64 protein-coding genes (1 of these 64 only partly in view) are annotated in these 57671 nt (G+C 49.7%); 11 read left to right on the forward strand and 53 right to left on the reverse strand.

All coding sequences use genetic code 11. From position 1 onward, the window contains the following. On the forward strand, positions 1-428 hold the 3' end of the coding sequence (locus AK95_RS02610; RefSeq protein WP_071218349.1) for a LysR family transcriptional regulator. 502 nt of this gene lie to the left of the window's left edge; the window shows 428 of its 930 coding nt (coding positions 503-930); its start codon lies beyond the left edge, outside the window; its stop codon occupies positions 426-428. A 116-nt stretch (positions 429-544) separates the two neighbouring features. Here AK95_RS02610 and AK95_RS02615 read toward each other — a convergent pair whose 3' ends face one another. Then, a complete protein-coding gene (locus AK95_RS02615; RefSeq protein ID WP_233354816.1) occupies positions 545-733 on the reverse strand; it encodes a hypothetical protein in 189 nt (62 codons plus the stop codon). A gap of 92 nt (positions 734-825) precedes the next feature. Beyond that, entirely contained in the window at positions 826-1638 is an 813-nt protein-coding gene (locus AK95_RS02620) for a carbon-nitrogen family hydrolase (protein ID WP_071218425.1), read from the reverse strand. 254 nt (positions 1639-1892) lie between these two features. On the opposite strand from AK95_RS02620, the gene AK95_RS02625 reads away from it, so the two are divergent. The 8 genes from AK95_RS02625 (at position 1893) to AK95_RS02660 (ending at position 9710) form a co-directional block, all read left to right on the forward strand. Then, the gene (locus AK95_RS02625; protein ID WP_071218351.1) at positions 1893-3086 is read left to right on the forward strand and encodes a pyridoxal phosphate-dependent aminotransferase; all 1194 of its coding nucleotides are present in this window, start codon (positions 1893-1895) and stop codon (positions 3084-3086) included. Between the two features lie 368 nt (positions 3087-3454). Continuing rightward, positions 3455-4558: a glutamate 5-kinase gene (gene proB / locus AK95_RS02630; protein ID WP_071218352.1), complete on the forward strand. Its 1104-nt coding sequence runs from the start codon at positions 3455-3457 to the stop codon at positions 4556-4558. 57 nt (positions 4559-4615) lie between these two features. Next, the gene (locus AK95_RS02635; RefSeq protein ID WP_071218353.1) at positions 4616-5863 is read left to right on the forward strand and encodes a glutamate-5-semialdehyde dehydrogenase; all 1248 of its coding nucleotides are present in this window, start codon (positions 4616-4618) and stop codon (positions 5861-5863) included. A 35-nt stretch (positions 5864-5898) separates the two neighbouring features. Next, complete coding sequence (gene proC, locus AK95_RS02640) at positions 5899-6768, forward strand: pyrroline-5-carboxylate reductase (RefSeq protein WP_071218354.1); 870 nt, start codon at positions 5899-5901, stop codon at positions 6766-6768. Next, the gene (locus tag AK95_RS02645; protein WP_071218355.1) at positions 6765-7979 is read left to right on the forward strand and encodes a 2,3-diketo-5-methylthiopentyl-1-phosphate enolase; all 1215 of its coding nucleotides are present in this window, start codon (positions 6765-6767) and stop codon (positions 7977-7979) included. The genes proC and AK95_RS02645 overlap by 4 nt, the downstream gene beginning before the upstream one ends. Continuing rightward, positions 7976-8656 (forward strand): 2-hydroxy-3-keto-5-methylthiopentenyl-1-phosphate phosphatase, encoded by a 681-nt coding sequence (locus AK95_RS02650; RefSeq protein ID WP_071218356.1) that lies wholly within the window; start codon positions 7976-7978, stop codon positions 8654-8656. The genes AK95_RS02645 and AK95_RS02650 overlap by 4 nt, the downstream gene beginning before the upstream one ends. Then, positions 8657-9313, forward strand: a complete 657-nt coding sequence (locus AK95_RS02655; protein WP_071218357.1) for a methylthioribulose 1-phosphate dehydratase — start codon at positions 8657-8659, stop codon at positions 9311-9313. Between the two features lie 103 nt (positions 9314-9416). Beyond that, on the forward strand, positions 9417-9710 hold the full coding sequence (locus AK95_RS02660; RefSeq protein ID WP_071218358.1) for an SdpI family protein: 294 nt from the start codon (positions 9417-9419) through the stop codon (positions 9708-9710). Positions 9711-9749: 39 nt separating this feature from the next. On the opposite strand, the gene AK95_RS34440 is transcribed toward AK95_RS02660, so the two are convergent. From AK95_RS34440 to AK95_RS02815, 32 genes are all read right to left on the reverse strand, one after another. Beyond that, entirely contained in the window at positions 9750-9890 is a 141-nt protein-coding gene (locus AK95_RS34440) for a hypothetical protein (protein ID WP_194541975.1), read from the reverse strand. An 86-nt stretch (positions 9891-9976) separates the two neighbouring features. Next, entirely contained in the window at positions 9977-11092 is a 1116-nt protein-coding gene (locus tag AK95_RS02665) for a DUF6677 family protein (protein ID WP_071218359.1), read from the reverse strand. 23 nt (positions 11093-11115) lie between these two features. Further along, positions 11116-11574, reverse strand: coding sequence for a hypothetical protein (locus AK95_RS02670; protein ID WP_071218360.1), 459 nt, complete (start codon positions 11572-11574; stop codon positions 11116-11118). Next, positions 11571-12062 (reverse strand): RNA polymerase sigma factor, encoded by a 492-nt coding sequence (locus tag AK95_RS02675; RefSeq protein WP_071218426.1) that lies wholly within the window; start codon positions 12060-12062, stop codon positions 11571-11573. The genes AK95_RS02670 and AK95_RS02675 overlap by 4 nt, the downstream gene beginning before the upstream one ends. Before the next feature lie 234 nt (positions 12063-12296). Continuing rightward, entirely contained in the window at positions 12297-12527 is a 231-nt protein-coding gene (locus tag AK95_RS02680; RefSeq protein WP_071218361.1) for a hypothetical protein, read from the reverse strand. Positions 12528-12580: 53 nt separating this feature from the next. Beyond that, positions 12581-13405: a CPBP family intramembrane glutamic endopeptidase gene (locus AK95_RS02685; RefSeq protein WP_071218362.1), complete on the reverse strand. Its 825-nt coding sequence runs from the start codon at positions 13403-13405 to the stop codon at positions 12581-12583. 146 nt (positions 13406-13551) lie between these two features. Next, positions 13552-14502 (reverse strand): phosphotransferase enzyme family protein, encoded by a 951-nt coding sequence (locus AK95_RS02690; RefSeq protein WP_235612968.1) that lies wholly within the window; start codon positions 14500-14502, stop codon positions 13552-13554. A 144-nt stretch (positions 14503-14646) separates the two neighbouring features. After that, complete coding sequence (locus AK95_RS02695) at positions 14647-14916, reverse strand: CD3324 family protein (RefSeq protein WP_071218363.1); 270 nt, start codon at positions 14914-14916, stop codon at positions 14647-14649. A gap of 283 nt (positions 14917-15199) precedes the next feature. Next, positions 15200-15856 (reverse strand): HAD family hydrolase, encoded by a 657-nt coding sequence (locus AK95_RS02700; RefSeq protein WP_071218364.1) that lies wholly within the window; start codon positions 15854-15856, stop codon positions 15200-15202. A 27-nt stretch (positions 15857-15883) separates the two neighbouring features. Continuing rightward, positions 15884-16573 (reverse strand): HAD family hydrolase, encoded by a 690-nt coding sequence (locus AK95_RS02705; RefSeq protein ID WP_235612969.1) that lies wholly within the window; start codon positions 16571-16573, stop codon positions 15884-15886. A 143-nt stretch (positions 16574-16716) separates the two neighbouring features. Beyond that, positions 16717-17466 carry a DnaD domain-containing protein gene (locus AK95_RS02710; protein ID WP_071218366.1) on the reverse strand — a complete coding sequence of 250 codons (750 nt, stop codon included), beginning with the start codon at positions 17464-17466 and terminating at the stop codon, positions 16717-16719. Between the two features lie 18 nt (positions 17467-17484). Continuing rightward, positions 17485-18780 (reverse strand): asparagine--tRNA ligase, encoded by a 1296-nt coding sequence (gene asnS / locus AK95_RS02715; protein ID WP_071218367.1) that lies wholly within the window; start codon positions 18778-18780, stop codon positions 17485-17487. Between the two features lie 30 nt (positions 18781-18810). Continuing rightward, positions 18811-20019, reverse strand: a complete 1209-nt coding sequence (locus AK95_RS02720) for an acetate/propionate family kinase (RefSeq protein ID WP_071218368.1) — start codon at positions 20017-20019, stop codon at positions 18811-18813. After that, positions 20016-20888, reverse strand: coding sequence for a 3-hydroxyacyl-CoA dehydrogenase family protein (locus AK95_RS02725; RefSeq protein WP_071218369.1), 873 nt, complete (start codon positions 20886-20888; stop codon positions 20016-20018). The genes AK95_RS02720 and AK95_RS02725 overlap by 4 nt, the downstream gene beginning before the upstream one ends. 134 nt (positions 20889-21022) lie before the next feature. After that, positions 21023-22525, reverse strand: a complete 1503-nt coding sequence (locus AK95_RS02730) for an AAA family ATPase (protein WP_071218370.1) — start codon at positions 22523-22525, stop codon at positions 21023-21025. Further along, positions 22518-23051: a hypothetical protein gene (locus tag AK95_RS02735; protein WP_071218371.1), complete on the reverse strand. Its 534-nt coding sequence runs from the start codon at positions 23049-23051 to the stop codon at positions 22518-22520. Before AK95_RS02735 ends, AK95_RS02730 begins: the two co-directional genes overlap by 8 nt. Positions 23052-23314: 263 nt before the next feature. Further along, on the reverse strand, positions 23315-23833 hold the full coding sequence (locus AK95_RS02740) for a cell wall elongation regulator TseB-like domain-containing protein (RefSeq protein ID WP_071218372.1): 519 nt from the start codon (positions 23831-23833) through the stop codon (positions 23315-23317). A gap of 31 nt (positions 23834-23864) precedes the next feature. Continuing rightward, a complete protein-coding gene (locus AK95_RS02745; RefSeq protein WP_071218373.1) occupies positions 23865-25166 on the reverse strand; it encodes an amidohydrolase in 1302 nt (433 codons plus the stop codon). Next, on the reverse strand, positions 25141-25806 hold the full coding sequence (locus AK95_RS02750) for a redox-sensing transcriptional repressor Rex (RefSeq protein WP_071218374.1): 666 nt from the start codon (positions 25804-25806) through the stop codon (positions 25141-25143). The genes AK95_RS02745 and AK95_RS02750 overlap by 26 nt, the downstream gene beginning before the upstream one ends. A gap of 62 nt (positions 25807-25868) precedes the next feature. Further along, positions 25869-28745 carry an ATP-dependent DNA helicase DinG gene (gene dinG, locus AK95_RS02755; protein WP_071218375.1) on the reverse strand — a complete coding sequence of 959 codons (2877 nt, stop codon included), beginning with the start codon at positions 28743-28745 and terminating at the stop codon, positions 25869-25871. Positions 28746-28916: 171 nt separating this feature from the next. Beyond that, a complete protein-coding gene (locus tag AK95_RS02760) occupies positions 28917-29546 on the reverse strand; it encodes a hypothetical protein (protein WP_071218376.1) in 630 nt (209 codons plus the stop codon). A 120-nt stretch (positions 29547-29666) separates the two neighbouring features. Next, positions 29667-30050, reverse strand: coding sequence for an aspartate 1-decarboxylase (panD, locus tag AK95_RS02765; protein WP_071218377.1), 384 nt, complete (start codon positions 30048-30050; stop codon positions 29667-29669). Then, entirely contained in the window at positions 30043-30933 is an 891-nt protein-coding gene (gene panC, locus AK95_RS02770) for a pantoate--beta-alanine ligase (RefSeq protein WP_071218378.1), read from the reverse strand. Before panC ends, panD begins: the two co-directional genes overlap by 8 nt. Continuing rightward, on the reverse strand, positions 30930-31817 hold the full coding sequence (gene panB / locus AK95_RS02775) for a 3-methyl-2-oxobutanoate hydroxymethyltransferase (RefSeq protein WP_071218379.1): 888 nt from the start codon (positions 31815-31817) through the stop codon (positions 30930-30932). Before panB ends, panC begins: the two co-directional genes overlap by 4 nt. A gap of 283 nt (positions 31818-32100) precedes the next feature. Next, a complete protein-coding gene (locus AK95_RS02780) occupies positions 32101-33090 on the reverse strand; it encodes a biotin--[acetyl-CoA-carboxylase] ligase (protein WP_071218380.1) in 990 nt (329 codons plus the stop codon). After that, a complete protein-coding gene (locus tag AK95_RS02785) occupies positions 33077-34375 on the reverse strand; it encodes a CCA tRNA nucleotidyltransferase (protein WP_071218381.1) in 1299 nt (432 codons plus the stop codon). The genes AK95_RS02780 and AK95_RS02785 overlap by 14 nt, the downstream gene beginning before the upstream one ends. A gap of 43 nt (positions 34376-34418) precedes the next feature. Continuing rightward, on the reverse strand, positions 34419-35582 hold the full coding sequence (bshA, locus tag AK95_RS02790; protein WP_071218382.1) for an N-acetyl-alpha-D-glucosaminyl L-malate synthase BshA: 1164 nt from the start codon (positions 35580-35582) through the stop codon (positions 34419-34421). A gap of 31 nt (positions 35583-35613) precedes the next feature. Beyond that, complete coding sequence (gene bshB1, locus AK95_RS02795; protein WP_071218383.1) at positions 35614-36321, reverse strand: bacillithiol biosynthesis deacetylase BshB1; 708 nt, start codon at positions 36319-36321, stop codon at positions 35614-35616. Beyond that, positions 36321-36740 (reverse strand): methylglyoxal synthase, encoded by a 420-nt coding sequence (gene mgsA, locus AK95_RS02800; protein ID WP_071218384.1) that lies wholly within the window; start codon positions 36738-36740, stop codon positions 36321-36323. Before mgsA ends, bshB1 begins: the two co-directional genes overlap by 1 nt. A gap of 18 nt (positions 36741-36758) precedes the next feature. Next, on the reverse strand, positions 36759-37562 hold the full coding sequence (gene dapB, locus AK95_RS02805; RefSeq protein ID WP_071218385.1) for a 4-hydroxy-tetrahydrodipicolinate reductase: 804 nt from the start codon (positions 37560-37562) through the stop codon (positions 36759-36761). Positions 37563-37579: 17 nt separating this feature from the next. Further along, positions 37580-38119 (reverse strand): tetratricopeptide repeat protein, encoded by a 540-nt coding sequence (locus tag AK95_RS02810; protein ID WP_071218386.1) that lies wholly within the window; start codon positions 38117-38119, stop codon positions 37580-37582. A gap of 49 nt (positions 38120-38168) precedes the next feature. Next, positions 38169-38498, reverse strand: coding sequence for a nucleotide pyrophosphohydrolase (locus AK95_RS02815; protein ID WP_071218387.1), 330 nt, complete (start codon positions 38496-38498; stop codon positions 38169-38171). 227 nt (positions 38499-38725) lie between these two features. Here AK95_RS02815 and AK95_RS02820 point away from each other — a divergent pair, with 227 nt between their 5' ends. Then, positions 38726-39595, forward strand: a complete 870-nt coding sequence (locus AK95_RS02820) for a YitT family protein (RefSeq protein ID WP_071218388.1) — start codon at positions 38726-38728, stop codon at positions 39593-39595. 45 nt (positions 39596-39640) lie between these two features. Here the strand turns inward: AK95_RS02820 and AK95_RS02825 are convergent, their stop codons facing one another. The 8 genes from AK95_RS02825 to AK95_RS02860 form a co-directional block, all read right to left on the reverse strand. After that, positions 39641-40498 carry a sporulation protein YpjB gene (locus tag AK95_RS02825; RefSeq protein ID WP_071218389.1) on the reverse strand — a complete coding sequence of 286 codons (858 nt, stop codon included), beginning with the start codon at positions 40496-40498 and terminating at the stop codon, positions 39641-39643. A 66-nt stretch (positions 40499-40564) separates the two neighbouring features. Continuing rightward, positions 40565-41197 (reverse strand): DUF1405 domain-containing protein, encoded by a 633-nt coding sequence (locus AK95_RS02830; RefSeq protein WP_071218390.1) that lies wholly within the window; start codon positions 41195-41197, stop codon positions 40565-40567. A 138-nt stretch (positions 41198-41335) separates the two neighbouring features. Next, the gene (locus AK95_RS02835) at positions 41336-42223 is read right to left on the reverse strand and encodes a menaquinol-cytochrome c reductase cytochrome b/c subunit (protein WP_071218391.1); all 888 of its coding nucleotides are present in this window, start codon (positions 42221-42223) and stop codon (positions 41336-41338) included. Between the two features lie 21 nt (positions 42224-42244). Then, positions 42245-42916: a menaquinol-cytochrome c reductase cytochrome b subunit gene (qcrB, locus tag AK95_RS02840; protein WP_006209500.1), complete on the reverse strand. Its 672-nt coding sequence runs from the start codon at positions 42914-42916 to the stop codon at positions 42245-42247. Between the two features lie 15 nt (positions 42917-42931). After that, entirely contained in the window at positions 42932-43477 is a 546-nt protein-coding gene (locus tag AK95_RS02845; protein WP_015734548.1) for a Rieske (2Fe-2S) protein, read from the reverse strand. 181 nt (positions 43478-43658) lie between these two features. Then, positions 43659-44084, reverse strand: a complete 426-nt coding sequence (locus AK95_RS02850) for a DUF2487 family protein (protein WP_071218392.1) — start codon at positions 44082-44084, stop codon at positions 43659-43661. A gap of 103 nt (positions 44085-44187) precedes the next feature. After that, the gene (locus AK95_RS02855) at positions 44188-44367 is read right to left on the reverse strand and encodes an IDEAL domain-containing protein (protein ID WP_006209497.1); all 180 of its coding nucleotides are present in this window, start codon (positions 44365-44367) and stop codon (positions 44188-44190) included. A gap of 104 nt (positions 44368-44471) precedes the next feature. Further along, complete coding sequence (locus AK95_RS02860; RefSeq protein WP_071218393.1) at positions 44472-45623, reverse strand: hypothetical protein; 1152 nt, start codon at positions 45621-45623, stop codon at positions 44472-44474. 360 nt (positions 45624-45983) lie between these two features. Here AK95_RS02860 and AK95_RS02865 point away from each other — a divergent pair, with 360 nt between their 5' ends. Further along, positions 45984-46742, forward strand: coding sequence for a class I SAM-dependent methyltransferase (locus AK95_RS02865; RefSeq protein ID WP_071218394.1), 759 nt, complete (start codon positions 45984-45986; stop codon positions 46740-46742). 70 nt (positions 46743-46812) lie between these two features. Here AK95_RS02865 and AK95_RS02870 read toward each other — a convergent pair whose 3' ends face one another. The 11 genes from AK95_RS02870 to trpE all read right to left on the reverse strand — a co-directional run bounded on the left by AK95_RS02870 (position 46813) and on the right by trpE (position 57410). Further along, positions 46813-47400 carry a histidine phosphatase family protein gene (locus AK95_RS02870; protein ID WP_071218395.1) on the reverse strand — a complete coding sequence of 196 codons (588 nt, stop codon included), beginning with the start codon at positions 47398-47400 and terminating at the stop codon, positions 46813-46815. 29 nt (positions 47401-47429) lie between these two features. Beyond that, the gene (locus tag AK95_RS02875) at positions 47430-48032 is read right to left on the reverse strand and encodes an anti-sigma factor family protein (RefSeq protein WP_071218396.1); all 603 of its coding nucleotides are present in this window, start codon (positions 48030-48032) and stop codon (positions 47430-47432) included. Beyond that, a complete protein-coding gene (locus AK95_RS02880) occupies positions 48029-48622 on the reverse strand; it encodes an RNA polymerase sigma factor (RefSeq protein ID WP_071218427.1) in 594 nt (197 codons plus the stop codon). Before AK95_RS02880 ends, AK95_RS02875 begins: the two co-directional genes overlap by 4 nt. Before the next feature lie 412 nt (positions 48623-49034). Further along, the gene (locus tag AK95_RS02885) at positions 49035-50123 is read right to left on the reverse strand and encodes a prephenate dehydrogenase (RefSeq protein WP_201259343.1); all 1089 of its coding nucleotides are present in this window, start codon (positions 50121-50123) and stop codon (positions 49035-49037) included. Positions 50124-50175: 52 nt separating this feature from the next. Continuing rightward, the gene (gene hisC, locus AK95_RS02890; protein WP_071218398.1) at positions 50176-51273 is read right to left on the reverse strand and encodes a histidinol-phosphate transaminase; all 1098 of its coding nucleotides are present in this window, start codon (positions 51271-51273) and stop codon (positions 50176-50178) included. A 41-nt stretch (positions 51274-51314) separates the two neighbouring features. Beyond that, positions 51315-52121, reverse strand: coding sequence for a tryptophan synthase subunit alpha (trpA, locus tag AK95_RS02895; RefSeq protein WP_071218399.1), 807 nt, complete (start codon positions 52119-52121; stop codon positions 51315-51317). Next, complete coding sequence (gene trpB / locus AK95_RS02900; RefSeq protein WP_071218400.1) at positions 52118-53314, reverse strand: tryptophan synthase subunit beta; 1197 nt, start codon at positions 53312-53314, stop codon at positions 52118-52120. The genes trpA and trpB overlap by 4 nt, the downstream gene beginning before the upstream one ends. Continuing rightward, a complete protein-coding gene (locus AK95_RS02905; protein ID WP_071218401.1) occupies positions 53311-53985 on the reverse strand; it encodes a phosphoribosylanthranilate isomerase in 675 nt (224 codons plus the stop codon). The genes trpB and AK95_RS02905 overlap by 4 nt, the downstream gene beginning before the upstream one ends. Before the next feature lie 12 nt (positions 53986-53997). After that, the gene (trpC, locus tag AK95_RS02910; RefSeq protein WP_071218402.1) at positions 53998-54807 is read right to left on the reverse strand and encodes an indole-3-glycerol phosphate synthase TrpC; all 810 of its coding nucleotides are present in this window, start codon (positions 54805-54807) and stop codon (positions 53998-54000) included. Further along, positions 54797-55837 (reverse strand): anthranilate phosphoribosyltransferase, encoded by a 1041-nt coding sequence (gene trpD, locus AK95_RS02915; RefSeq protein ID WP_071218403.1) that lies wholly within the window; start codon positions 55835-55837, stop codon positions 54797-54799. Before trpD ends, trpC begins: the two co-directional genes overlap by 11 nt. 19 nt (positions 55838-55856) lie before the next feature. Further along, complete coding sequence (trpE, locus tag AK95_RS02920; RefSeq protein WP_071218404.1) at positions 55857-57410, reverse strand: anthranilate synthase component I; 1554 nt, start codon at positions 57408-57410, stop codon at positions 55857-55859. Positions 57411-57671 lie beyond the last annotated feature (261 nt).

Raw genomic sequence — 57671 nt, forward strand, 5'->3', positions numbered from 1 at the left:
CTGTTCCTCCGCAGCATCCGCTTGCGCTGCGGGCAGCCTCCGATCCCGTACGGCCCATCACAATCGATGAAATCCGGAACGAAGCGTTTGTTGTCCTCAAAAAAGGACAGGGCTTCCGGAAGCTTACCTTTGATATATGTCGGGAGGCAGGCTTTGAACCGAACGTTGTATTCGAGAGCAGCAACATCGAGACGCTCCAATCTCTGGTCGCAACCGGAATGGGCATAACGCTGGTGCCCCGTTTTATCGCCCGTGCGAAACGCAGCGAGTTTATTCCGGTCTACTTGCCCCTCGCTGATCCGGTTCCGAGCCGCACACTGGTTGTGGCTTACCGCAACGGCCGCTATTTGTCCAAAGCGGCGGATGCGTTCATCGATACTTTTAAGCAGGTCATGGACAAGCTGGTTGTGGAGAGCGTTCAGGACTAGTGCACGCTGCCCCATAAATAAAGAGAAGAAGCTCAGCCAAGGTCAATGAACAAGACCAAGCTGAGCTTCTTTTCAACGTGAAATTATAGCACTCCCATTTCGTTTCAAACGGAGTTTTATTTGCGCAAATTATGCTGGTCAATCAATCGGTTCTGTTCATCCGCAGTACGGGACTGGTCCTGAATCGACTCGTTCTTTCCGTTGCCGCCCCCGGCAACGTTTTCCACAAAGTTGCGGAACTGTTGTTTCTGCTCTTCTTCCTGCTCATGGTTTTGGCTGTCGAATTGGTTATTGTCTGCCATCATTCAAAGCCTCCTCTCAGACGGATTACCCATAGTATACCCGCCTCTGCCCAGATGAAACTTCATTTTTTAGAGGAGTTTAACAATAATCACTTTTATTGAAAATACAAATTCGGACGACGGTCTTCAAAAACCGGAATGCGTCCTCTCACTTCATCCGTAAGACCGCAATCCAGCGTACCGGTCAGGATCATTTCCTGCTCATCCCCTTCGGCAATGACCTCCCCCCAGGGATCGATGATCATGGAGTGACCGAAAAAGTCCGTTTCTCCGCTGGTTCCTACTCGATTACACGCAACGACGTACATTTGGTTCTCGATCGCTCTGGCCATGAGCAGCGTTCTCCAATGATGCAGCCGCGGATGCGGCCACTCTGCTGGCACAAACAGCACTTGAGCGCCGCCTAGTGCGAGGGTGCGAGACAGCTCCGGGAACCGTATATCGTAACAGATCGACGCGCCCGCTTTTAATTGTTCCAGCTCAAAGGTTACGGGCTGCTGCCCGGCTTGCAGAAACTTCTCTTCATCCATCAGGCGGAACAGGTGCATTTTGGAATATTTGGCGATCTGCTCCCCACTCCGGTTAAATACATACATGCTGTTATAAATCCGATCTTCGATTCGTTCGGCTACAGACCCGCCTACGACTTGGATATGATGTTTTCGTGCAAATTCGCTCAGCATGCGAGAGGTTTCCTGTCCCATGGGATCGGCAAGCTCTTGAATTCGGTCCAGCGCATACCCCGTATTCCACATTTCCGGCAGCACGATGACGTCCGGCTTCCTATCAGCCGCTGCGGCCTGCTCCATCATGCCGAGCATTTTACTCATATTGGCATTCACGTTTCCTATTTCAATATCGGCTTGGATAAGTGCGATATTCAATTGAGCCTTTGCTTCTCCAGTCATCTTGCAGCCTCCTGTTATTCCGGTTGAATCCAGCACCAGCGCCGATATAATCATGAAATCCATGTTCGGGCTCTTTCTCAGGAATTCATCCGTTCTCTATATGTCATCATCATAGCCTCCCCCGCCCTGTTGCTGCAACACCCAAGCACCATTTCCCTCTATACACCCCTGATAAATCGTGTTAAATTAATCCTAATTGTTTTCAATATCAGCTGTATTCGAGCGTAATTAGATAACGGAGTGATGAAACTGCAATGAATAACAAATCAAACGAATTCCAAATAGAGCCGGCCGAGATGATGTCCCAGCTGCCCACGCAATTTTTCGCGACCTTGGTCTCCAAGGTAAACCGCCAAGTGGCGCAGGGACATGATGTAATCAATCTCGGACAGGGAAATCCCGATCAGCCCACACCGCCTCATATCGTATCCAGCTTGAAGGAAGCGGCCGACAATCCGCAGTTTCACAAATATTCGCCTTTTACCGGCTTTTCCTTTCTTAAAGAAGCCATTGCGCATCGATATAAAGAAGACTACAACGTTGATCTGGATCCGGAGACGGAGGTAGCGATTCTGTTTGGAGGAAAAACAGGGCTTGTACAGCTTCCGCAAGTGCTTCTGAATCCGGGCGATGTATGTCTTGTCCCGGACCCCGGTTATCCGGATTACTGGTCAGGCGTTGCACTGGCCCGTGCCCAAATGAAATTCATGCCGTTAACCGCTGCTAACCGGTTTCTTCCCGACTATGGCGCGATCACACCAGCAGACAGAGAAAAAGCAAAGCTGATGTTTTTAAATTACCCGAATAATCCGACATCCGCCGTCGCTCCCCTGTCCTTCTACGAGGATACGGTAGCATTCGCCGCCGAACACGGGATCGTCGTAGCCAGCGATTTTGCTTATGGAGCGATCGGGTTTGATGGAGATCGTCCAGTCAGCTTTTTACAGGCAAAAGGAGCCAAAGAAGTTGGCGTGGAATTTTACACGCTCTCCAAAACCTATAATATGGCCGGATGGCGCGTTGGCTTTGCCCTGGGGAACAAAAAAATCATCTCGCTGATCAATATGCTGCAGGACCACATTTACGTCAGCCTGTTCGGCGGCATTCAGGCAGCAGCGGCCACGGCTCTCACCTCGCCGCAAGACTGCGTTGAGGAGTTGGTGGCACGCTACCAATCGAGAAGGGATGCCTTCTATGGCGCCCTGTCCGAAATCGGCTGGGAAGCTCAAAAACCGGCTGGCTCCTTTTTCAGCTGGCTGCCGATACCGAAGGGCTTTACCTCGGTATCCTTTGCCGATCTGCTGCTTGAGGAGGCCAAGGTCGCGGTTGCGCCTGGTGTCGGCTTTGGCGATCACGGCGAAGGATATGTCCGCGTCGGCCTGTTAAGCAGCGAAGAGCGAATGCAGGAAGCCGCCTACCGAATCGGTAAGCTGAACCTGTTCGGTTAACCTTTTTCCTTTTGAAAAAACAAAAACGATGTGCTATTCTTGCAATAACAATTGAATGCAGTTTTCAAAAACGCAATGACGGGACCAGTACGAAAGCATATGGCACGATGACCAGAGAGCGAATTCCATGGGCTGAAAGAATTTGCCGTGACCCCCTTTCCGAAACCTACCCCCGAGCGGCCTGGCTTGCCAGGACAGTGCCTTCTGTTACAGGGCTAAAGCCGGATGAGCTGCGCTCATCAACAAAGGTGGTACCGCGGAAGTCAAACTTTCGTCCTTTTTCATACAGGACGGAAGTTTTTTTATTTTCAGGAAATGGATTCGTTACAGCTATCCCTACCCATCATAAATACAAGGAAGTGATCACGATGCTATCGCGCATCGTCGTAAAAATCGGAAGCAGCTCCCTTACGACAGATGAGGGCGGACTTAATCTGGATTCCATCGCCTTCTTTGCCGGAGAGCTTGCCGCTCTCCGCAAGGCCGGTCATGAGGTTCTGCTCGTGACATCCGGCGCTGTCGCAGCAGGTTTTCGGGAGATCGGCTACGAGAGCAGACCGAAACTGCTGCATGAGAAGCAAGCATCCGCCGCACTGGGCCAAGCGCTGCTGATGCGTGCTTACCAGAATGCGCTGGCCTCCCATCAATTGAAGGCCGCGCAAATTCTGTTGACGAGAACGGACTTCGCGAACCGCAAACGCATGAATAATGCCAACATGACGATTACGGAGCTTCTGAAGCAAGGCGTTATTCCGATTATTAATGAGAACGACACCGTTTCAATTGACGAACTGAAATTTGGCGATAACGATACGTTATCCGCGCTGGTTGCGAACTTGGTCCGCGCCCAGCAATTAATCATCCTGACCGATACGGATGGTTTGTACACGGCTGATCCACGCAAGTCGCCGGATGCAACGAAATATGAGGAAATTGATGAAATTACCGATGAGATTTACAGCATGGCAGGAGGCGCTGGCTCCAGCGTTGGTACCGGCGGCATGCGATCGAAAATCGATGCTGCCAAAATCGCCACCCGCGGCGGTGTCCCCGTCTTCATCGGCAAAGCCAGCGAGACCGGCGATTTGCTTAAGGCGCTTGAACATGCAGGTAAAGGCACCTATTTTGCTACCCACCTATCCTCCCTGCCGATGAAAAAGCAGTGGCTCGGCTTTATGTCCTCGCCGCTAGGCCGGATCGTTGTCGATCCGGGCGCCGAGAAGGCGCTGATTCACGGAGGCCACAGCCTCCTTCCCGTTGGCATAAAACGGATCGAAGGCAGCTTCCATGCCGGGGACGTGGTGGAAGTCGTTAATATGAACAACGAGAGGCTCGGCAGGGGGATCGTCAATTACGACGAAGACCAGCTGCAAGCCGTGCTCGGTTTGCCGAGCAGTCAAGTGATCGGCATCATCGGGGAAATCCATCGGCTTGAGGTCATTCACCGAGACGAATGGATCACGTTAAAATAATCTGGTTCCCATAACCAATATTGCTTTTCCTAATCATCCAACTAAGGAGGAATTATTATGAGTGAGGTTCGCAATAAAGCCGAGCTGGCCAAACAGGCCGCATTCGGTCTTGGCAGACTGAGCACCGAGGAGAAAAATCAGGCTCTGCTCATCATGGCAGACGCACTGATCCAACGGACAGCTGATATTATGGAAGCAAACGCGGAGGATCTACGTCGCGGGAAGGAGCTTGGCACCTCCGCCTCCCTCCTGGACCGATTGGCACTGAATGAAGCCAGAATCGAGGGCATTGCCGAAGGCTTACGCCAAATCGTGAAGCTGCCGGACCCAATCGGCGACACCTTGGAAACGATCGATCGCCCGAACGGACTGAACATCGTCAAGAAACGTGTTCCCCTTGGCGTGATCGGCATCATTTATGAAGCACGTCCAAATGTGACGGTCGATGCAGCCGGACTGTGCTTGAAGACAGGCAACGCGGTCGTACTTCGCGGGGGTTCTTCCGCCCTCTCCTCCAACCGCAAAATCATCGAGGTGCTTCACGAAGCTATGGAACGCACCGCACTGCCTAAGGATGCGCTTCAGCTTATCGAGGACCCAAACCGTTCCTCCGTGGATGAAATGCTGAAACTCAACGGACTGCTGGATGTCATTATCCCTCGCGGCGGGAGCTCGCTGATCCAGAACGTTGTGTTAAATGCCACGGTGCCCGTGATCGAAACCGGAGCCGGGATATGTCATACCTATATAGATGCATCGGCAGAGCCGGACATGGCAGTTGCCATCAGTCTCAATGCCAAGGTGCAGCGCCCTTCGGTCTGCAATTCCATGGAAACCCTGCTCGTCCATGCTGATTATGCCAAATCACATCTGACCGTGCTGGCTGAAGCATTCCGCGAGCGTAACGTCGAGCTGCGAGGATGTCAGCGTACCCTGGATTACGTTCCTTGGGCTGTAAAAGCGACGTCTGAGGATTACGCTACCGAATACAACGACTATATCTTAAACATCAAAATCGTGGATCACCTGGATGAGGCCATTGAGCATATTTCGATTAATGGCACAAAGCATTCGGAATGTATCGTTACGGAGGATAAGGATCATGCGCAGCGCTTCTTGCAGGAAATAGACGCAGCTGCTGTTTATCATAACGCTTCGACCCGTTTCACCGATGGCTTTGAATTTGGCTTCGGCGCCGAAATCGGGATCAGCACCCAGAAGCTGCATGCCAGAGGTCCTATGGGATTACCCGCGCTTACTTCCTCCAAATATGTTATTATCGGTAGTGGTCAAATACGCGAATAAATCATTCATCTAAAACCATGAAGGAGGAAATAACGATGTGCCAATCCCCGCAGAACCGACCTTTAATAGATAAAGCAATCACCTTCTACGGCGCCGGCTCGATGGCCGAAGCGATCGTACGAGGATTAGTCAGCCGTTCTGTCGTGCTTCCTGAGAATATTACGATGCTCAATCGGAGCAATGTTCAGCGCCTTCAGGAACTGAGTGAGCGCTATGGTGTCCAGATCAACAACGACGATGCCGCTAAAATCGAAATTCTGAAAACTTCGCCGGTGATCGTGCTTGCCATGAAACCGAAGGATGCTGCTAAAGCGTTAAAAGAACTGGGACCGAAGCTCTCAAGCGATCAATTGATCATCTCCGTGATTGCCGGACTTTCGATTTATACGACGCAGACGCTGCTTGGAACCCAGCAGCCCATTGCACGTACGATGCCGAATACATCCGCCTCCATCGGGCTTGGTTCCACAGGAATCGCGTTCTCGAAGGAAATCAGCGAAGAACAGCGCCAACTGGTCATGACCTTGTTCGAAGCTGTTGGTAATGTAACGGTCATTGAAGAAGAGAAGATGGATATCTTGACCGGTATATCCGGCAGTGGTCCTGCTTACTTCTATTACATGATGGAAGCCATGACTGCCGCAGGGATCCGCGGCGGCTTGACGCCGGAGCAAAGCCGCGAGCTGACACTCCAAACCATTCTGGGCGCCGCCCGGATGGTGCAGCAGACCGGGGAACAGCCTTCATCGCTTCGCGCGAAAATTACATCGCCGAACGGATCAACGCAAGCGGCCCTCGAAACGCTCGATAAAGGCGATTTCTTCGAAACCGTCATTGCCGCCGTGAACCGCTGTGCTGAGCGCTCCAAAGAAATGGGCGCCATGCTGAAGGAGCAGATCTCATGAGCCGCTGTATCGCAACGTACCGAATCTATGACGACCAGGCGGATTTTCGTAAGAAAGCGACTTCCATCGCCGTTGGCATGACGGTCGGCAGCTGGACCGAGCTGCCGCAAGCCAAGCGTGAAGCGATGCAGAAGCATCTTGGCGAAGTTGTTGACATTCAGGTTCACGAGGGCTGGGAGCCAGGCAGCCGGTACGCAGACGTCAGCATTGCTTATCCGGACATTAATTTCAGCCGGGATATCCCTGCCCTGCTGGTGACCGTGTTCGGCAAAATTTCCATGGACGGGCGCATCAAACTGACTTCCCTGGATTTGTCTCCCGACTTCCTGAGTGCGTTTCCCGGACCGAAATATGGCATCGACGGAGTCCGCGATCTTCTCGGCGTCCAAGACCGCCCACTGCTCATGAGCATATTCAAATCGGTTATCGGAATGAATGCGGACGAGCTTAGAGCCCAATTTATCCGTCAGGCGCTAGGTGGGGTGGATCTTATCAAAGATGATGAAATCCTGTTCGAGAACGACCTCACCCCGATCGAAAAACGGGTCAGCATGTGCATCCAGGCTGCTGCCGACGTGGAACAACAGACAGGCAAAAAACTGCTGTATGCAGCCAATCTGACCGGACGGACGTCGCGGCTGCGTGAGCAAGCGCTGCGTGCGATTGATGCCGGCGCTAACGCCCTGCTCTTTAATGTGCTGTCCTATGGGTATGACGTTTTGCACGAGTTAAGCAGTGATCCGGATATCACCGTGCCTATCGCGGCTCACCCTGCGCTTGCCGGTGCCATTTACCCTTCTCCATACTATGGAATAACGGCTCCGGTGCTGCTCGGCCAGCTGATGCGGATTGCCGGCGCGGATCTGGTGCTCTTCCCTTCTCCTTACGGATCGGTAACGATGCCGAGAGAAGAGAATCTCGCGATACGCGACGAGCTGCACAGCGCTAAACTTGGCGTGAAACGAAGCATGCCGGTACCATCCGCAGGAATTCATCCGGGACTCGTTCCCCGCATCATCCGGGACTTTGGCACCGATGTGGTCGTTAACGCTGGCGGCGGAATCCACGGACATCCGATGGGAACCGAAGCGGGCGGCAAAGCCTTTGTACAAGCGATCGAGGCGACGATGAAATCCGTGCCACTCGCCCACTTTGCCGAGGAACACGAAGAGCTGAAAGCCGCATTGGACATCTGGGGAGGAGAAGTATGACATCTGGAGATAAACAGCCGATCATTTTTTGCGATTTCGACGGAACCATCACAAACAACGATAACATCGTCGCCATTATGAAGCACTTCAAACCGGAAGGCTTTGAGTCGATCATGCAGGACACGCTTGACCGCACCATTTCAATTCGGGAAGGCGTAGGCCGCATGTTCGCGCTCTTCCCTTCCTCCATGAGAGAAGAAATTACCGAATATGTTCTAAACCATGCAGGGATTCGGGAAGGCTTCAGTGCATTCCTGGATTATTTGAAATCCGAACAGATTGAATTCTACGTCACAAGCGGCGGTATCGATTTCTTTGTCGATCCTCTGCTGAAGCCTTTTGGCATCCCGGCAGACCATATCTTCTGCAACGGCTCCAATTTCGAAGGGGATCGCATTGAGATTACTTGGCCTCATCCTTGCAAGGATTCCTGCCATAACGACTGCGGCATGTGCAAGGTCACGGTGATGGACCGTTTTCCTGCCGATCGGTATTACCGCATTCTGATCGGTGACAGCCTGACCGATTTCGAAGGTGCCAAGCAAGCGGATCTGGTTTATTCCCGCTCCTCGCTCACCGAGCAATGCAAGAAGCTAGGCGTACATCATGTACCCTTCGAGACATTTACCGATATCCAGAACGACATGAAAGACAAGTTTAAACAGGAGGTGCTGTAAGTGGCATTTTCAGATATCCAGCTTGAACAGAAACAGGCTGCCCTGCAGGATCTTAGAGGGATCAAGGAACTGTTCGCTTCTAGAAACTGGTTCCCCGGCACCAGCGGTAATCTATCTGTCCGTGTCGGCGAATTCAACCCGGAGCAGTTTTATTTTGCGGTGACAGCCAGCGGAAAAGACAAGTCGGTACATACGCCTGAAGATTATCTTTTTGTGGATCAGAACGGCGTGCCTTGCGAAGCAACCGGCTTAAAACCTAGCGCTGAAACCTTGATTCACTGCGAAATTTATCGCAAGACCGGCTGCGGTGCCATTTTCCATGTGCACACCATCGACAACAATCTGATCAGCGATTGGTATGGGGAACAAGGTTATGTCCCTGCCCAAGGAATCGAGCTGATCAAAGCCTTTAACATTTGGGAAGAGGACGCGGCGATTCGTATTCCGATCCTGCCGAACTATGCAGACATTCCACGGATTGCGGAGCTCGTTCCGGATGGGCTCGATCCTGCGGTACCCGGCATATTGCTGCGTAACCACGGCATCTATGCCTGGGGCAAAAATGCATTCGAAGCCAAGAAACATCTGGAGGCTTTTGAGTTTATATTCGAATACGCCTACCGTCGTCTGCTTCTGAATGCAGCCGGATCCAAGTAATATATTCATATTTGCAGAAATAGGGCTTGAGCAGCCGGATGCTACCTTATCCAGCGTTCTTGGGGTGCATCCGGCGTTATATTTCCGTTAGGAGTGTGTAGGGATGCTCGAAAGTTTAGCCATTGGCATCGTATTTGTTTTGTATGGTTTGGTCCTCTTTTTGATTCCGCCCAAAAGTTCCAAGAGTTTTTATGCTTATAAAACGACGTCATCTCTCAAAAATGAACGGAACTTTAAAGTTGCCAACGCCTATGTCAGTCTGCTGCTGATGATTTTTGGAGTCATCCTGCTGCTGATCGCCAGGCTTACCGGCCATTTCATGACGACAGGCATTGCGACCGTGATCGTTTTTATCCTGATATACATACTAGTTGAACGAAAACTAAAAAACCTGTAAACGATTCAAAATCGTTTACAGGTTTTTTCTTTATATAAACTATAGGCGATTCTGCTCATGCTCCGTTAAAGAGATCGAAGGCGCAGGTACCTGATCCGGTGATGCATAAGCATTGAAGATAAACAAACATGTCACAACAAATAGAGCAATATACAACAGATAATACAGATTCTTGGCCACGATATCTCCCTCCATATCTCGTTCATATCTATTTTTGATTAAATCGCTATCGACTTGACCCTAGATGTTATTAATTAATGGACATCTCATTCGTTGTCGGTATCATAATATGAACGCTCTCCCCTTAACGAATCCTTTTTCGAGCCAGTCATCAGCTTGATTCCTCCTCCGATAAGAAGAACGGCGATAATCGCGGTCTTCAAGTAGGAACGAATGCGGTAATCCAGCTGCAGATGAGGAAAATGTGTATCGATATAAGGCATCACAACACTGCTAAATACGAAATAGATTCCGAGTACAAGCAGTCCAAGACCGAGCCAGCGCTGCTGATTCCCAAGTCCCGAGATGATCGGTCGATCGCGCAGCGGCTCCCTGCCGTAACGGCTTACTTGCTGCAGACCGTCAAAGAATGCATAAAACCAAATCAACGGAATCAAGAACAGGAACAGCGACAGCTTGAGTACATCCAACACATAAATGCTGCCAAGAAATAGGACCATGAGCTGCAGTCCGCGTTTTTGCAATCCCAAATACATTTGACCCGCTCCGGGAAACGCCGATAACAAGGTGGCAAACACTTTACTCCGGCGTCCGCTCTCTCTGCCGCTCTCAAGCTCATCAAACAGCGTGCGATCGATAAGAAATTCTCCAGCTTGCTTGCGGTTAACCAGCTGAACCACATCAAACATGCAGTAGAGCCAAATAATGGGCAGCATGCCCAGAAACAGTAGGAATACCGATTCGTGAGTCAAGCCCGTCAAGAACAGCAGAATCGTTCCAAGTCCGAAGAATGCGATCAGGAATGACAACCCTCGCTGCATCAATCCCAGTTGAAAATGTCCCAAACCGGGAATGAAGGACAGCAGTATGGTATAAAAGCGTTCTGACTCATCACTCTTTTCCTGGCGAATCTCCATCGGCCGTCCATATTCATCGTGGATAATCGTTACAGGCGTATACCGGATCAAAGCAATTAGCAGGTCGAGCATGCTGATTCCCCAGATCATTAAGGCTCCGATAATTCCCAGCGCAAAAACCGCGTCGGATGCCGTCATGATCCCAAGCACAAATCCACCGAACAGGCTTGCGAAGAACAAGAATGGATATAGCAGGGCGCGTCCCTTTCTCCCCCAATAATAATGGCCGAGGCCCGGAAGGATATTTAATATAAAGGCAAACCCTTTACTTTTTTGCGGTTGCACTTGGCATCTCCCTTTCTTTTTTCTTATCTGGACATTAGCTGGTCAAGCCAGCCCGTTGTTTTTTCTACCCATTGCTCACTGTAGGAGGGTGTTTCGGATAATGGAACATCATGATTCATTTCGCCGGGAAGAAGTCGGTCAAATGCCCCGGTGAAGAGAAACAGCATGGTAATGGAGGCGGCAATGGTGTAATGGACGATCGCGCGTTCGTACCATCGCTTCGGACGTTCCTGAATCCGCAGCGGTGCTCTATGGGTGTATGGCTTAATTTGTTCGTGCTCCACCACCTGCTGCGTAAATGTTTCCGGGTCTGACAGGCCAGGGAGTTCGGAATCCAGCTCCGCCAGTACCTGCATGTAGATCTCCAGCACGCTGTCATCCGATAACATGAGCTCTTCATAAGAAGACCGTTCTTCTGCCGAGCCTTCTCCTCTAACATATCGTGCCGTCAGCATCTTAAGCTCGTTATCCTTCACGTTCATTTCCATTCCTCCTCCTTCCAAGATTTCCGAATCCATTGTCTGGCCCGGTATAATTTCGATTCCACCGTCTTGACCGTGACATCCAGCTCGGCTGCGATTTGTTCGTAATTTTTCTCTTCCAAATAAAAAGCCGTTATAATAGCGCGGTGATTGTCCGGCAATTGTTTAATTTTCTCTCGAAGTTCCTCTCTTCTCTCCTTATGTACGAGCAGAGAAACCACGTCTTCGTCCCGGGAAGGGAGTTTATCCAGCACTTCATCATGTTCGCCGTGCAGCTGCTCCGGCGGTTTACGGGAAAGCTTCCTCTTCATATCAATCGCTTTATTTAGCGTGATGCGTGTAATCCAGGTTTTAAAGCCTTCAGATCGGTACTGGGGGAGAGCTTTGTATACTTGAATAAACACTTCCTGCGACGCATCTTCCGCTTCCTTGGCATCCCGCAGGACCGAGTATGCCGTATGGAACACGTGCTGGCTGTAATGGTTCACCAGTTCCCGAAAGGCTTCTTGATCACCTTGCAGGATGCGCGTGATTAACGTTTCAGCATCAATAACTCTCCCCTCCTTCCCAAATACATAGACGTCAGCTTTGAAAGCTGCCCCTGCACTTTTTTCAAAAAAATTTTTGATAATTATAAAACTAGACCAACATTGCTTGTCCCATAGTCTGCCCATACCGGTCAAAACAAAAAAAGAACGTCTATCGACGCCCTTCTTAGGAAGTTAATACGATCCTCTCAGCAATTTCGCCAATCCCCGGATGGTCCACTCCGAACAAACCGCGGATACAGGTATTAATACCACGATAATAACAAATAGGACAAGAACATCGCTTTCGGGCACATCCCACGGAATCCAGGAGTTCCATGCGTAACGCAGCAACATGAACCCAAGGATAAAATAAATGACAACCAAACATGCAAAAAATAAATTCATTTGCCATGATCGCTTCATATGCTTTATCATCTCCAACCAGGCTGAAGTTTTTGCCTTATAATTCGATTGATTCACAGGATCATGCCGCTAAGAACAAATAAAACATTCATCACAAAATGCATAAGCATCACGGGAATCAACCCTCTGGAACGAATAGCCACGCCACCCATCATGATCCCAAAGATTGAAAACAGCAGACAAACCGGCCATGAAAAACCAAGGTGGTAGTGGTATAAACCAAAGGTAACTCCGGCGATGACAAGCCCTTTCAGCTCACCAAATCCACTTACAAAATGACTAAGTATGTATCCCCGCCACAGCAGCTCCTCAAGGACGGCATTGATCAGCGCAAATGATAGTGCATAACCGATAAGAACGAGAAAATGCGGCTGTCCCCAGTCAATAAAGAATGAAAAAATGGAGCAGACGACAACCAGGAAAATGAGTATGAAACGCCAAATCGGGTCTTGAACCGGGCCTTTGAATATCCATGGGAAATAAATCGTTGTTCCCCATGAACCCGTGGCAAGGTATAACGGTTTTTTCTTGGTTAACATGGCCGCCAGTGCAAAGGGTAATACAAATAATATCAGGCTTAACCTCGATAGGATGATGGCCCAGGCATCGTGCCCCGCTAATCCATGTTTGATGATTTCACCAGAAGAATGATAGAACATATAACCTATCACAATGATAAGCGCCACGATGGCCGTGTCATTTATCTGAATCGATCTCTTGCGTACGCTTCGTAGCTTGCACAATGTATATATTAACAGGATTAGTCCGATTCCCCACGCCGCGGATAGAAGGAATGATGTCCTTTGAACCCATACGATGGTGGCAATCATGATGATCAAGCAGGTGATAAATTCACCTGGGCGGTTCGTAACTTGCAAGCTGTTCTCTCCCATTCTGTATCACGTATTATGATATCATGATACCTTTCTATTATGGCCGGATCAACTAGAGATTGGTGCATCGTCTATTTCTATGGGCTCTACCACATTCAGCAGAAACGGGCGTCCGTGCAAATATTCATGAATTATGCTAGGGCATAGATTTGCTCACCCTTTATACTTTCTGTCTCTCTTGGATTGGAGGCATGGTGGCTATAATTCTCCATCATAATCATGATGAAAAAACACTCCAGAGACTGAAAATAATCCGATCCCAACGACCGTATGCTTTCATATCCTTGAAGCACTTTAAACCGTTGGTACGGAACAAGTGATAACATAACCGCCGCCAGATCGTAGAGAAAAAAACCATAGCCACATCTACCGAAATCAATCGGGTGAGGAACTTCCCCTTCAAATACCACATTCCCCAAATGCAAATCGGCATGAATAAGACCATAGTTGTAATCATCAGCCTTCATATGATCAAGTTGGGATATAACTTTTTCAGCTGCGAGTTGATACAGTGACCATGAGACTTCCGACAAAAAAGTTCCCGCATATCGTTCCAGCTTGGCGAGCGCTTCTCTATAACTGTTCATCCCCCATACGGGCTTACGAAGATCAGAGGATCTTTTGAAGCCAAGTGCAGCATCATGCAGTCTGGCAATCAAGACACCTACCTGATAAGCTTGATCTTCTGTAAGTGCTTCATGGGCATGCACACCCTCCACCCATTTCATCACGGTGATATGGGTGGAGGTGAATCCATCCTCCGTACCGATTTTCAACCATCTTAACCCACTTGGAGTGGTTATACCTGTCGGCACTTTGATACCTGCTGTAATAAGGGTTTCCAGGAATTGAAGCTCCAGGTCTATTTCATTACAGGACCGTCGATCCGAATGAATTCTCAATAAGTATGTTTCATTTAAGCTCGTCCTAACTTTATATGTAATCGTGTCCGAAATACCGATATATTCAATCTTAACCCAGCTCAGGTTATATTGCTGAAGTGCCGATATTGCAACCCTTTTGGCTTTTGCGAGCAGCGCACATCTTTGTTCTTCTGTTACAAATTGAAAAAAATCATTCATGTACTCACCTCTGCTCTATGGTTTGAACGTTCTTGAATGATTATAATTGCTCAGCAGCTGTACTTCCTATATAACGATTGGTTTAAAATGACTTTTATACATAAGAAAAAGCCACATCAGAATCAGTTCCAATGTGACTTTGCATTACTTGTTTTTGGTATATACAATTTTTTTGATGGAATCGCAGGATAAACAAAATTGAGAAGAAAGCTGGTCAATCGTAGCGCCCGACGCAAACAACTGCCGGATTTCCAGGTTTCTTTTTTTCAAATACACCCGGCTGCCCGAGTTTTCTCCCCATTTCTTGCGTAACCCTTCAGGTTTCGGGATATACACCATCCCGCCCTGTACATATTTCTGTACTTCCTTCAACAATTCCTCTGGAAGGATAATATCCGCGTTTATATATTTCATGGTAGCTCTGCTCCTTAAAATTAAAATAAAGGTTTTAAGGATGCAAAGTCCATTAGATAAACGGCCTCTCTACACGAGGTAATCAGGCGGTAACTTTCTCATCGCTCCATGCAAACAACCGCCGTTGTTCATCATATAGACTTTGCATAGAGCACATCTGCAATCTTCCCATCATGATCTTCCCCCTCCCTTCACAAATTATGACATTCCGACTGGTTATGACCATTATAACCGATGTTAAGCGAAAAATCGAAGGGCTCAGTCTCATCCTGATAAGCCGATATTAAACCGCTAAGCTTGCAAACGACCGAAGCATTTCCTCCACGGTTTTAAAATAATAGGTGGGCTCGCATGCCGCCAGCTCCTCTTCGGAACCATACCCATACCCTGCAGCAATGCTGTGTATCCCGCAGTTCCGCGCTCCAATCAGATCATGCTTCCGGTCTCCAATCATAACGGCTTCCGATGTATGAATCCGGCATGTATCCAGAACGTGCTGAATGATTTCAGTCTTGGCGGACCGGGAACCGTCCAGTTCGCTCCCGCACACCATGGAAAAATAAGCGGATAGCTGAAAATGCTCAAGGACCGTTTCGGCAAAAACCGTAGGTTTGGAGGTAGCGACATACAAGCGGCGCCCTTGGGATAACAGCAAACCCAATAGTTCACGTATTCCACCATACACCTCATTTTCATAAAGGCCGGTGTCTTTATAATATTCACGGTAGCTCAATACGGCGCCCCAAGCCTCGGCTTCACTAAAATGATATTTTTCGGTAAAGGTCTCCTGGAGCGGAGGACCGATAAAACATTCCAGCTCGGATAGATCGTTTACGATAATCCCATGCTGACCGAGTGCATAACTTACGGCTTTCGTAATGCCTTCACGCGGATCAGTCAAGGTGCCATCCAAATCAAATAAAATATGATTGTATCTCATTAGATTATCCTCCTCCATGCATGATTCCTAAGCCAGATCCTTGATCTCCAGGAGATCCCTGATCATATAGGCAGGACGATGATGATCACTTAAAGGGGTACCCCGGCGATTATAAAAACAAAAATCAATTCCGGCTCTCGTTGCTCCTTCATAATCATCCGTAAGCGAATCCCCTATGTATAACACCTCGCCTGGACCTACCGCCAATTCCTGCAATGCGAGTTCAAAAATCTGCGGGTCCGGCTTCCAGCACTTCACCTCATCCGAAATGATGAAGGAGTCAAAATAATGATACAATCCTCCTGTTGTCAGGCGTTTACGCTGTGCTTCGCCAATACCGTTGGATATGACACCTAGCGCAAAGTCACCATGCAGATGCTCCAAAATATGGTCGGCATTAGGCTCCATATGGTTGGAACTGCAAAATAACCCCCAGTAGGTTTCCGATATCTCCCTGAATTGATTGAACTCTCGCTTCAACCTTAAGAAGGTATCCGTGAAAGAATGCTCCAGCACCTGCCTAATATCGTGATTGTTCTGAACTCGCTTCATCCAATAATTAAAATTAATCGGTCCAAACGTGCTCCAGAATTCCTCCCACGTCAGATCCTCATGCAGCCGGTAGTGCTCCAGTGCTTGCTGCATGCATGTCCTTTCACTCTGACTATAGTCTAATAACGTGTTATCCAGATCAAAAATAATGGCCTTGTATCTCATCTCCAACTCCCCTTCTAGCGTGCTGCACCTATATCCATTCGTTGATCCAGAGAAGTTCTCCTGCTAATCATAGGACTTAAACTGCATGAATAGAACAGATCATGCACACAAAAAAGCACGCCCGTAGCGGACGTGCTTCTGATCTATCTTCCGATATTTCTAAATTTCTGCGTATAGGCTTTGGCATCCTGTGCGGTACGCACACGGTTGCGGCTCCATTCAAGCAGGATCCGGTCAATGTAGCGGAAATGCAGTTTACCCGCAAATACCGCTTCTTTCAGAGCCAATAGGATCAACTCGTCCGGATAGCGATCCGCATCAACCCAGCCGGAGATCGTTTCCAGCTCCATGGGCGACAGCGGGCGGCCAAACTCTTTTTCGAAAATGGTGAACAAATTCCGCTCTTCCTTCTCAGGAACAGAATTCCCCGAAACAGCTGATTTGCTGGTAGCAGGGCGGGCATTCAAAAGCGGAGACGCAAACTTGGTTCCTTCAGGGGTCTTTTCCTTGTGCTCTTCAGCCAGACATGAAGCGAGTTTTTCATACAATCCGTGGAGATTGTAGCGCTCGTAATGAATCCCCTGTGTTTCGTCAACATACTCATCAATCCCGATCAGCCCTACCTTCATCAAGCGCTGCAAGCTGGTAGCGATGAATTCAGTGGGAGCCCCCGTCACTTCCGCAAGCTCCTCCAGCGAAGGAAACGCCTTGAACTCCACCTGCTGATAACCAATCAAATGAATGACCAGCATGGCTTCACGGTCGCTTAAACCAAGTGACCGGTAATGCTTGAGCAAGGCATAAGGAATGATCGCCATTCCTTGGCTCATGCCGGCAGCGGCGCCGGCCGTCCACCCATTCACGCCTGTGTCCACGTTACCGTCGTGGTCCATAGACTCACCTCTCACGGCTTACGGATACAACCGATACAGAGTCCGTGGGAACGGAATCGTTTCACGCACATGGTCCAAACCGCAAATCCAGGCAACGGTACGCTCAAGACCTAGACCGAAGCCGGAATGAGGAACGGTGCCGTATTTACGCAAATCCATATACCATTGATAGGTTTCCATCGACAGATCATGCTCCTTGAAGCGCTCTTCAAGCAGCAGCGGATCGTCGATCCGCTGCGATCCGCCAATAATCTCGCCATAACCTTCCGGAGCGATCATATCCGCACACAGAACGACTTCCGGACGATTCGGATCCGGCTTCATGTAGAAAGCCTTGATTCCCGCAGGGTAATGGGTAATAAAGACCGGCTTGTCATACTTCTCGGCAATGGCCGTTTCATGTGGCGCGCCAAAATCCTCACCCCAAGGAATATCGAAATCTTGCGTATGCAGGAATTCAATGGCCTCATCGTACGTAATCCGCGGGAATGGTGCCTGGATCGCCTCCAGCTTCGAAATATCGCGACCGATCGTTTCAAGCTCCTGGCGGCAGTTTTTAACCACGGATTGCACCACATGACTAATGAACTGCTCCTGTACCTGAAGGCTCTCCTCATGGTCCGTGAAGGCCATCTCAGGCTCAATCATCCAGAACTCGATTAGGTGACGGCGAGTTTTGGACTTCTCGGCACGGAACGTCGGACCGAAGGAATAAACCTTACCGAGCGCCATAGCGGCAGCTTCCATGTATAACTGCCCACTCTGGGTCAAATAAGCATCCTCATCAAAATACTTCGTGTGGAACAGGTTCGTTGTACCCTCCGCGGAAGTTGGGGTCAAAATCGGCGGATCCACCAGCGTAAATCCGTTGGAATCAAAGTAATCTTGAACCGCGCGGATAATTTCAGCACGGATTACCATGATCGCACGTTGTTTCTGGGTACGAAGCCACAGATGACGATGGTCCATTAAGTAATCGACACCATGCTCTTTAGGCGTAATCGGATAGTTTTCCGTAAGATGTATGATTTCAATGCCGGTAACCGTCATCTCGTAACCCGATTGGCTCCGCGGCTCTTCACGTATTACACCCGTCACATACAACGAGCTTTCCTGTGTCAGGCTTTTCGCGTCATCCCATACTTGTTCGGATACTTCACTCTTCACAACAACACCCTGGATATATCCGGATCCATCGCGAAGCTGCAGGAATTGGATCTTTCCGCTGGAACGCTTGTTGTTGATCCAGGCGCCGATCGTGACGGTCTCACCGACATGCTGGTTGACGTTACGAATCACACTTTTGGTGGCCATGCTTAAATCTCTCCCTTATATCACTACTATTTAACGGTTGGAAGCTTGTACGATACGATGCGTATCCCGAGCAATAACCAGTTCTTCGTTGGTAGGGATCACAAGTACCTCGACCTTCGAATTCGCCGCAGAAATACGGCGTGGCTCGCCGGAACGAATGCTGTTCAGCTCCTCATCCAATTCTACTCCGAGATAGGTAAGCTGCTCAAGCACTCTTTGACGAAGAACGACCGAATTCTCGCCGACGCCCGCAGTAAATACGATGACATCCACGCCATTCATGACGGCAGCGTAAGATCCGATGTATTTACGAAGGCGATACTCATACATTTCAAAGGCCAATGTGGAGTTCGGATCGCCTTTTTCCATGCCTTCCGTAATCTCACGCATATCACTGCTGATTCCGGAAATCGCCAGCAAGCCGCTGTGCTTGTTCAGCATGGAGTTCACTTCATTGACGGTCAGCTCTTCCTTATTCATGACAAACGGTACGATTGCAGGGTCCAAATCACCGCTGCGCGTGCCCATCATGAGCCCTTCCAGCGGGGTCATCCCCATAGAGGTATCGATGGATTTTCCGCCTTTTACTGCTGTCAGGGAAGCACCGTTACCGATATGGCAGGTTATGATCTTCAGATCCTCCAGCGGCCGGTTCAGGAATTCTGCCGCTGCCTGGCTGACATAGGCGTGGGACGTGCCATGCGCACCGTAACGACGTACTTTATATTTATTATAAAGTACTCTCGGAATAGCGTACAGGTATGATTTCTCCGGCATCGTCTGATGGAACGCCGTATCAAATACAACGACCTGCGGGACGCCCGGCATATTGGTTTCTGCTGCTTTAATCCCCATCATCGATGCGGGATTGTGAAGTGGAGCCAAATCGAACAAGCGGCGGATTTCCGCTTTGGCGTCACTGTCAACGAGCGCGGATTCTTTAAATGACTCCCCGCCGTGCACGACGCGGTGTCCAACGGCCTGAATGCTGCCGATGGAATCGATCACGCCATGCTCCTCGTTCGTGAGCATGCCCAGCACTTTGCGGATGGCCGTGGTATGCTCCAAAATTTCGCTGACTTCGGTTACATCCTGTTTTCCCGTCGGCTTATGCGTCAGAATCGAGGAATCCATGCCGATCCGTTCGACCAAGCCTTTTGCCAGCACGGATTCATCCGTCATGTTGTACAGTTGATACTTCAGTGAAGAACTGCCTGCATTAATTACGAGAATATTCATACCCGGTCACCATCCTTATCGTACTTGAAAAAGCCTTCTCCGGTTTTAACGCCCAGTTGCCCTGCGCGGACCAGTTTCTTCAAGACAATCGATGGACGGTATTTCAGTTCGCCGTACTCGCGGAACATGCGCTCCAGCGCAGCGAGAATGGAATCCAAACCGAAACGGTCGGCCATCTCAAGCGGTCCATGCTGGAAGTTATACCCGATTCTCATTGCGTCATCGATATCCTCCGCCGAAGCCACGCCCTCTTGCAGCAAATGCATCGCTTCATTGATCATGAGGGTAATCATGCGGGTTGTAACGAAACCTGGAGACTCATATACCATGATGCCTTTTTTATCCGAAACTTCTTCAACAAAGCGCTTCGTTTCCGTAAACGTATGATCGGAAGTTTTCAGACCGCGGATGATCTCAACAAGGTCTACCTTGGAAACAGGATGAATGAAGTGCATGCCAATAACACGCTCAGGATATTTGGTAGAGCTGGCGAGCTCCGTCAAACTAAGCGTGGATGTATTACTTGCTAATATCACATGGCTCGGACATACTTGATCAAGCTGTGTAAAGACCTCTTTCTTCGCTTCCAAGTCCTCTATAATGGTTTCAATCACCATATCGCAGGTGCTAAGCTCGGCAAAATGAGTTACTTTTTGAATCCGGTTCAGTATCAATTTCTTCTCTGCTTGGGTAATTCCCCACTTCTCCAATTGTTTATCTAGACTGGTCTCGATCATTCGGTATGAATAGTCCAGTTTCTCTGGAGTTTTCTCTACGAGCAGTACGTCAAGACCTTTGGCTGCCAGCATCTCCGCAATGCCCTGCCCCATAGTCCCGCCGCCTACGACGCCGATTTTTTTGAAGTACATGGTTTCTACTCCACCCTTTCCTTATCTCTATACTTTATTGTACCCCATTTGTCGAAAAATACATTTTCAGAGCACAAAGTATAATAATATCTTAGCACGACAAAAAAGTAAAAAAAAATAACCAGCATAACAATTTATGCTGGTAAAAGCGCGTTTTCACGAAATTGACAACGAAATTGTTCCCCCGAGAGAATTTCTTCCTTCAACAGGATATCAAGAGAATTGTCGAATATTGGCCGTTTCTGTTCCAAGAGATTCTTGGTGCGGTTCATTAACTCTTCCAAAATCACATTATTCTCTTTCATTAACTCTTCAGTTGTTACCATGTTCATGTTAACAATGCCCAGCGACGTCAAACCTGACTTCATCATCGTCTCCACGATGTTCAGCGATTGCTCAAAGTCATTGCTTGAACCTGTGCTTCGGCCTCCGTAAAAGATCTCTTCGGCGGCCGCACCGCCAAGCGCGATCATAATTTGCTCTTCCAGGAAGGTTTTCGTGTATAGATATTGTTCCTCCTGCGGATTATGACGAACATAACCTAGCGCTTTACCACGCGGGCTGAGTGCAACTTGCTTCACACTGCCGGGACGCACAAGCTCTGCCATAATAGCATGTCCCAATTCATGTATGGCAACGCGCTTCTTCTCTTCCAAATTCGATTCACGGTCGGAACGCTCACCCATCATTACCTTGTCAATCGCCATGGACAAATGACGCTGATGGATAAACTGTTCATTCTCGCGCATCGTGTAAATGGCCGCTTCATTCATGACGCTCTCGAGTTGTGCGCCCGAGAAGCCGTATGCTTCCTCGGCGATTTTCTCCAAGTCAACATCTTCATGCAACGGCTTATTGCCCGCATGCAGATTCAAGATATGAGTACGTCCCTTCTTATCCGGCAGATCGACCTGAATGTGACGGTCGAAACGCCCTGGACGCAGCAGTGCGCTATCCAGCATTTCTTTCCGGTTTGTCGCGGCAATAACCAGAATACGAGGAGTATCCTGCGAATAGATGCCATCCATCTCGGTTAGCAGCTGATTCAGCGTCTGGTCGTACTCGCGCTGCTGGCCGCCTTCGCGTTTACCGCCAATGACATCGATCTCATCGATGAAGATAATGGCGTTTTGCTTGTTTTCCTTTGCCGCACGGTTACGAGCATCCTTGAACAAATCCCGGATGCGCCCTGCACCAACACCGACATACATCTCAACAAATTCACTGCCGGATGCAGCAACAAAGATCGAATCCGTGTAATGGGCAGCGGCTTTAGCCATCAACGTCTTCCCTGTTCCCGGAGGCCCGGTGAGAAGAATGCCCTTCAATGGACGAATGCCGAATTTCTTAATGTCTTCATGACGAATCAGAAAATCCAGTGCTTCACGCAGCTCTTGCTTGGCATTATCCTGCCCGCCGATTTCTTCGAACGTCAGCTTGGCAGGTCCGCTCTTTTTCCGCTTCCGCTCATTCGCTGCGCCTACAGCGATGCCGCCCTTCATCTTCGCGATAAACAACAAGCCGCCTACAAGTGCTGCAGCGATGAGCAAGGGCACGATGTTCACGCCGACAAACACAAGGAATACCAGCAAAACCGGAATAAAGCCTAACATGATTTCTTTAGCTAATTTAGGCATGATTCCACACCTCCATGTTGCCAGACTGACGCGGCAAGATTATAAATTTACCAGACTTGCCGTCTGACAAGCTGACATAGACGTTGGTGTCATCAATCGTTGCTTTAGCTTTCAAATTCGGAGACTGGGCAGCAAGCTGCTCGAGCGATGATTGAATATCGGTATACTGCTTATTATCCATCGCTTCAGCGACTGACAGCATCGCCTTCTCCCACCATTGATCCAGTGCTTCCGAGGAATGGTCCTCCACCTGGATTTTCAATTCCCGATTGCCAATCACAGACTTGCCTTCCTTCTTAATATGCTGGACCAGGCCTTGCAAATTTGTATCCGGAGCCAAATCAAGATTCAAAGTAACGGTATTCTGTTTAATATCTATATGTGAATCCTTCACGCCGTCATATTGTGACACAACATTGGCCAGCGGATTTTGCAAAGCCATCTGCCGATACAGAAACCATCCGCCAAAGAGAACCGATGCTGAGATCACGACAGTCAGCACGATAGGTACAATGCGTAGTTTCATGAAGTTCCTCCTTCATTTCTGTATGAAATTTTGTCTATCATGCTGCAACACAATAATACATATAACAACGATATATAGGGATGCATGTAGTTTATATGCTCATTTTGTACAAGTATGAGTATATCACATCTTATATACTTTTTCATGCATGTCTGTGAAAATATTTAGAACAGTTTTTCCATATTATTTCTGAATACGCTTACAATTATAGAGAAATAAGAGAGGAACCCGCGAATATTAAAGGGCCCCTCTCTCCTTCTTATTTATTGATTTGGAAGAATAATGTCATTACCGATGGTGTTACCGTCTTGAAAACGATAAAACCGATAACCGCGCTGACCGTTGTGTTCATACTGCAGCTGCCAAGCATACTCGCCCTCATACATTCCAGGCAGCAGCCGCTTAATTTCTACGCCAGGCAATTCGTTATAAATCTGATCCCGCATCTGGTCTTCAGACAACCCCGTATTCAGCAAAACGGATTGGACAGCCTCGGCACCTGCAACAGGTACGTTGTCATCCGTAAATTTCACCCATACCATACGGTCTTGATTGTCCTGATCCTTCCCGCTTATCACCCAGTAGTTATTGTCCTCGCCCCACACCGATTTATAGGTCTTCCCGGACGTAACCAATTGGCCATGTTGTTTGGCGGCAGCAATTGCCATTCTTTCTTCATTCCAAGCATCTTTCATCACATATGAATAATAGAGCTGTAAACCAAGCAGTAACAGCAGCACGCCGGATACACTCAGCAATATCCACTTCGTTTTTTTCTTCAAATCCGTCTTCCTCGCTCCCCTTGATTATTCCCTAGAGGGTTGTAAGACGCTCAAAGGCACGCTGCGCTTCCCGGCGGATACGTTCCTCATCGAGAGTAAGACTCGCGCCATTCTTCACTACCTGCTTGCCGTCAACCCATACATGCTCAACATCCTTCGCACTGGCGGAGTAGATAGCATGAGAAATGTAATCCGTCTTCGGAAGGAAGTGCGCCTGATCCGTGTTCAGTGCGATCATATCTGCCTTCATACCTACCGCAAGCGTACCAATATCCGTAAGGAAGGCTGACTTGGCTCCATATTCTGTACCCATCCGAAGCGCTTCGGATGCTGGAATTGCGGTTGGATCCCCGCTTACTCCTTTATGGATCAGTGCGGCCAGCCGCATCTCTTCAAACATATCCAGATTATTATTGCTGGCAGGTCCATCAGTACCCAAAGACACGGTGACCCCGGCTTTCAGCAGTGCAGGCACGCGAGCGATGCCGCTGGCAAGCTTCAAATTGCTGCCTGGATTATGCGAAACCATAACTTGATGTTTGGCCAGAATTTCGATTTCTTCATCGGTTAGATGGACGGCATGCGCAAGCAGCGTTGGACGGGAGAACATGCCAAGCTTCTCTAGATGGGCAACAGGGCGAAGTCCGTAGTCATTTACATTTTGAGCTACTTCCGTTTCCGTTTCGGACATATGCGTATGCAAAGGCAAATTCAAATCATGTGATGCTTGCACGAATTTTTCGATGAAATCCGGCGGGCACGTATAGGGTGCATGCGGTGAGATCATCGTCGTAATCCTACCGTCAGCCTGACCATGCCAGTATTTCGCGAATGCAACCGCCTCATCCAGCTTCTGCTGCTGCACCTCAGGCGGACATAATCCGATGACACCGCGTGTCAGAACGCCGCGCATGCCTGAGTCCTCCACTACCTTTGCAACCTGATCCATATGATCATACATATCCACAAATGTCGTGGTTCCGCCTTTGATCATCTCCAGCACGGAGAGTGAGGTTCCCCAGTATACATCGTCGGCCGTGAATCTGGCTTCCATCGGCCACATTTTTTCCTGAAGCCATACCTGTAGTGCCAGATCGTCGCCATACCCGCGAAGAAGCGACATGGCCGCATGTCCGTGCGTGTTCACCAATCCAGGCAGGAAAAACAGTTGGGTTCCGTCGATGATTTCTGTTCCCTCTTGGACAGTCGGCTCTTCTTCACCCAGGTAGGTGATCCGGTCGTTCTCAACGACCATATATCCGCGTAACACGGATCTGCCTTCCTCTAGTACTGCAAACGTTCCGTTTTTAATCATCCACTTCGTTGTCGTCATGTGCTGCATCCTCCTTGCCGTTATCCAAATAATAGGCCAAACTCTGCAAATCCGTAGTAAAATCTGCCGTATGAATCCGGATATGGGCTGGAGCTTTCAGGATGGTCGGTGCAAAATTCAGGATAGCCTCGATGCCTGCCGCGATAAGTTGATTCGCTACATTCTGCGCCTCAAAATCCGGAACGGTGATAATCCCGATACGAATGCCGTACTCATGAACCGTCTTCTCCAGCTCCTCCATCGGCTGTACGACCAAATTGTTAATTTTCATACCAACTTTGGGAGAATACGAATCGAAAACCGCCACAATCTTCATATTGTCCTTCAGAAATGCATTGTAATTCGATAATGCATGTCCAAGATTACCGGCCCCAATCAATGCGACATTGATCTTCTGGTCCAGCTTTAGAATCTGGCGAATTTTCTCGATCAGATAAGATACGTCATATCCGATCCCTTTCCGTCCAAAATCACCGAAATACGCTAGGTCCTTACGAATTTGAGCAGGATTGAGGTCCAGTTTCTGCCCCAGTTCCTGGGAGGAAACCGTGGAGACCTCCCTTTTCTGAAGCTCATTCAAATAGCGCAAGTATACAGGTAATCTGCGGACCACGGCTTCCGAAATTTTTTCCGATTTCATGCATGCTCCCCCTAATAATAGGTTAATAACTACATTTGTTTGTGCTCGTTCATGGTTTCACTTTATTCAGCTTGGTTCTCTATGCCTGCCTCTTCCTGCAGCCATTCCGAAATTCGGGGAACGATCCCCTCTGTCGGCATGTGCTCCATCTTCGGTCCAGGCAAGGAATATAAGAAATACTTCCCGTAATAGGATTCAATGACCCGAGTATCGTAGACGATGACAATCCCCTTATCCTGCGCGGTCCGTACCAGTCGGCCAAATCCCTGTTTGAAGCGAATGACCGCTTGCGGAACCGAAAGCTTCATAAACGGGTTCTTCTTCTGCTGCTGCAGAAGCTCGCTCTTGGCTTCGACCAGAGGGTGATTCGGCGGTTGGAACGGCAGCCGTACGATGGCGAGGCAGGTGAGCGCCTCACCGGGTATATCTACTCCTTCCCAGAAGGAGCTGGTGCCCAGCAGAACCGAAGCGCTGCTATCCTGGAATCTCCGGATTAACTTGGTACGGCTGGTTCCGTCCATCCCTTGTCCCAGTACCGTAATATCGCTGGATCCCAGCGCCTCCTTCAAGGGCTCATGCACCTGACGCAGCATGCGGTACGAGGTGAACAGGACAAGCATGCGACCATGCGTTGCGATGGCCGTATCAGCCAATGATTGCACAAGTGTATTCACAAAGAGTGCATCCCCGACCGAGCCCTTCACGCTCGGAAAATCGCGCGGCACAACAAGGAGAGCCTGCTCCCTGTAATTAAACGGGGACGGCAGCAGGACCGTGTTCAGGTTGCCGTTATCTGCCGCTTCCTGAAGACCCAAATTCTCGATCATGAACTGAAACGATTTGTCCACCGACAAGGTCGCCGATGTCAGGATCACGCTTTGTTTTTTGTCAAAAAACAATTCCTTTAAGTGGGTGCTGACATCGACGGGCACCGCATAAAGCTGCAGCGATTTGCCGCGGAAGTTGCCGTTCGCCTCCATCCAGTATACCGTACCCTCATCGTTCAGCGACATGAAGGTCCTCAGGTCCTCGCGGTGTGCCGCCAGGTCCTTAAACAGACCCGATAGGTCTGTTAACAGACTGTCCGCGCTGTAGTCGTCCAGATCTTCCTTCATTTCGGCAATCAGCTTATCACCCTTGCGAACGACATCGCCCAGCGTCAGATGAATTTGATGCTCCAGCTCGGCCAGCGAATTCCAATCCTTCGGCTTCTTCAGAGGCGATAAGCGAAGCGAGAATTGACCGGCATCCCCCGGAGTCGCGTCTCCGCGCTCCGGAAGCAGTCCGAACAATTGATCGCTGAGCCGGTCCCAATTCTCTTTGACGGTGATCAGATCCGGATAAATCCGGTCGATGACGGAAGACCACTCGGCAGCCTTCTCATGGGATGACGCTTGCAGCAGCTGGCGAAGAGCCGGAAGCTGACCGCTGCGGCTGTCTTTGTACATACGGGTCAACGTGTGGACAACCGAAAAATATTTCATCTGCAAGCCAAGGTGCTTGCCGGCGACGTCCTCCAGATGATGCGCTTCATCGATGACGAGACGGTCATAACTAGGAAGCAGCTGGTGATTCGCTTTCACGTCGGTGAACAGCTTCGAATGGTTCGTAATGACAACATCCGCGATGCCCGCTTCATGTTTGGCCCTGTGATAATAACATTTGCGGAACCATGGGCAGGCACGGCCCAGGCAGGAATCCGAATCACTGGAAATGGTCTCCCAGAAATCCCCTCCGCGACCGCCAAGGTTCAGCTCCTCATCATCCCCGTTCTCCGTCTGGGTCAGCCAGACCAGCATCTGCGCCGCGGTGATCACATCTTCCTTCGGGGTATGAAAATCTCTTCTATTTATTTTATGTTCAAATTTTCTCAAACACAAATAATGGCCTCTTCCCTTGAAAATAGCCGCTTTAAAAGGAAAAGGAACAACCTGGGTGAGCAGGGGAATATCCCGGTCACGCAGCTGTTCTTGAAGGTTGATCGTATGCGTGCTCACCATAACCTTCTGTTCCTGCTTCACGCTTTGATAAATCGACGGCAGCAAATACCCGAGGGATTTGCCTGTTCCCGTGCCGGCTTCGATCAATAGATGTTTATTGTTATCGAGTGCCTGCATCACTTCCTGGAACATCATGTCCTGGGCATCCCTGCTCTCGTAATGAGGCAGCGTTTCCTTTAGACGTTCACGGACATCATTCATGTATTGCTCAAAGCTTACATCAGCCAAGGGATTAGGCGCCGTCTCATCCCTGGCAGGCGTTATATCGTTCCAATCGTCAACAGCCAGGGCGAATTGACGATAGTACGTATGGGTGTCTCCGGCTTGTACTGCCTGGAGTTCCCTGTCGGCACGGATGCCGTCAAAGAACCAGGCCAAGTCGCTGTCCTCGTCGGCAAACAGGTCGCTTAACCGCTGCACGGTAAGCAGTGGAAGCTCATCGATCTCCTCCAGGCATTTCAGCAGCGCATAGGCTGTGGCAAGTGCATCGCTGTCCGCCTGATGCGGACGGTCATGCTCCAGGCCGAAATGAGAGGACACCATCCCAAGCTGATAAGAAGGCAGCGAGGGAAAACATATTTTTAAGAAGTGCATCGTATCTAGAATTCGGCCGCTGAACGGTAAATAGCCGCAGCGATCGAGTGCATTTTGCAAAAAGTTAAAATCAAAAGCGACATTATGCCCAACCAATACAACATCGTCGAGCATGGGCACGAGTTCCATCATCATTTCTTCCAATGACGGAGCATCCGCTACATCACGGTCGGAAATGCCGGTCAAACCGGTAATAAAAGGAGGGATCGGAATCCCGGGATTGACATAGGTGCCGTATACGCGGGAGATGCTTCGATCCTCTTCGATGATGGCCAGTCCAACCTGAATGATCTCATCTGCTGACTGGTTGCCCGTGGTTTCAAAATCCAATACGGCAAATTTCATTTCGATAAAATCCCTTTCCTCCAGACTAATTAACAGCATACCAGAAGTTGCGGGTTTTGAACATTCCGGGTAAAAAATCCCCGCACTCCTCCGTAAGCTCCATACGGCAAAAAGCGATACCAAAGTCTCAAGGATGAGCTCTGACATCGCTTCTTGTTTTAGCTTGATTTTTTACAGCAAAGAGATCAATTGGCTGCCGTACTGGAGCTCACCGCGATTCTGCTTGCAGACCTCCAGATTGATAATGGGGTCAGGAAGCGTCGGGTCGCTGTGAATCGCCAGTGCGAAATGCTCCTCGGCCTTCCCTTGCTGTCCATTCAACACCTCGATGCATCCAAGCGCATTGTATATCATCGCCCGCATCTTCTTGTTGTCTGCCAGGGGCAGGATGGACACCAACACATCGGATGCTGGTATGGTTTGCCCCAAATAAAGATGGGACATCGCAATATACAGCTTGATCAGAAGGCTTTCCGGAAATACGGTGGCGGCCGCCTCAAACTGCTGTATGGCCGGCTGGAACATCAACAACTTGTAATAACCTTGACCGCGAATAAATGCATCAAGCTGCAATTCAGGCGCTTCGGTCGGTGGAAAAACCGGAGGTGAGGCGGCACTCTCGCGGAAGATGGCCATCTTCTCTTCAAAATGGAGCCATTCCTCGATAATGCCCTCGCTCATGCTTTTGAGCATGTTCCAGTTTTGTACCAGCGCCTGTTTTTGGGGACCTTGAGCAGAAGGGTAATGCTTCACAATTTCATCTAACATGTTGTTCATTTCAGCGAATACATGTTGAAACATAGCTGCATCCCACCCTTAGCGGAAAAATGAGATCAGTGCGTCGACCTGAACTCATTTTCTGTAGAAGACGGTCTTTTCATCCCTTTAAGGTCCCGACACATTTTGGTTCTTAGAAGACCTTTAGAGAACCGCGGCGTGAACCTCACGGTATTCCGTGTTTACCGGCTTATTCAATTCGTCAACGATCACGACCGTTGGGGTGTGATTGTCGTATTCCTCTTTGGACATCATGGCGTAAGAAATGATGATGACGTTGTCGCCAGGCTGTACAAGCCTTGCAGCTGCCCCGTTCAGGCAAATCACGCCGCTGCCGCGTTCGCCTTTGATCACATACGTTTCCAAACGGGCGCCATTGTTATTGTTCACGATTTGAACTTTTTCATTCTCCAGAAGATCTGCAGCCTCCATTAGATCCTCATCAATGGTAATGCTGCCCACATAGTTCAGATTGGCTTCCGTCACCGTCGCGCGGTGGATTTTGGATTTCATCATTGTTCTAAACATGGGATCCCCCTACTTTTGGTTGAAGTAACGCATTGTCAATGAGGCGGGTACGGCCAAATCGTACGGCCAGCGCCATAATGACGGTTCTGCCTTCATCCGCAATGCGATATGAATCTTCCACAGGAACAAGTTCCGGGAAAGTGAGCAATTCTGCATAATCAATGTCTGCGAGCGGGGACCGGGATATATAATCCCGAAGAAACGCACGGATCTCTCCTGCCGTCGTCGCTTGTCCCTGCCGGATTGCCTCCTGAGCCGTCCGTAATGAGCCCGACAGCACAAGTGCCTGTTCCCGCTCTTCCGGCTTCAAATACACATTGCGCGAGCTTAGAGCAAGGCCGTCAGCTTCGCGAATGATCGGACAAGGCACGATGGTCACGTCCATGTTCAGGTCCTGTACCATTTGCTCAATCACGGCCACCTGCTGGGCATCCTTCATGCCGAAGAAAGCATAGTCAGGTTTTACGATATTAAACAATTTATTAACAACCGTGGTAACACCGTCAAAATGCCCGGGACGGGAGGCCCCGCACAACAATGACGTAATGTCCGATACGGCAATCTTCGTTTTGGTCGGCTGGGGATACATTTCCTGAACCGTTGGAATAAAAACCACATTCACCCCTTCGGATTCCGCCAACGCCAGATCGCGTCCCTCATCCCGAGGGTAGGTCTCATAATCCTCACCCGGTCCGAATTGAATCGGATTGACAAAGATACTGACGACCACCGTACCTGCCATTTCCCGCGCCTTACGCATCAGGCTGGCGTGCCCTTCATGCAAATAACCCATCGTAGGCACAAGTCCTACCGGACCACTGCCGGATTCTCGGCGGTCCTTAAGTTCTGATCTTAATTCCGCAATGGTGCGAATCACTTTCATGATGTCGTGCCCACCTTCTCCTTTTGACTCCCATATAATGTGGTTGTCGTTTCGGAACCTGCATGATTCTCGGCCTTAAAGACATGCTCCTCGGCCGGGAATGAGCGGTCCTTCACTTCCTTCACGTACTGCGTGATGCCTTCACGGATGATGGAACCGACATCGGCGTAGGTTTTCACAAAACGTTTGTCCCGATAAGGGGACGCGTACTTCAATATATCATGGAATACCAGCACCTGACCGTCACAGTAGCGGCCTGCTCCGATGCCAATCGTCGGTATGCTCAGCGCTTTGGAAATTTCCGCCGCTGCCTCTTCCGTTACCAGCTCCAATACAATGGCAAATGCTCCTGCCGCTTCAAGTGCCTTCGCATCATTCATGAGCCGCTGCGCGTCTTGGGCATCCTTGCCCTGTATGCGGTAGCCGCCAATCTGATTCACCGACTGAGGCGTCAGCCCGATATGGCCCAGCACCGGTACGCCGGACTGTACAATCCGTTTCACGGTGCCGGCGATTTCTTCTCCGCCCTCCATTTTCACGGCATGCGCATGGCCTTCCTGCATCAATCTCCGCACCCCGCGGAGACTTTCATCAATATCCCCGTGGTAGGTCATAAACGGCATATCCGCTACGATGAACGTTTCTTCCGCTCCACGAGCGACTGCACGGGTATGGTATACCATGTCGTCAAGCGTTACCGGAATGGTGGAGTTATAGCCAAGCACGACATTACCGAGGGAATCGCCTACCAATATCATATCAATATCCGCTTCCTCCGCCAGCTTGGCGGAAGGATAATCATACGCGGTCAGCATGGTGATCGGTACACCCTTCTTCTTCATGTTCTTCATCTTTACAATGTTCAGTGGTTGTTTGCCTGCCATTGTGACACAGCCTCCTTTGTGTAAATAAGTTAGACACAATAAAAAAACCTTTTAGCACATACTTGCTAAAAAGTCCGAAAGGCAAAAAAGAGTCACTCGCGATCGTCCCTTCTGTCTCGGTCCTTTCGGCTCAGAGCAGAATCCAACGTAACCGGCATAACAGTTATGAAGGTGTTCTAAAAAATGTTCATTTCTACTTGCTGAAGAGTGCAATTCGCTCATGACGATACCGCCTCTTGGTCATAGTATAACAAATTCGAGCCACGATTTCACCATGTTTCATTTACCTGGTATCAAAAAGAATTTCACCGGAATATACGGGGATTAGCTCGTCATCATGATTGCGAACCAACAGCGCGCCGTCTCGGTTGAGTCCTGTGGCAATCCCGCTAAAACGGTCACGGGCCGTCTGCACTTGAACTTCCCTGCCCACCGTGCCGGACAATGCTTCCCAGAGAGAGGCTATAGGCTCGAAGCCCTGCTCGTTGTACAATTCATATAAAACCTCCATCTCCGCCATAATGGACTGAATCAGCCCTGTCCGGTTGACGGTTGCTCCGCCAGCCATGCGAATCGAAGTCGCAACGCCGCGCAGCTCCTCCGGAAAATCCGATTCCTTCAGATTGGCGCTGATTCCGATTCCGGCTATGCAGTAGCGCACCCTTTCGTCTTCTGTTGCAGACTCCAGCAGAATGCCGCAAACCTTTTTGCCTTGAAACAGAATGTCGTTTGGCCATTTAATATCGGTCTGCACATCGGCGCACTTCGCAATTGCACGGCATACCGCTACGCCTGTCAATAGGGTCAGCTGCTGGGTTAAATGCAGCGGCTGCTTCGGTCTAAGCACCAGGCTCATCCATATGCCTTTGCCTCTGGGGGAATGGAATTTCCTTCCCATTCTTCCTCGACCGCCTGTCTGCTCTTCCGAGATTACAAGGGTGCCTTCGGCTGCCCCTTCTTCCGCCAATTGCCGGGCATCTTCCTGAGTAGATGACGTTTTGTCAAGCAGCATCAGCGTTTTACCGAAGGTTTGACTGGTCATCCCCGCTGTCAGTTGCTCCACGCTCAGTTTGTCCGGTTCATCGATCATGCGGTAGCCAAGCCGCGGAACGGCCTCAAAATCATATCCCCATTGACGGAGCTTATTGATCTGCTTCCATACGGCCGTCCGGCTGATGGACAATTTACGACTGATCTCTTCTCCGGACAAAAATTGCCCGGAATGCTCCTGGAACATTTTCAGAAGCGTATTGTCTTGATCATAATCCTTCATTATGAATTACCACCCGCTTTGCTTCTTCAATCAACGATTCCTTATCGTTGTTAATTAAACCTGCCGCCGTTTTCTCCAGCAATTGCCCGAGAAGTGCTCCTAGCCATGGGCCTCCACGCTTGTCCAGCGTTTCAAGCAGTTCGTTTCCGGTAATGGCCAAATCTTTCAAACTCCGAATTCGGAGTTCCCGGAGCCAACCGTCAAGCTGTTCAACTACGCTTAATGAAGCTGAGGCCGCTCCCGTTTGGTTCAATGCCCTCTGCAGCTGCAACCAGCCTTGGGCTGCCTCGGCTCCGTGGACGAGGATCAGCTTAATCCATCGGTGCCTGGCGCTCTCGGTAGCTTCCACTTCCTGCTCTTGCCGATAGGACTCATGAAGCGCTAACAGCTTAACGATGGCTTCCCGCTGCTTATTGGAGAACGTCCACGATCGTAACAGCTCCTCTGCTTCCTGGGCTGAAATGCCGCAGGCAAGCAGCAGCAGCGCCCAGCGGTTCGTAGAGTGCTCCGGCTCGATCCCATTCATGGCTTCTATCGCTTTCGTGTCATGTCCGGTATATGGAAAGGGCGCCTTCATTCGGGCGTATAAGCCGCTGCGGACAAACAGCTCCAGTCCGCGCAAGGGGGAAGGACCTGTTAGAATCTTTTCAAATTCACTGCGAATGCGCTCCATCGCAATCCAGCTTAAGGTGTCTCTCTCCGAGAGAATCCCTCTCCAAGTATGCACAGCGATGGAGAACCCGAATACGGAAGCGAAACGGATGCAGCGAACCATGCGCAGGGCGTCTTCGCGGAAACGGAGGCGTGCATCGCCCACGCAGCGAATCACCTGCCTGTCAATATCCGCCCGTCCGCCAAACGGATCCACCCAGGAGCCATCAATCCCTCGGGCCATTGCGTTCATCGTAAAATCACGTCGTCGCAAATCCTCCGTTACTTCTTCGACAAAAGCAACCTCCGTTGGATGACGGTGGTCCTCATAACCGCTCTCCACGCGATAGGTCGTCACTTCGAAAGACTGGCCTTCCATCAGCACCGTCACGGTCCCATGCTTGATTCCTGTAGGAATAACCTTGGGAAAGATGGAACAGGTGACCTCGGGCAAGGCGGAGGTAGTTATATCCATATCACTGACCCTGCGTCCCATGTATTCATCACGGACACAGCCTCCCACCCAATACGCTTCATGTCCATGCCGAAGCAGAGTCCGGACCACGTCCGCACTCCGCTCAGCCATATCAGGATCCGCGTTACGCCATCGTATTGAATTAAACATATCTGCCATAGTTTCCCGTTCCTTTATCCGAAAAACAACGAGAGGGTCGAGCTTAGCCGCAGACCGGCTTCAGCTCGCTAACCTCCCGTCCCAATACTCGGTAATATATTTCTTCGTACTTGCCCCGTATCAATTCATTGCAGAACATCGTCTTGGAACGATGGAGACAAGCCTTGCGAAGCCGCTCGCTAAGCGCTTCATCCTTTACTATTTCAAGCACATGCTGGGCCATTGAATAGGTGTCTCCGATTGGAGCCAAATAGCCGGTTTCGCCATGTGTAATCAACTCGGGAATCCCGCCTGCCGTGGAGCCGACGGTAGGCACTCCGCAGGCCATCGCTTCCAGAGCGACCAACCCAAAGCTTTCTTTCTCGGAAGGAAGCAGCAGCACATCGGCCATCGATATCACGTGCGCAATTTCATCTTGTTTGCCTAGAAAATGCACCTTGCTGCCGAGTCCCAGCTCATTGATCCGGCATTGGATTTTCGGAAGCTCCGGCCCTTCCCCAACAAGCAGCAGTTTCGCCGGTACCTGTTCCTGGACCTGGGCGAATATTTCCAGCACGTCCGCTACCCGTTTTACCGGACGGAAGTTGGAAATATGCATCAAAATCTTTTCATTCTCATCTGCATAATCTTTACGCAGCGATTTCGAATCCCGCGGATAATACACCCGGGGATCCACAAAATTGTAGGTAAGGTCAATATCCCGGCTTATATCCAGCAGCTCCCGTGTTTCTCGAATGAGATCCTGAGAGACAGCCGTAACGGCATCACTTTCGTTAATGGCGAGCCGAATCAGGTCCTTCAGCGATTCATCCTGCGCCAGAACCGTAATATCGGTTCCATGCAGCGTCGTGACGACCTTCAGTTGATCTCCGACCATCTGCTTTGCCAAGAAGGCACACACGGCATGCGGCACCGCATAGTGCACATGAAGCACATCAAGCTGCTGCATTTTGGCTACCTGAGCCATCTTTGTCGCTAGCGACAAATCATATGGCGGGTATCGGAACACATAGTAGTCGTTTACTTCAACTTCATGATAAAAAATATTTTTATGGAAAGTTCCTAACCGGAACGGAATGCTGTGAGCAATAAAATGAACCTGGTGGCCTTGCTCGGCCAGGAGTTTCCCCAGCTCTGTCGCCACCACGCCCGACCCGCCCAATGAAGGGTAACAGGTAATGCCGATTTTTAATGGTTGTTGATTCATGTCAGGCCTCCTTTACGTACGCCTCTATATATTATGCCTGCTTGGAGCCGAATAGATGAACAACATACGGACTTTTACAAGCGAAACCTTCTGCATAAGGAATAAGCCTGCGCGCTCCAAGCAGTGAATCCCTGGCCCGCACACGCTCTATGTACCCCTCGGTCAGCGGAGTAGAGACTGCATCTTCTTCAGCCTTTTGGAACTGGGAACGGTAACAAGACAGGGCCTGCTCCTTAACGGCGTAATGATCCGTAACGTCAACGACCAGGTCCGTTCTTCCGATATCATTAATGAAATAAAAATAAAGCTCGTCCACCTTAACCGGCGGCTGCTCGGGCATGTAACGACGAAGCTTGGCATTAAATACCGCTTCCTCAACCAATCGGCTGCAAGCCACATGGTCCGGATGGCGATCCTCCCAATAAGGAGCAAACACAATCGAGGGAGCAAACTTGCGAATCTCGGCTGTGACCACTTCAATGTTCTCCGGCGTCACAAATAAGCCGCGGTCCGGCAGTCCCAGATTCGTACGGACCTTGAGATCCAGAATCCGGGCAGCCTGGTCTGCCTCCTCCTTGCGAAGGTCGACCGTACCGTTGGACGACATCTCGGCCCGCGTTAGGTCACAGATCCCGACCGACAGTCCCGCTGCCGTATGCTTCGCAATCGTTCCTGCCATCCCGATCTCGGCATCGTCTGCGTGTGCTCCGAAGATTAAAACATCCAGTTGGCTGTTCATTAGCTATCCACACCCGGTTTGTATTTATGAACGAGTTCCCGCCATGCAAAATCGCCACGGTCCAGCGCTTTAACAAGAATCTCGGCCGTTGCCACATTGGTAGCAAGCGGAATTCCCTGCACGTCGCACAAGCGAAGCAGTGCGTTAATGTCCGGTTCATGAGGCTGTGCCATCAAAGGATCCCGCAAAAAAATGATCAGATCCATCTCATTGTCCGCAACGAGTGCGCCAATCTGCTGGTCGCCGCCAAGCGGTCCTGAAGCAAAACGGTGAATGCTAAGCTTGGTTTGCTCCATAATACGGGTTCCCGTCGTTCCCGTTGAGTAAAGATTATGATCTTCGAATACATTTTCATACGCGATAACGAAATTGACCATTTCCTCTTTTTTACGGTCATGAGCGATAAATGCAATATTCATAGTAATTTCTCCCCTATGTTAGTCGATAAAATGATCAAATCCATAGACCAAGCCGGTGTACCCCATTACCTTCTCTATAGCCATCTTCACACCCGGCATGTAAGCTGCACGCTCATAGGAATCATGTCGAATCTTCAAGCTCTGCCCGTAACCGCCAAATATAACTTCCTGCTGGGCAAATACACCCGGCAGACGAACGCTGTGAATACGGAAGCCGTTATAATACCCGCCTCTGGCGCCCTCGATGACCTCTTCTTCCTTCGGATTGCCCTGCCGGATCTCCTCGCGGTTTGCGGCAATCATTTCCGCTGTTTTGATCGATGTTCCGGAAGGCGCATCAAGCTTCTGGTCGCCATGAGTTTCAATGATTTCAACATGAGGCAAATATTTGGCAGCCGCAGCGGCAAACTTCATCATCAGGATTGCTCCGATGGAGAAGTTCGGAGCGATCAAACCGCCGATATTCTGCTCCACACACTGCTTGTCCAACTCTTCGATTTGCTCTGGCGTGAAGCCGGTTGTGCCCATGATCGGACGCACGCCGTGCTTAATGGCCAGAGCCGTGTTGATATAGGCAAACTGCGGTGCTGTAAAATCAACCATGACATCCGGTTTCGATTCAACCAGCGCCATCTCCAGATCGGAGGTCACCGTAATGCCGCAAGCAGGAAGACCCACAAGCGTCCCTGCATCAGCACCCGCATCCGATCGGCCTACTGCGGCAACCAGTTCCAGTTCATCATCGCCCAAAACAAGTTTCACTACTTCTTTACCCATACGGCCGCCGGCACCGACGACCGCAACTGTCCATTTGTTTGTCATTCTACATGTCCTCACTTTCAATCCGATGCTGTATCCTGCATATATGATTTCAAGCGCTGTTTGAGTTCCTCCATAATATGCTGAAGCCCACTCTCCTGCGGGTACAATGAAATGACCTCTTTTAGCGTGGAAATGGCGCGCGCATGCTCATCAAGTTCGCTGTAGACCAGAGCAAGCCATACGTAGGCCTGGGCGTATAAAGGGTCCATCGCTACGGCTGATTTCAGATGAGACACGGCCTGATAGAGCTCAGACTTGGTTACATCCTTGCGATTCTCGACCATTTTTCTGGCACGCTGCACCAGCTCCGCCGCCTTGATATGCTGTAAGTGAAGCGCATATTCCGGTTTGTCCGGCTGCAGCCTGACGGCTTCTTCCGCGTGAGTAATTGCCATCTCCAGTTTGTTGCTTCTGCCGTAGGTAATGGAGCATCGGTAATGCACTTCCGCATCTCCCGGATTCGCAATGATCGCTTGCTCAAACCAACGTAACGCCTCTTCGAAATCATTCTGAAGTATGCAACGATATGCTTTTTGTATATAACTTTCAGGTTTCACGGGCTGTCCCTCCCCACAGCGGGTTTGGTACAGCATATGTAGCAACAGCCTAATCGGTGTTTATTTTCGTCCAACGATCGGCATCACGCGTCGCAAATTTATGCATGACTTTAGCGTGCGCTTCCGCGAGATCAATGCCTAGGGAATTGGCAAAACAAATCGTAATAAACAATATATCTCCAAGCTCCATTTCGATGGAATTGTCTGCTTCATCCGCTTTCTTCGGTTTTTCTCCGAACTGATGATTAACCTCTCTGGCGAGCTCGCCTACCTCTTCCGACATCCGGGCCATCATGGATAAAGGACTGAAATAACCTTCCTTGAATTGTGATATGTATTGATCGACTTCCTGCTGCATTTCAGCCATTGATTTTCCCAAGACTCTATAACTCCCTTCACTGCACAGTCTGCCTCAACTTGTAAATCCAAGCTGCAAGCAGCATTCTCTCATGACGAGCGATTGGTTTTAAACCTATGTTATCGTAAAGCGGATTTGAAAACAAATAATTTTTTATGGCTGGGACATGATCGGCACATACTAGGTAGGTGTACGAGCAACCCAGACATACGGGTTTAATATCCACCATCGGGAATGCGAGGGGTCTTATGAAAACGTCCAAATTGCTCCATCAACTTCAAACGATCATTCCGATCATCGCCGGCTCCGCCATTTACGCATTCGGCCTTATGTATTTCATCATTCCGAATGAGCTCATGGAGGGGGGCGTCACTGGTATTACCGTACTGCTTAACTATGCCTTTAACATATCGCCGTCCATCTCAACCATGGCGCTCAATATCCCGCTATTCTTGGTCGGCATGAAAATTCTCGGCAAACGCCAGTCTGTTTACACAGGTCTCGGCATTGCCTCATTAACCCTGTTTTTGTGGCTGTTCGAAGCGTTGATCGACCGCGGTTATGTTGTGCCGTTTCACACCGAACAGGATTATATTCTTGCTGCTCTCTACGCAGGTGTCACATTGGGGGCTGGGCTCGGCATTGTGTTCCGGTTTGGCGGTACGACGGGCGGTTCAGACATTATTGCCAGAATCATTAACCGGAAATTCGGCTTCAGCATGGGCCAAATTATTCTATCCCTGGATATCTTGATCATCGGGCTTTCCCTATTCTTTATCCCGCTCGAACGGATATTGTATACCCTCGTCGCCGTATTCATCGCTTCCAAGGTCATCGATTTCATTCAGGAAGGCGCTTATGCCGCCAAAGCCTTCACCATTATCAGCGATCAGGCACCCGAACTTGCCCATCGCATATCAACCGAGATGGATCGTGGGGTTACGCTAATCCCCGCCATCGGTGCCTACTCCAAGCAAGCCAAGCATATGGTATACTGCGTCGTATCCCGGCAGGAAATTCGCCGCTTAACGGGAATCGCCAAATCGTTGGACCCTCGGGCATTTATTATCATTAATGATGTCAATGATGTGCATGGCGAAGGATTTAAAGAGGAATAGCCCGGTTCGCACCGGGCCACAATTGGAACTGCTATGGATTCCCGCCTACATTTTGCGAGGGAACATCGGTTTTGAGCTAAACTGCTGACCACGGTATTTGCGGTATCCCGCAAACGTTAATGCCGCCAAAATGAATGCACCGATGACCAGCTGCCAGGTCCATGGCTCCTTGACCTCTCCCAGCGGAGCTAGGGCAGGTTCATCCTTTTTCTTGCCAAACAACGAGTTGATCATTTCCTCTCCCTGCGAAACCACTTTTTGCACCTGTGCCGTGTCCCCCGATGACACTAGACCCCCTGCATAGGATATCCAGGACTCCATCATGTTGACATCCTCAGGCTTTCGCTGTATGACAACGGAAGGACGGATGAGTTCATAATGTTCACTAAGGCTGGCATATGCTCGTCTCATGCCAGCCTGATCCTGCTGAGCAGCATATTCCCCCATAACCCTCAGGTCTTCACGTATGACCTTGTAATATTGCAGCCATAACGCATCTTTGACATGGATCAGGCTATCGGTTGCCATACGGAGTTTACCTGCGGACACCATCCAGTGCTGCGGCTCCTGCGTAGCCCGTGCCGTGGCTTCTTTCATCTCCAAAATACTCTCAGCCAAGACATGAATACCTTCTACACCGGTCAACCCCTGAAATGACGAAGCCTCAAACAACCCGGATACCCGGCGAATATCCTCCAGCACGGCTTGTACATTGCCTTCCTCCACATGACGGTACAGCTGCTCTACTTCCTTGTTCAGCGCCTTGGCCTGTATGGATGCGGCGGGCGAAGTCTCCGACTGTTCATTTGCCGGGGTAGCCCATACAGAATCACCCATGCTGACGGTAACCAGCATAAGCAGTGCAGACAGGCACAGCAGGAGCTTCGGAAAGGTTCGAAACATGGGACATCCCTCCTACCGTATATGTATGGCAGAAGGGTTGCTCATAGAACCGCGTTGCCTACACGGCTAACGGTGTTTGGAATTCCCGTATTTCATGAAGATCCAGCCGGCAAAACCGCTGAATAGAGTCAAAAGATAGGTGAACAGCTCGACCGCTGAAAGGTCATCATATAGTTGACCCGGCAGCCAAGGAAATACGCCGTACGTATAATCTACGGTGTCATTCAACAGTGTCCATGCCATGGCCCCGGTGAGCGCTGTCCAGCGATAATGAAACAATCGTACGAACAATAACGCTTCCACCGCCATGGCCGTATGTGAAGCAACGAGCATCCAATCCTGCCATGCCAGCACATCCCCTTGGGCTTGTCCGGCAAATATGATAGCAACAGCCCATATTCCATACTTTACCGAAGTAACGACCGCCAGCGCCTCAATGAATTGCTGAAACAAGGAGCCCCCAAGCCCCCGAGGCGGGTAAAGGAGCAGCAGAAGCGCTAAACTGAAGAATAAACTGGCCGTCGGGCTGTCCGGTACGAATATGACCTGCCATAGCAAGCCATGATCCACGGTATCGACCATTTGACCCCCATACCATATGTATCCATAAATCGTTCCAAGGATGTTGCATATGAGCAGCAACCAGAGAATCGATCGCTTGCTTAGAAATTCCCGGCTCCAAAAATACGAAATCGACAAACTCTGTCCTCCTGTCCTGTTCCTTGTATTGTGAATTTTACGACTAATGCCGATTATACCTAATCCCCACATACATTTCATCTATATTTAACATTTAAAAAAACCTGACCGCAATGCGGTCAGGTTCGTCTATGCATCTTACTCTGCAGCTGCTTCTGCCTTTTGGCTTGCAAGCCAATCAGCCAGCTGATCGAGTTGTTCTTCGGTTACTCCAGCTGCAAGCGCCGTGTCTTTCATAGCCGGCATGCCGCCTTGGCCATTTTCAATAATAGCCATGATCTCTTCTTTTGTATGGGTATCCCCGACACCGCGAAGCGACGGACCGGATGCCCCTTTCAAATCTGCGGCATGACAAGAGATACAGGTAGCTGTCTTAAAGGTTTCCATCGCGGGATTATCCTTATCAACGATCGCTACAATGCTGTCTTCTGGCTGCTTCGCATTTGAGGTCGGAAGACCGGCTGCACGTTTCTCGTGAGCTTCTTCTTCACGCTGAATATGCTCAGGCTTCTGTCCGGTAGCTTCCAGCTCATGCACATAGTGCGTCCAGGCTGCGTTCGTCAGATAGATGACTGCAAATAACGACAGAATCATAAGGGCCGAAGTAATAGGCCGCTTGTAGAACCGCCGCTCTTTCCCCGTATCAAGGAAAGGAACAAGGAGCAATGCGCCGAAGGCAACACCCGAAACACCAATCGTACCCAGTACTACATAATCACCGGAAGCGTATGGAAGCTTCAGGTATTCATACAGGAACAGGAAGTACCAGTCCGGCATCGGGATTACTGAAGCTCCCGGATCCGCCGGATAACCGAGCGGAGCCGGCTCCGAGATGGTCAGCACAAGGAAACCGACCAGTACAACTACACCAACCATCCATTCCTTCAACAAGAAGTTAGGAATGAACGCTTCTGATTTGCCGGGATAAGCGGTGTAATCCGGCGGCGTAACCCAACCGCTGCCTTTTTTCACACGTGAATCGCCGACATAAACTACTTTCTCATCAGATTTATGACCATGTGCCATAAATATGCGCCTCCCTTCTTCTTATAGTGGACCGGAAATACCTTGTCTGCGGATCATGATAAAGTGTCCTACCAGTAGAGCAAGAAGGACAGCCGGAAGGAAGAATACGTGAATCGCGAAGAAACGCGTCAACGTTTCGGCGCCTACGATCGTACCGCCTTGCAGCAATTCTTTAATGATAGGTCCAAGCCAAGGTACGGAGTTCGCAATCTCCAATGTAACTTTTGTAGCGAAGTAAGCTTTGTTATCCCATGGCAGCAGGTAACCTGTCAAACCAAGACCGAGCATAACAAAGAAAATGAGCATACCAACAACCCAGTTCATTTCACGCGGCGCTTTGTAAGAGCCGGTGAAGAACACGCGCATCGTATGCAAGAACATCATCACGATTACCAAGCTTGCGCCCCAGTGGTGCATACCGCGGACAATCTGTCCGAAGGCAACCTGCGTTTGCAGGTACTCAACACTGTTGTAAGCGTTTATGATATCCGGTACATAATACATCGTCAGGAACATCCCCGACAGAATCTGGATGACTGTGATAAAAAACGTCAAGCCGCCGAAACAGTACACAAACGCGGAGAAATGATGCGCCGGGTTTACGTGTTCCGGTACCTCGTGGTCTGCAACGTCTCTCCAAATCGGCGTGATATCGAGACGTTCATCAATCCAGTTGTAGACATTCTTCAACATCTGAATCTACGCCTCCTATTTAACTACGGTATTTGGCACGATGGCGCCGAGGTAAATCCAGCCGTTCTCGATTTTCGTCTCGTACTGGTCAAGCGGCTTCGGCGCTACTGCCAGGTTCTTACCGTCCGGTGTATAACGCGCACCGTGGCAAGGGCAATGGTATTCATCAGGGAAATTTTTGTTGTTATTCCATCCAACAAGGCATCCCAAATGCTTACAGATCGGTGAAAGCGCTACAATTTCACCCTGATCGTTCTTACGAATCCACGCCGTCAAAGTAGCTGTACTGTTGTACCAGCCGTCCTGCTGTTTGAGCTCGAAATGGAATTCCTGTGGATCGTTGGTAATTTTGCTCTCTTCCGCGACCTTTACAAAAGACCCTTCTTCTTTATTTTGAAGAATCGGATCAACGGCAAAGCGAAGCATTGGCAAAACTACTCCAGCAGCCATATAAGCTGTGGCACCGCCCAACGTGTATGTAAGAAATTGTCTGCGGGACATCTCTTTCTGTCGGGGTGGATTGTGCGATTCTTCATGCTCGTCATTGTGGTTGCTGCTCATTCTGTGTTCAACCCCCTTTGTCAACCGTTCTTAAGTGTCATCAATGATTAAAATCACACGACTTACTAGGACATACTAATAATATCTTAGGCTCCCAAGACCGTCAAGAATTTGAACCCCAAATTTGGGTTCGCTTCCAATAGCCCTTTCATAAATTGTTGGTTTTTCGTCACATTTAGACTCAGCTTTCCTGCTGCCACATTTCACTGATTTGCCCGGTAACGATGGCTGACAAGGGGATGCCTTCGCTAGCTTCCAACCTGCGCCGGGACAGGACCAGCGTGCTTTCAGGCACGTCCTCTATAGAGAGCTCAACATCCGCTGTCATGATAACAACAAATTTAAACCCGCTGGATTTGACATTGTGACAAACTTCATTTAGAAGCTTTATATCTTCAGTATTTCCATATTGCACAGCAGGATATGTAACCAATCTTCCCTTAAACGGAATTTCAGCCAAATCCATAAAATCCCGCAGCCGTTCAAGCGCAGCTGTCGCCTCCCACGGCGTTTCCATACCCGATAATCCGGTAAACGGAATCAGGCAGGTATCAAAAAAAGGTGTAAGTTCCGGCCAAGTCTGCTCGTCCACTTCACTAAATTTCATGCAAGGTACATCCTTTCTGCTCACTCATCATCATTTTGTTATCATTATACGAGTGCAAGGGCGGGTAAAGCAAAAAAAAGAAGAAATGCGATAAAGCATTTCTTCAATTCAAAGTCCTCAGTTCATCCGTCAGGTTTCGGAAAGCCACTTCGTCGCCGGAAGCCAGCGCTTCGTCAATTTCTTTATACAGCTCTTCACTCCGATGCTTGCGCAATGCTTCGTCCCACACCATTTCGGCCGCCAGACCTAACATAACCTCGTAAGTAACCTTCATCTTATCCATTAGGATGCACCTCCAAACTAAATTTGCGTATACCTTATATTCTTTCCCTTTAAATGCTTTACTTCCAAAACTTTTTGCGGCTGCTGCGAATGTAACCAAACAACCTAGAGAATCAAATCATTCGAATCGCTGATATGTAAGCCTGCTTCCGCGGCCTTCAAGCCAAGCGCCGTCATTTTGTACGTTGTTCCCATACTCTGGCTCTCTCCTATTCTGAGCATCCCCAAATGCATCAGCATGCGGATAATCCGCTGCTCCAAAATATTTTGTGGACTGTCATAATAGAAAGGACGGATTAGCCAGCCCAGCGATTCGTAAAGAGAGGCTGCGGTGACCCAATCTCTTGCGCATTGACTGATCCAGTATACAAGAGAATTGATATTGGGAATTGCGCCTTTATAAAGTCTTAACCAAAAGCGGAATATCTGTATCACGCTAACTTGATTTCCTTCTTCCATAAGCGCAGTTCCGCTTTCAGTCAGGATCAACCGGGCGTTGTTTTCCCTGATCCATTTTTTAGCGTAAGCATAATCGTACAGCAGTGCAAAGCGATCCGGATATTCAATGCAGGAGCGGCCATACCCGAACCTCCATGCTCCCTTGGTAATCAATGGCTCGGAAATATGCAGTGTACTCATGAGCTGCTGCTGATTTCGCCTATACATGAATCCTTCCTGATTCAACTCGATATCATGTCTGCCGACATATTTAAGAATCAGTTTGAGATCTTCTGCGGCGAGTCCCTGCTCATCCCGGTACACTTCCGGGTCATCACTTAATCGCTGCAGATTTTGATGAAGCCGTTCACGCAGCACGTCACGAAACCGCTCCTTCATATCCGAAGGCACTTGAAACAAATACTTGGTGGAATGGGTGAAGCCGTTAAACAACCAGCCGCTTCGGCGATAACGTGCGACCGCCTCACGCGGACTTTCCGTTTTGACGGCGGCAGCTTTCTTGTTTGAAGAAGCTTGATCCTCTTTCTCCTCCAATTCCGCCGCATGACGGATCGCAGCCGTCAATTCTTCCAGGCTATAGCCTGTTCGAGTATCAAATGCCAGGTTGTTCAGAAACCGCAAATCGCTTGGTGACAAGCTGCTGACCTGCTCCTCGAAAAACTCTCTGCGTCCGAGCTTGGACAGAATACTCTGGATCAGTTCATGCTTTGAATTCCGCTTAGCGTCACAATCATAGTGATTCGCTATATTGCTAAGCTGTCCAATATCGGCATATGTGAGCATATCCGCTAGATTCATCTTCCATCGCCTCGCCGTTTTACAACCATTATGGGAAGGTTTTGGACATTTGATACCTGATACACTTCGGTTTAACGAAATATTTTTTATTTTTTTTGTATATAGAAATGACTATGCTCTCTTATTAAATGATAGAATACTTACTGATTGCTGCTGAGATTTCGCTTATGATGTATTACATCTAAATAAAATGAAAAAACCACTTTATGAAGGAAATGATTGAATCACTACAGGAGGACATGATCATGAGAACCCCAGAACATGAAATATAACTAGGTGCAAATCGAATCCGCGGACCTCCATTAAGAGCTTTTCAACAATGAAACAACACTCTTAATAAAAGCTTGGAGGTTATGTGAAATGATAAAAGAAACAGCGTTTATGGCCTTTATTCAAGATATCGATCAACATTTTTCAGGATGGGACTTCTCGCGAATTACAGCATCAGGCCGCATGCAGTCCCATGCTCTCCCCTGGTCTTTAGGCAGCATGGTCATTCCGTTCATGCGAGATGCCGCTACGATGCTGGATATGGGAACAGGCGGAGGAGAGTTCCTATTCTCCCTTCATCCACTGCCGAAAACGGTTTATGCCACTGAAGGGTATAAACCAAACGTACCGTTTGCAAGACAAAGACTTGAGCCGCTTGGCGTAAAGGTCGTCTATTTTGAAGAGGATTCCTCGCTGCCTTTGAAGGATCATTTTTTTGATCTGATCATCAATCAGCACGAGTCCTATTCCGCAGCGGAAATCAAAAGAATTCTTAACGAGCAGGGCGTGTTCATAACCCAGCAATCTGGGGGAACCGACTGTTATGGAATCAACGAATGGTTTGGCGTTCCGTTAAATGAAGAGTTCGCGCATTGGGATCTGGCAACCGCTGTCCAAGAACTGCAGGATCACCGTTTCAACGTCACCTTCAGCCGGGAAGCCTTTTCACCGCAGCGGTTTTATGACATCGGTGCACTGGTCTATTACCTGCAAGCGATTCCCTGGCAGATTCCCGATTTCACAGTGGAACGGTACCTTGAGCCTTTATATCGGATTCATCAGGAAATCCGGACCAAAGGCTATTTCGAGGTGCAGCAGCATCGGTTTATTTTAATAGCGCAAGCGTAGATCTTCATCCTAATACCAAAAAAGAGCCTTCCCGCGGGGAAGGCTCTTACTTCATTAATGAATCACCATGTTACGACTGTTTTGTCAACAGATGCTTGGTACAGTTAAACAGCAGGGGCGACCAGTCATCATCTTTTCTCTCGAGGACGGTGAGCGACAAATTGCCGATCCGCTCGCTTAGAACGCCGCGGCACACCAGCTTGTAGAGCTGCGCTAAAAAACCACCGTGACTGACAACCAGGATATTAGCGTTTGGGTGTTTATGCCACATATCATCCAAAAAGACAAGCCCCCTGGATTGAAGCTCCAGATCCGTCTCCTGTCCCAAATCGAGCAGGTGCCAATCGGCACCGAATCGGGATTCACGTTCTTCCGCTGTCAAACCTTCCACCTGACCGTACTTGCGCTCGCGCAAACGGTCATCCGGCGGCATCAATGGAATGTTCAACATGGACGAGATGATCTTAGCGGTTTCTTCAGCACGGGAAAGTCCGCTGCTAACGGCAAAGTCCCACCGATATGGCTCCTGCAGTAGTCGATCCCCAAGCAAACGGGCTTGACGACGACCTTCCTCATTCAGTGGAATGTCCGTTTGACCTTGGATTTTGCCTAACGCATTCCAATCCGTTAAACCATGACGAACCAAGCCGATTTGCATGCCGCATCTCCTCCATCCTAACCTCTTTTTTATCTTCTGACTCGATTTAATTTTTTCAGGAAAAACATGGCGAATCCAATGCCCAATAGGGATAGTATCATCCAATATTCTGGCTGGGTCGGGCTCATATCAACCACAAAAGGATCAATAATGCCGCTGTTGGTTTTCGGAATCTTGTATTCGTCCTGAGAGTTCAGGGTTTGGGCTGTGTCAGCCACCCCCGTTGGGATGATCCCTGTCGTTACCGCTTCCGGAACTGGCTCCGGCTGATTGCCGGTTGCTGCAAAATAAACGAAGCTGCATACAAACAGAGCCAAAAAACCGGCAATCATGAGTGTCAGCCGCTTGCGGAACACTCGGCTTACCGCCCGACTCTTAGACGTTTCCTCCACCAGCCATGGGAAATCACGATAGATGCGGTCCATCACGTTGCGGTTGATCTGTTCAGCGTCCATGTCGGGGATCTCATGTTCCAGAACATGAACCATGTTCTGGCTTTCCACCCACATTTCGTACTCCGCTGCACACGAGCTGCAGGTTTGAACATGTGCTATCAGCCGTTGTCGCCGCAGATCATTGTCCGGCAAATCCCAGACAGTTTCCATCAGCTCTTGGGCTTCATCGCAAGTCATCTGTTCTTCATCCCTCTCAGATCCTCAATAACCGACTCATAAAAATAGGGTTCGAGCTGAATTTTGACACTGCCGCGAGCTCTGAATAACAATGACTTAACCGAACTGACGCTTTGACCTAAAATATCTGCGATTTCCTGATAATCCAGTTGATCATATTCCCGAAGAATCAGCGCCGATCTCTGTTTCTCCGGCAAATTATTAATCGCTTCCCTTACCATATGTACTCGTTCACTGCGTAGGATTGCCTGCTCCGGAGCAACCTCCAGCGGAGCCACAGGCACGACCCCGCTCTCCTCCAGCGGCAATGTGCCGCTCCGATGCTTGCGTAGTTCGCTGAGAACGGTGTTACGGGCTATGGTATAGAGCCAGGTCGAGAAGGATGCATCCACTTCCCGGAATGAGTGCAAACTCCGGAATGCCTTATAAAATGTTTCCGAACATAAATCTTCAGCCATAAGCTCCATGTGCGAACTTTTTAACATATGATAGACAAATGCTAATATTTTTCTCTGATAACGCCGCATTAATTCGGAATAAAGTTCGGTATTGCCTTGCTTAATTTCTTGGATTAGTTGGGAATCCGTCATATGATTTTTCGTTCCTCCTTCACCATCCGGTGCCTCTTCCCTGTCCATTACATCTCCCTCCGGATGCAATGATCAAGGATTTGTGCAAAAGTACCGTCAAACCATATATAGTTACGCCACAAGATGTCTGACTATTCTATGTATTTGGCAATTTCCCCAAATCTTCTACACTAGCACTCTAGCATTATAGCACATATTGGAGAAAAGTTCAGGTTTGTGGCAGTAGCTTTACCACGGATAGGAATAAAGACAAAAAAAATCCGCCTTCAACATTGAAGGCGGTTGCACACAGTGCAATATTTTGGATAGGAGTGGAGAGAAACCATACTGTACTTTTATTATATGTATACGTTTTCATTTTGTCAACACTGAAAACGCATTTATTTCCGGTTGTTTAAAAACAACCGGAAAATTACTGGTACACCGAGTGTCCTTGCGACAGCAGAAGCTCTTTGGCCCGCTCCTGTTCGATTTCATTGCGGAAGGAAAGCCTCATCACACCAGGCACATCTTCCCGACTCTCGATAATCTGCATGTTGCTGAGGTTGATGCTGTTCGTCCCCAAATCCGTCGCTATGCGGCCAATGATACCCGGATGGTCAGGCACGTCCAGATACAAATCATATTGGGGAACGATCATTCCCTTCCTTCGCTCCGGCAGCACACTGCGGAATTCCCCCGCTCTGCGGAAAGCCGCTTCAATAGCAGCCCCGTCCTTCGACTCCAGCATGTCCATAAATCTCTGGATACCTTCGTTCCAGTCTCGTAACAGCGGCAGCATGACATTGCGATTATTTAATAGAATGTCCCGCCAAACGACCGGGTCGCTGGACGCGATACGGGTAATATCCCGGAAGCCCCCTGCAGCCAGCGTACGGTACAACGGATTATCGTCATTGTAGGAGCTGATCTGGTTCACCAAGGCTACTGCGATCACATGAGGCAGATGACTGATAGCTCCAACAATCTCATCGTGCAGCCTAGGCTCCACCTTTACAATGTGAGCACGCGTATACGACAGAAGCTCCACAAGGACGTCCAGCTTCTCCTGAGGGACATCATCCGGCGGAGTAAGCACATAATATGCATTCTCGAATAAAACGGTGGATGCAGCGCCGACACCGGATCTTTCCGAGCCGGCCATCGGATGTCCACCGATAAAATAGGCATCCTTAAGCGCAAGTTGGGATGCGCATTCGGCAATACTCGCTTTGGTACTGCCTACATCCGTAATAATGCATCCGGGTTTAAGCCGCAATTCACTCAGACGTTTTATGTACATCTCGAGACTTCCTACCGGAACGCACAAAAATATGACGTCCGCGTCCTGGGCAGCTTCTTCCACCGAAAGCGTAACCTTATCGACAACGCCCTTGGCGATTACCTGGTCAGCATATTCCTGCGTGTGGGCATAACCGGTAACGGTTATGCCTGGTTTTCCTTTGAAGTTTAATGCTAACGAACCGCCGATCAAGCCGACGCCGAAAATAGAAATTTGCATGGTCATATTCTCTCTCACTCGTTTCAAGCTGCGATTATGGTTATTTATTAGATCAAGCTGGAGCATTCACTTCTTGGAGCACTTGTTCCAATGCGCCGATAAAAGCCTTGTTTTGTTCTTCAGAGCCAACGGTTACGCGAATGTAGTTCGGGTAAACCTCAAAACCCGGACGTACGATGATGCCTTTGCTCAGCAGGGATTTGAAGACTTCAGTGCCCGGTCTCTTCACATCTACCATGATGAAGTTCCCGTTCGCAGGAAAATAGGATAATCCAAGACGATCAAACTCCCGCTGCACATAAGTGATTCCCTCAGCATTCAATTGACGGCATTTAGCTACGAACTCCTGATCTTTCAAGGCGGCCTTCGCGGCCACTTGGGCCAGGCGTCCTGTATTAAACGGCTCACGCACTCGGTTAATCAAGGAGATAACCTCAGGTTGCCCGATACCGTACCCGATGCGAAGGGCAGCCAGACCGTATATTTTGGAGAAGGTACGCAGGATGACCAGATTCGGATAACGCTCCATTAACTTGATGCTGGCCGGATACGAAGCGTCCGTTACGTATTCATAATAAGCTTCATCAAGCACAACCATCACGTGAGCAGGGATTTCATCCAGGAAAGATACCAGCTCGCTCTCGGAAACGATGGTTCCGGTCGGATTATTCGGATTGCACACCCAAATGATTTTGGTTTTGTCCGTAACGGTTTTTGCCATGCCCGGCAGATCATGTTTCCCGTTAACCAGAGGCACCTCAATGCTTCTCGCACCTTCAATATCCGCATTCGTTTTATACACCGAGAAGGTCTGATCGGCCATAATGGTTTCGTCTCCCGGCTCCAGGAACGCACGAATAATGAGGGCGATGATTTCATCGGATCCGCATCCGAAAATAATCTGATTGCGTTCAATACCAAGCTGATCAGCAAGCTCCGCCGTTAAATCGGCTGAACTTCCATCCGGATACAGGCTGAGCGTTGCCAGCTCAGCGGTAATGGCTTCGGTTGCGCGCGGTGAGCAGCCATACGGATTCTCGTTGGAGGCCAGCTTAATGACCACATCCAGACCTAGTTCTTTTTTGACTTCTTCGATGGGCTTCCCGGGTTGATATACAGGAAGATTAACAATTTGCGCTTTCGGTTTCATTCGATATTCGCCTCACCTTTCATAACTGCTTAAACACAACACTATCCCTTTAATTGTGCCACAAACTCTCTGATTTGCAAAAGTCCCTGCTGTCTTGTCTCTTCCTTCTCAAGGAGGGGAATAGTAGACTCGATCTGACGTACTATGGCACTGCCAACAACGACGCCGTCGCAGATTTTAGAGAATCTGGCAACCTGTTCACCGGACGAAATGCCAAAACCAATCGCGATGGGCACATTGCTGTACTGCTTCACCGTTTCAAGGAATGACTCCACTCCCGAATAAAAATCGTTGCGCTCGCCTGTCACGCCAAGTGAGGATACGCAATACACAAAGCCGGTCGCTTCCGAAGCGATGCTCGCAATCCGCTCATGGGAGGTAGGTGCCACCAGCGGAATCAGGTGAACGCCCGCGTCATGAGCCCGTTTCCGAACCTCTTCGGATTCCTCCACCGGCAGATCCGGAATGATCAGCCCGCTGATATCATGCCTTACCACTTCTTCGAAGAACACATCCAGTCCGGTCTGCAGGACCGGATTGTAATAGGTGAACAGAATGAACGGCAGCTTGCTGCCTCGTTCTCTCGCCAGGCGCGCGGTCTCCATGCAAGTGCGGATGTTCACCTTGCTCTTCAGGGCACGCTCGGAAGCACGCTGGATGACCGGGCCATCGGCGAGGGGATCAGAATAAGGAACGCCGAGTTCGATAATGTCGGCTCCCGCCATTTCAAGCTCATGTATGATATCCAGCGTCGCTTTCACATCCGGATCCCCAACGGTCAGATAAGGAATCAGGGCCGTCTTGTTTTGTTGATTCAACGACGCAAAGGTCTGGTCAATTCGGTTCATTCAGATTTCCCTCCCGTGTAAGCCATGATGGACTCCACGTCCTTGTCGCCGCGACCGGACAAATTAATGACGACGATATCGTCTTCAGTCCACGCGGACGCCATTTTTACGGCTTGCGCCACGGCATGTGCCGATTCCAGCGCGGGTATGATGCCTTCCGTTCGGCATAGAAGCTGCAAGGCATCCAATGCCTCTTGGTCGGTTATAGGCACATACTGCACACGCTCAATATCTTTTAAGTAGGAATGCTCTGGCCCAACGCCGGGGTAATCCAGACCGGCAGAAATGGAATGCGCCTCCTGAACCTGTCCATACTCATCCTGAAGCAAATAACTCATCGATCCCTGGAATACGCCTTGGGTCCCCTTGGACATGGTGGCCGCATGATAATCGGTATCGATCCCTTTCCCGGCCGCTTCGACACCGATTAGACCGACTTCCTTATCTTCCAGGAACGGGTAGAACATGCCGATCGCGTTGCTTCCTCCCCCGATCGGTGCAAGAATCGCGTTTGGAAGTCTTCCTTCCGTCTCCAGAATCTGCTTGCGGGTCTCGTCACCGATAATCCGCTGGAAGTTCCGGACCATCATCGGATAAGGATGCGGACCTACTGCGGAACCAAGCACATAGAAGGTATCCTCAACGTTGCTGACCCAGTAGCGAAGCGCCTCGTTGCCGGCATCCTTCAGCGTTCGGCTTCCCGACGTCACCGGAATCACTTCGGCTCCGAGCATTTTCATGCGGAATACATTCAACTGCTGCCGCTTGGTATCCTCTTCGCCCATGAACACCTTGCATTCGAGACCGAGCAGAGCGGCTACGGTTGCAGTGGCAACCCCATGCTGCCCGGCGCCCGTTTCAGCAATGACCTTGCCTTTGCCCATACGCTTGGCTAACACGCCTTGAGCAATGGCGTTGTTGATTTTGTGGGCGCCTGTGTGGTTCAAATCCTCCCGCTTCAGATAAATTTTAGCCTTGCCGAGATGTTTGCTGAGTCGTTCAGCATAATATAAAGGCGTTTCCCGTCCGGAATACTGTTTAAGCAAATAAGCAATCTCCTCTTTGAAGGCAGGATCCTCCGAAAAGCGAATATACTCTTGTTCAAGCTCTATTAAAGCGTTCATGAGCGTTTCCGGTACAAACCGGCCACCAAACACTCCAAAACGTCCATTACGGTCAGGAAGTTGCGTCATTTCCCCTTCACCCTTTCTATGAATGCCATCACTTTGTTTATGTCCTTCACGCCAGGCTCGCTCTCAACGCCGCTGGATACATCCACGCCGTAGGGAGCGTATTGGCCTATTAAATGCGATACATTATCCGAATCCAATCCGCCGGCTACAAACAAGGGGATCCCTTGCCGTTTCGCCCATTCCTGGTAAGGCGGGATAAGATCCCAGGCAAATGTCTTGCCAGAACCTCCGCCATACACCGGATCATACGTATCGATCAGCAATCCGTCGATGCAGCCCGCATACGGATCCAGTGTTGACAGACGTTCTGATTCCGGGCGGTCACTCTCGATCGATATCGCCTTAAAAACGGAAACCGGGAAGCGCTCCTTCACTTCCCGGCAAAATTGCGGCGATTCCTGACCATGCAGCTGCACGACGTCGAGCGCTGCTTCTCGTAGAAGCTCTACCAGCTCATTCAAATCAGGGTTAACCAAGACGCCGACAGCGGCGGGAATCTTGTTATGATCCCATTCCCGCAATACCTGCATAAGCTGTGCAGCCTGCTGCGGAGATACCTTCCGCCGGCTCTTGGCAAATACGAATCCGATATAATCCACAGGTAAGTTTATCATAGATTTTAGCACTTCAACGCTTTGAAGTCCACATATTTTTAGCGCTGTACTCATCACTCAACATCCCCTTTATTCGACGTCTGCAGCGATCGGCAAGGGTCCCATCAGATCGTTTACCGCGCGGAACACGTCCTGCTGGCGCATGAAATGTTCTCCAACCAGAACGCCGTGTGCTCCCACATAATGCAAGTAGGAAATGTCGGCCGGGCTCGATATACCGCTTTCGCTGATCAAGGTAATTCCCTGCGGTACTTGTGCCGCGATATCGGCTGTTGTCTGCAGCGATGTTTCAAAGGTCCGCAGATTGCGGTTGTTTATTCCGATCAGCTGAGCTGTTCCCAGCCCAAGTACCGATTCCAGCTCTTCCCCATCATGGACCTCAATCAGGCAATCCAAGCCAATCGAGCCGGCGATGTCTATAAACTCCGCGATCCGCTCAGGCTCCAGTATGCTCGCTATTAAGAGAACCGCGTCTGCACCTAACAGTCGCGCCTCGTAAATCTGAGTCTCGTCGATAATGAAATCCTTGCGAAGCAAAGGAATGTTGACAGCCGCCCTTACCGCTTTCAAATACTCTCCACTACCCTGAAAATAGTCCTTGTCGGTCAGCACGGAAAGACAATCGGCGTCGGCTGCTTCATAAGCTTTGGCGATCATAACCGGGTCAAAGTCCGGACGAATTAACCCCTTGGACGGCGAAGCCTTCTTCACCTCGGCAATTAACCCCATGCTGCGGTTACGCCCCATGGACAACGCCTTCTCAAAGCCGAGAGTCGGCGGTAAATCCGCTATTTGCCTCTCTGCCTCCGAGATGCTGAATGTATCTCGCAGCTGAGCAACTTCTCTGCGTTTCGTTTCTACTATTCGATCAAGATACATAACTCATTTCCCCCGTTCTTGAGATCAGCTGCTCCAGTTTGGACTGAGCCAGCCCTGAATCGATAGCTCCCGCAGCACGCTGCACACCTTCGGTCAAACTATCCGCAAGTCCGGACACATAGATGCAGGCACCGGCATTGGCAAGCACGATATCCCGATAAGCACTGCGCTCACCGCGCAGCACGGATCCGATGATAGCCGCGTTCTCTTTTGCATCGCCGCCCAGAATATCGCTCATCGGATGAACGGACAGTCCCAGGTCATGCGGATGAATATCATACGTTCGGACTTCTCCGCCACGAAGCTCGGATACTCGCGTAGGTGCAGAGATGCTGATTTCATCCAAGCCGTCATGGCTGGTTACCACCATGGCCCGCTTTAAACCAAGCTCTTTAAGCACCTGTGCGATGGTTTCCGTTTTGTTCATATCGTATATCCCGAGCATCTGCCGATCTGCGCCGGCCGGGTTTGTCAATGGCCCCAGCATGTTAAATACGGTTCGAACCCCAAGCTCTTTGCGAGGAGCTGCGGCATATTTCATCGAAGGGTGGTAGATCTGGGCAAACAGGAAACAAATTCCGATATCATTCAGACAGGCTGTCGCTTGCTCTGCCGTCAAGTGGATATTCACGCCCAGCGCCTCGAGCACATCGGCGCTGCCCGCCCGTCCCGATGCCGAGCGGTTGCCGTGTTTGGCCACTCTGACCGAAACCGAGGAGGAGATAATGGCGGATACGGTAGAAATGTTAAACTTATGAATCCCGGATCCTCCGGTGCCGCATGTATCCAGCAGCTGGTTTCGCTCGGTAACAACGCGCCCGCCTGCACCACGCATCGCCTCGGCGAAGCCGGTGATCTCTTCGACCGTCTCCCCCTTCATTCTCAAGGCCGTAAGCAGCGCCCCGATTTGGGAATGGGTTGCCTGGCCTTCCATAATGGACTGCATGACCCCGCGCGCTTCCTCCCGGCTCAGATCTTGACCTTGAATCAGCTTCGTAAGGCTGGATTGCATCGTTTCCATGACGTTCATTACGTTCTCCTCCTTCGGTTTAAGGTGTGTATTGGTACAGGTAATCCTGATTAATTAAATCGTCAGCCCCCGTGCTGGACGGAAACATCGCTTCCGCGACGCGGATCGCCTTCAGCATCCCTTTGGCTTTGTTGATAGTTTCTTCATATTCCTTCTCCGGTACCGAGTCCCATACGATGCCGGCCCCCGCCTGGACATAAGCTTTGCCCTGACGAAAAATGATCGTACGGATCGTGATGCAGGAATCCATATTGCCGCCGAAGCCAAGATAACCGATGGCGCCCGCATACGCGCCTCTTGCTTCCCGTTCCAGCTCCGCAATAATCTCCATGGCCCTTAGCTTCGGAGCACCGGATACCGTTCCTGCCGGCAAGCAGGACAGAAAAGCATCGAAGAAATCCTTATCCTCTCTCAGCTGACCGGAAACGCTGGATACCATATGCATCACGTGGGAATACTTTTCAATCTCCATGAACGTGTCGCACTTCACTGTGCCGAACTCTGACACGCGGCCCAGATCATTGCGGCCCAGATCCACCAGCATCAAATGCTCGGCTCGTTCCTTCTCGTCCTGCAGCAGATCATCGGCCAGCGCCTGGTCTTCGGCCTCATCGCTGCCTCTAGGTCTGGTACCTGCAATCGGCCTTGTTTCCAATCTTCGTCCATCCACCTTCACCAGGGCTTCCGGGGAGGTTCCAACGATAATGTCGTCGTCCATCTTGAGGTAATACATATACGGTGAAGGATTTAGCGTTCTCAGCACCCGGTATACATGAAGCGGCGATACTTCGGTCTCAATATGGAAGCGTTGGGACAATACCACCTGAAAAATATCGCCAGCACGAATGTATTCCTTCGCTTGCTCCACATTGGAGAGGTACTTCTCTTTTGTCATATTGGATTTAATGTCGCCCATATCAACATCCGCCGGAATGCCTTTGGAGTTCACGTTCTCCCGCGGTCCCTGTTCTTGCAGCTGCTCGGCTGCGGCTTCCAAGGTACGGCATACATCCCGATAGCTTTGCCGGATGATTTCGTCCGAATCCCCCGGCTTCACATGTACGTTGCCAACCAGCATGATCTGCTGCTTCACATGGTCGAAGACAATGACTTGATCGCAAAACATGAACCGGATATCATCCATTCCGAGATCGTCCATCGCATGTGCCGGAAGCTTCTCATAATATTGGAGCAGGTCATATCCGAAAAATCCGATAGCCCCTCCGGTAAAAGGAGGCATCTCCTTCAGCTGCGGGCTGCGGTACGTTCGCAGCAGCGCCTTTAACTCCTCGACAGGCTTTCCTTTCAACAGGGAACGCTCTCCGTTCCTTTCAATTTCGATCTTTCCTTTTTTACCCGTAATCATTAAGAAGGGGTCTGTTCCAATAAACGAATACCGTGCCCACTGTACTCCGCCCTCAACGCTTTCAAGTAAAAATGCCCGCTTCCGTTCCGCATATCGTTGAAAAATGCGAATCGGGGTTTCCATGTCGGCTAACAGTCTGATCGCTACCGGAATCAGGTTATATTCACCTGCCATAGCCACCACTTGCTCCATCGATGGATTCGCCATGTCAATCCCTCCTTAATTGATGGTATACAACAAAAAAACCTCTACCGAAGTAGAGGTTAACGTTCAGAATAAGTCTATGAAAAAAGAGCGCGGTCAAGGAATTCAGAGCCCATTCAACGACGAACTACAGCGGCTATTGTTCCATTGACGGATACAAGAAATAGGCTTGTAACCAGCCGTGAACATGCTGTACTATTCATCATGAAATCAAGTTCATCCTTAATCCCGATTATGTTATTGCCTAAAATGCCTCAGCTCTTC

Source organism: Paenibacillus sp. LC231, from assembly GCF_001860525.1.
Lineage (GTDB): Bacteria > Bacillota > Bacilli > Paenibacillales > Paenibacillaceae > Paenibacillus_AQ.

What these genes read in the sequence shown, in the direction of transcription:
- AK95_RS02735 (WP_071218371.1), bottom strand. Translation starts at nt 23,051, where the DNA reads ATGAAACTACGCATTGTACCTATCGTGCTGACTGTCGTGATCTCAGCA.
- bshA (WP_071218382.1), bottom strand. Translation starts at nt 35,582, where the DNA reads ATGAATCAACAACCATTAAAAATCGGCATTACCTGTTACCCTTCATTG.
- mgsA (WP_071218384.1), bottom strand. Translation starts at nt 36,740, where the DNA reads ATGAATATTGCATTTATCGCTCATGACCGTAAAAAAGAGGAAATGGTC.
- AK95_RS02625 (WP_071218351.1), top strand. Translation starts at nt 1,893, where the DNA reads ATGAATAACAAATCAAACGAATTCCAAATAGAGCCGGCCGAGATGATG.
- AK95_RS02695 (WP_071218363.1), bottom strand. Translation starts at nt 14,916, where the DNA reads ATGAAATATATAAACGCGGATATTATCCTTCCAGAGGAATTGTTGAAG.
- trpA (WP_071218399.1), bottom strand. Translation starts at nt 52,121, where the DNA reads ATGAACCGAATTGACCAGACCTTTGCGTCGTTGAATCAACAAAACAAG.
- AK95_RS02690 (WP_235612968.1), bottom strand. Translation starts at nt 14,502, where the DNA reads ATGAATGATTTTTTTCAATTTGTAACAGAAGAACAAAGATGTGCGCTG.
- AK95_RS02870 (WP_071218395.1), bottom strand. Translation starts at nt 47,400, where the DNA reads ATGCAAATCGGCTTGGTTCGTCATGGTTTAACGGATTGGAATGCGTTA.
- AK95_RS02705 (WP_235612969.1), bottom strand. Translation starts at nt 16,573, where the DNA reads ATGAGATACAAGGCCATTATTTTTGATCTGGATAACACGTTATTAGAC.
- AK95_RS02780 (WP_071218380.1), bottom strand. Translation starts at nt 33,090, where the DNA reads ATGAAGGATTATGATCAAGACAATACGCTTCTGAAAATGTTCCAGGAG.
- proC (WP_071218354.1), top strand. Translation starts at nt 5,899, where the DNA reads ATGTGCCAATCCCCGCAGAACCGACCTTTAATAGATAAAGCAATCACC.
- AK95_RS02820 (WP_071218388.1), top strand. Translation starts at nt 38,726, where the DNA reads ATGAAAACGTCCAAATTGCTCCATCAACTTCAAACGATCATTCCGATC.
- trpD (WP_071218403.1), bottom strand. Translation starts at nt 55,837, where the DNA reads ATGAACGTCATGGAAACGATGCAATCCAGCCTTACGAAGCTGATTCAA.
- trpB (WP_071218400.1), bottom strand. Translation starts at nt 53,314, where the DNA reads ATGACGCAACTTCCTGACCGTAATGGACGTTTTGGAGTGTTTGGTGGC.
- bshB1 (WP_071218383.1), bottom strand. Translation starts at nt 36,321, where the DNA reads ATGAACAGCCAACTGGATGTTTTAATCTTCGGAGCACACGCAGACGAT.
- proB (WP_071218352.1), top strand. Translation starts at nt 3,455, where the DNA reads ATGCTATCGCGCATCGTCGTAAAAATCGGAAGCAGCTCCCTTACGACA.
- AK95_RS02860 (WP_071218393.1), bottom strand. Translation starts at nt 45,623, where the DNA reads ATGAATCTAGCGGATATGCTCACATATGCCGATATTGGACAGCTTAGC.
- dinG (WP_071218375.1), bottom strand. Translation starts at nt 28,745, where the DNA reads ATGAAATTTGCCGTATTGGATTTTGAAACCACGGGCAACCAGTCAGCA.
- AK95_RS02635 (WP_071218353.1), top strand. Translation starts at nt 4,616, where the DNA reads ATGAGTGAGGTTCGCAATAAAGCCGAGCTGGCCAAACAGGCCGCATTC.
- dapB (WP_071218385.1), bottom strand. Translation starts at nt 37,562, where the DNA reads ATGACAAACAAATGGACAGTTGCGGTCGTCGGTGCCGGCGGCCGTATG.
- AK95_RS02615 (WP_233354816.1), bottom strand. Translation starts at nt 733, where the DNA reads ATGATGGCAGACAATAACCAATTCGACAGCCAAAACCATGAGCAGGAA.
- AK95_RS02760 (WP_071218376.1), bottom strand. Translation starts at nt 29,546, where the DNA reads ATGTTTCAACATGTATTCGCTGAAATGAACAACATGTTAGATGAAATT.
- AK95_RS02720 (WP_071218368.1), bottom strand. Translation starts at nt 20,019, where the DNA reads ATGAATATTCTCGTAATTAATGCAGGCAGTTCTTCACTGAAGTATCAA.
- AK95_RS02875 (WP_071218396.1), bottom strand. Translation starts at nt 48,032, where the DNA reads ATGACTTGCGATGAAGCCCAAGAGCTGATGGAAACTGTCTGGGATTTG.
- AK95_RS02650 (WP_071218356.1), top strand. Translation starts at nt 7,976, where the DNA reads ATGACATCTGGAGATAAACAGCCGATCATTTTTTGCGATTTCGACGGA.
- AK95_RS02865 (WP_071218394.1), top strand. Translation starts at nt 45,984, where the DNA reads ATGATAAAAGAAACAGCGTTTATGGCCTTTATTCAAGATATCGATCAA.
- AK95_RS02700 (WP_071218364.1), bottom strand. Translation starts at nt 15,856, where the DNA reads ATGAGATACAATCATATTTTATTTGATTTGGATGGCACCTTGACTGAT.
- AK95_RS02855 (WP_006209497.1), bottom strand. Translation starts at nt 44,367, where the DNA reads ATGGATAAGATGAAGGTTACTTACGAGGTTATGTTAGGTCTGGCGGCC.
- AK95_RS02835 (WP_071218391.1), bottom strand. Translation starts at nt 42,223, where the DNA reads ATGGCACATGGTCATAAATCTGATGAGAAAGTAGTTTATGTCGGCGAT.
- AK95_RS02670 (WP_071218360.1), bottom strand. Translation starts at nt 11,574, where the DNA reads ATGAACGTGAAGGATAACGAGCTTAAGATGCTGACGGCACGATATGTT.
- AK95_RS02680 (WP_071218361.1), bottom strand. Translation starts at nt 12,527, where the DNA reads ATGAAGCGATCATGGCAAATGAATTTATTTTTTGCATGTTTGGTTGTC.
- hisC (WP_071218398.1), bottom strand. Translation starts at nt 51,273, where the DNA reads ATGAAACCGAAAGCGCAAATTGTTAATCTTCCTGTATATCAACCCGGG.
- AK95_RS02750 (WP_071218374.1), bottom strand. Translation starts at nt 25,806, where the DNA reads ATGAAATCGGAAAAAATTTCGGAAGCCGTGGTCCGCAGATTACCTGTA.
- AK95_RS02745 (WP_071218373.1), bottom strand. Translation starts at nt 25,166, where the DNA reads ATGACGACAACGAAGTGGATGATTAAAAACGGAACGTTTGCAGTACTA.
- panD (WP_071218377.1), bottom strand. Translation starts at nt 30,050, where the DNA reads ATGTTTAGAACAATGATGAAATCCAAAATCCACCGCGCGACGGTGACG.
- AK95_RS02660 (WP_071218358.1), top strand. Translation starts at nt 9,417, where the DNA reads ATGCTCGAAAGTTTAGCCATTGGCATCGTATTTGTTTTGTATGGTTTG.
- AK95_RS02850 (WP_071218392.1), bottom strand. Translation starts at nt 44,084, where the DNA reads ATGAAATTTAGTGAAGTGGACGAGCAGACTTGGCCGGAACTTACACCT.
- AK95_RS02645 (WP_071218355.1), top strand. Translation starts at nt 6,765, where the DNA reads ATGAGCCGCTGTATCGCAACGTACCGAATCTATGACGACCAGGCGGAT.
- panC (WP_071218378.1), bottom strand. Translation starts at nt 30,933, where the DNA reads ATGAAAGTGATTCGCACCATTGCGGAATTAAGATCAGAACTTAAGGAC.
- trpE (WP_071218404.1), bottom strand. Translation starts at nt 57,410, where the DNA reads ATGGCGAATCCATCGATGGAGCAAGTGGTGGCTATGGCAGGTGAATAT.
- panB (WP_071218379.1), bottom strand. Translation starts at nt 31,817, where the DNA reads ATGGCAGGCAAACAACCACTGAACATTGTAAAGATGAAGAACATGAAG.
- AK95_RS02880 (WP_071218427.1), bottom strand. Translation starts at nt 48,622, where the DNA reads ATGACGGATTCCCAACTAATCCAAGAAATTAAGCAAGGCAATACCGAA.
- AK95_RS02730 (WP_071218370.1), bottom strand. Translation starts at nt 22,525, where the DNA reads ATGCCTAAATTAGCTAAAGAAATCATGTTAGGCTTTATTCCGGTTTTG.
- AK95_RS02620 (WP_071218425.1), bottom strand. Translation starts at nt 1,638, where the DNA reads ATGACTGGAGAAGCAAAGGCTCAATTGAATATCGCACTTATCCAAGCC.
- AK95_RS02710 (WP_071218366.1), bottom strand. Translation starts at nt 17,466, where the DNA reads ATGGACCACGACGGTAACGTGGACACAGGCGTGAATGGGTGGACGGCC.
- AK95_RS02825 (WP_071218389.1), bottom strand. Translation starts at nt 40,498, where the DNA reads ATGTTTCGAACCTTTCCGAAGCTCCTGCTGTGCCTGTCTGCACTGCTT.
- asnS (WP_071218367.1), bottom strand. Translation starts at nt 18,780, where the DNA reads ATGGCCACCAAAAGTGTGATTCGTAACGTCAACCAGCATGTCGGTGAG.
- trpC (WP_071218402.1), bottom strand. Translation starts at nt 54,807, where the DNA reads ATGTATCTTGATCGAATAGTAGAAACGAAACGCAGAGAAGTTGCTCAG.
- AK95_RS02785 (WP_071218381.1), bottom strand. Translation starts at nt 34,375, where the DNA reads ATGGCAGATATGTTTAATTCAATACGATGGCGTAACGCGGATCCTGAT.
- AK95_RS02885 (WP_201259343.1), bottom strand. Translation starts at nt 50,123, where the DNA reads ATGCAAATTTCTATTTTCGGCGTCGGCTTGATCGGCGGTTCGTTAGCA.
- qcrB (WP_006209500.1), bottom strand. Translation starts at nt 42,916, where the DNA reads ATGTTGAAGAATGTCTACAACTGGATTGATGAACGTCTCGATATCACG.
- AK95_RS02845 (WP_015734548.1), bottom strand. Translation starts at nt 43,477, where the DNA reads ATGAGCAGCAACCACAATGACGAGCATGAAGAATCGCACAATCCACCC.
- AK95_RS02725 (WP_071218369.1), bottom strand. Translation starts at nt 20,888, where the DNA reads ATGTACTTCAAAAAAATCGGCGTCGTAGGCGGCGGGACTATGGGGCAG.